Raw genomic sequence first — 57,070 nt, 5'->3', positions numbered from 1 at the left:
GCCGGCCCCGCCGTGGCGCAACGGGAGGCCGGCCCCGCCGTGGCGCTCTCCCGCCCCGAGGCGGCCGAGGGCGCCGCGATCACGGTCACCGGCACCGGGTGGCGCCCCCGGACGCTGCTGACGCTGCTGGTGTGCGGCCAGAACATGCGGGGCGGCACCAACACCTGCGCCAACGCCCACGGGCGGGCCGTCACCACCGGCGCGGACGGCGCCTTCACCCGCGCGCTCCCGGTCGCCGCGCCGCCCCGGCCGTGCCCCTGCGTGGTGCACGTGGCGACCGTCACCGGCGGCCCGGCCACGGTCGACGCCCCGCTGCGGATCACCGGCCACCCGGTCGCCCCGCTGCCCGAACCGTCCGGCGACGGACGGCTCGCCGTGCTGGCCGCCCCCCGGCTGGAGGGGGCCGACGGCGTCCTCGTCACCTTCGGCGCCCCGGCCCGCCGCCGGGTGGTCCTCACCGTCGGCAACCTCGGTACCGCACCGGTCAGGGACCCCGTCTTCCAGGTCGGCACCGCCCACGGCGTGTACGCCCCGCAGTGGGAGGAGCGGCAGTGGCGCGGCACCGTCCCGCCGGGCCGCAAGGCGCTGGTGGAGCTGCCGGTCCAGCTCCCGGCGGGCGCGCACGGCGACTACCAGGTGTCGGTGAGGTACGGCGGCAAGGTCCTGGCCGAGCAGCCGTGGCGGGTGGGGCGGCCCTGGGGCGTGACGCTCTTCTGGGTGCTGCTCGCCGTGGTCGTCCCGGCCGGGCTGTACCGCGCCGCGATGGCGGTGGTGGACCACGTACGCCCTTGGGACCCCGGCCGTACCGGCCGGCCCCCACGTCCCCGCCCCGCCCGCCGCGGTCCGGCGCGCCACCGCGCCGCACCCGCCACCGGACCGGAGCAGGCCCGCACGGCCGGCCTGCCCTGGTTCGCCCCGGACTCCGCACCGTCAGAGAACCGACCGACGACGAAGGGACACTCGTGAGCACGCAACGGAGGATGAGCGCGGCCGGAGTCGCGCTGATGCTCGGCGGCGCGGGGATCGTGCTGGCCGCGGGACCCGCACGGGCGGCCGAGGTGGCCTACGCCACCGAGTGCGTCCCGCCGCCCATCTCCGGTCTGCCACCGGTGCGGGGCACGACCAAGGTGCTGATCTCCGCGCCCGCGGAGGCGAAGGTGGGCGACGAGGTGGAGGTGGTGTGGAAGACGGTCGAGGCCGCCTCCAGGAACCCGGACATCCTGGACCTGGACAAGGACACGGTCAAGCCGTCCGGCACGATCACGGTGGCGGGCGCACAGACCGCCGGCCTGGCGGTGGAGGGCCCGCGGCAGAACCCGCCGATCCCCAAGAACAGCCCGATGGTGCTGCCGGACATGAAGGGCACGCTGAAGCTGACGGCCCCCGGGGAGATCACGCTGACCCCGGGCGCGTACACCATCAACGTCTCCAAGCCGCTGTCGACGGACACCAGGTGCACCCCGAAGGAGACGGTCCGGCCGGCCCACACGATCAAGGTCACGGAGGCGGGCGGCGGCACCACCGGCGGTACGACCACCGGCGGCACGACGACCTCCGGGGGAAACGACTCCGGCGGCACGACGACGACCGGCGGGACCGACTCCGGCGGCACGACGACGACCGGTGGCGGCACGGCCTCCGGCGGCAGCAGCGGCTCCGGCGGCAGCAGCGGCTCCGGCGGCACGGCGTCCGGCGGTACGAGCGGCGGCGGTGGCGGCCCGACGGACTTCGAGGGCAAGGAGGTCTCCGTCGCGTATGCCTGCAAGACGCCCATCGGCGACAAGAACGCCACCTCGCCGGTGCGGATCAACGCCAGGCGCGACGGCGGGTCCTTCGGCCTCACCGTGAAGTTCGCGAAGTCCGTGATGGACAGCCCGGCCGACATCCCCGCCAACTCGGTCAAGCCGTCCATGGAGGTCCGGCTGGGCGGCGCGGACAAGGGCTTCGTCCCCGTCGAGGGCCCCGCCAACAAGGAGCCGATCAAGGCGGGCGACCCGATCGCGGTCCCCGACCTCACCGGCACCTACAAGCCCGGTGCCACGGGGCGGGCGACGCTCAGCCCCGGTGTCCTCACCGTCAAGGCGCTCGGCACGACCACGACGTGCACCCCGCCCGCGAACGTCGCGTTCTCGCTGGAGCTGGACACCTCCGCCCAGCCGGGCGGCGCCTCCGGCGGTACCTCCACGTCGGGCGGCACGAGCACCGGCGGCGGCTCCGCACAGGGCGGGAGCACCGGCACGAGCGGCGGCGGCCTCGCCGACACGGGCGCCGAGGACGCGGGCGCCCTGCGCGCCCTGGCGCTGGTCGCCGGCACGGTGATCCTGCTGGGCGGCGCGGTGTTCACGTTCACCCCGTGGCGGCGGCTGCGCCGCTGACACGGCGAAGGGCCGCCGTACCGGGAAAACCGGCGCGGCGGCCCTTGGCGGGGGCGTCCTCGGGGACGTACGCGTCAGTGCACGTTGCCCATCAGCGTCTGGACCTTCTTGCGGTACATGTAGACCGCCAGACCGGCGGCGGCCGCGAGCGAGGCCTCCATGGCGATGATCCCCGTGCCGTTGAGGTCGACGCCCGCGAGGGACAGCAGGCCCGTGGTGCAGTCGCCCGCGGTGACCGCGAGGAACCAGACACCCATCATCTGCGAGGCGTACTTCTGCGGCGCCATCTTGGTCGTCACCGACAGGCCGACCGGGGAGAGGCACAGCTCACCGATGGTCTGGATCATGTAGATCGAGACCAGCCACATGGGCGAGACCTTGGTGCCGTCGCCCGCCATGCCCATCGGGACGATGAAGACGAAGAAGGACGCGCCGACCAGGACCAGGCCCATCGCGAACTTCACGATGGTGTTGGGCTCCTGGTTCTTGCGGGCCAGCCACAGCCACAGCCAGGCGAAGACCGGGGCCAGCGCCATGACGAACAGCGGGTTCAGCGACTGGTACCAGGTGGCCGAGAAGGCGAAGCCGAACACGGAGTCGGCGGTCTTGGAGTCGGCGAACAGCGACAGCGTGGAGCCGCCCTGGTCGTAGATCATCCAGAAGATGGCGGCGGCCACGAAGAACCAGATGTAGCCGTTCATCTTGGACTGCTCGGTCGCCGACAGGTCCTTGTCCCGCTTGATGCGGACGAGGACGGCGACCGGGATGACCAGGCCGGCGAGGGTCAGCGGGACCAGCGCCCAGTTCAGGGTGTACGCGCCGAGGGCGACGACGACGCCGTAGAAGACGGCGATGGCCAGCACCGCGCCCGTGACCTTGAGCAGCACCGCGCGGCGCTCCTCCGGGCTCAGCGGGTTCGGGACGATGTTGCTCTTCGGGCTCAGGTGGCGCGTGCCGAGCAGGAACTGGAGCAGGCCCAGGCCCATGCCCGCCGCGGCGAGCGCGAAGCCGAAGTGCCAGTTGTGCTCCTTGCCGACCGTGCCGATGACGAACGGGGCGACGAAGGCACCAAGGTTGATGCCGATGTAGAAGAGCGTGAAGCCACCGTCGCGGCGCGGGTCCTCGGGACCGTCGTAGAGGTGGCCGACCATCGTGGAGATGTTGGCCTTCAGCAGACCCGAACCGGCGGCGACCAGGATCAGGCCGACGAAGAACATCGCCTGGCCCGGCAGGGCCAGCGACAGGTGGCCGACCATGATCACGCCACCGGCGATGGCGACCGTCTTGCGGGCGCCCCAGACGCGGTCACCGAACCAGCCGCCCGGCATGGCCATCAGGTAGACCATCGACACGTAGACGGAGTAGATGGCCGTGGCCGTGGCCGCCGTCATCGCGAGGCCGCCGCCCTGGCTGCCCGTGGCGGCGTCGGCGCCGCCCGAGACCAGGTAGTACACGAGGAGGGCGCGCATGCCGTAGTAGCTGAAGCGCTCCCACATCTCCGTCAGGAAGAGAGTGGCCAGGCCGCGGGGGTGGCCGAAGAAGGTCTTCTCGCCGCCAGCGGTACTGGCCGAGTCCTTCGTCAGGCTTGACGCCATGGTCGATCCTTGCTTGCTCGGGACGCGCTGCGCTTCGTGAGCGGTCACGCGCCCGGTGGGGGGCGGCCGGCACCGGCGCGGGTTCCGATCCGCCCCTACGCCCGGACAGGGGTCCGCCCCCGTGCGGGGGCACGGAGGCGAGAGGATCGGACGCACCGGGATCCACGCCCCGCGCGTGTCGTCACGTCACGGAGCCCGGCCCACAGGTCATTCACTGTCGTAAGACTGGCGGAACCGGCCTTGCGCAGAAAAGGGGCCTTTGGCGTGGTTAACAGCCCAAAGGTCCTGGAGTAGTGCATCAGGCGTCTCGCCACCATACGACACGACACTGCGGCATATGGAAGGACTTGAGAGATGGATCACAGGTGTCTGTGGAACCGGTGAAGCATATTTGAAGGTGTTAGCCAGGATGATCTCGCACAGACGAAGGTCGTGTTGATCATCGTGCGATCCCCCGGCGGGGCTGGTACGGCGCGGACTACCATCACCCCATGACCCGTGTACTGCTCGCCGAGGACGACGCATCCATCTCCGAACCGCTGGCCCGTGCCCTGCGGCGGGAGGGGTACGAGGTCGAGGTGAAGGAGGACGGGCCCGGCGCGCTGAGCACCGGACTGAAGGGCCACGTCGACCTGGTCGTGCTGGACCTGGGCCTGCCCGGGATGGACGGCCTGGAGGTGGCCCGGCGGCTGCGCTCCGAGGGGCTCACGGTGCCGATCCTGGTGCTGACGGCCCGCGCCGACGAGGTCGACACCGTTGTCGGGCTCGACGCGGGCGCCGACGACTACGTCACCAAGCCGTTCCGCCTCGCCGAGCTGCTCGCCCGGGTACGGGCCCTGCTGCGGCGCGGCGCCAGCGAGCCCGCCCCGGCCCCGGCCACCCACGGTGTGCGCATCGACGTCGAGTCGCACCGCGCCTGGATGGGCGAAGAGGAGCTCCAGCTCACCGCCAAGGAGTTCGACCTGCTGCGCGTCCTCGTCCGGGACGCCGGCCGGGTCGTCACCCGCGACCAGCTCATGCGCGAGGTCTGGGACACCACCTGGTGGTCGTCCACCAAGACCCTCGACATGCACATCTCCTGGCTGCGCAAGAAGCTCGGTGACGACGCCGCGAACCCCCGGTACATCGCCACCGTGCGCGGCGTGGGCTTCCGCTTCGAGAAGAGCTAGGCACCTGAGCCAGGCACGAAAGCAGGCACCGTGCGCCGCCGACTGATCAACTCCACGCTCGCCGTGGTCCTCGTCGTCATCGCCGTCTTCGGGGTCTCCCTCGTCATCGTCGAGACGCGGACCATCAGCAGCAGCGCCCAGGAGAGCGTGGACTCCGAGGCGGTCAGCCTGGTCAGCATCGTCGACAGCCGGCTCATCGGCGGCGAGCCGGTCAACCCCGACATCCTCGCCGAGCAGAGCGGCGCCCGCCGGTACGCCCTGATCGACATCCCCGGCCGCGCCCCCATCGAGATCGGCGAGCGCCCCGAGGACAGCGTCATCCGGGGCGTCGCGCAGGGGGACCGGGGCGTGACGGTCACCGTCGAGGAGTCCCGCTCCACCGTCACCCGCGAGGTCGGCCGCACCCTGCTGATCATCGGCGCCGTGGCGCTGCTCGCCGTGATCGCCGCCGTCCTCCTCGCCGTACGCCAGGCCAACCGCCTCGCGTCCCCGCTCACCGACCTGGCCGAGACCGCCGAGCGGCTCGGCTCGGGCGACCCCCGGCCCCGCCACAAGCGGTACGGCGTGCCCGAGCTGGACCGCGTGGCCGACGTCCTGGACGCCTCGGCCGAGCGGATCGCCCGGATGCTCACCGCCGAGCGGCGCCTCGCGGCCGACGCCTCGCACCAGCTCCGGACGCCGCTGACCGCGCTGTCCATGCGGCTGGAGGAGATCTCCGAGACCGACGACCCGGCCACCGTCAAGGAGGAGGCGCACATCGCGCTCACCCAGGTGGAGCGGCTCACCGACGTCGTTCAGCGGCTGCTGACGAACTCGCGCGACCCGCGCACCGGCTCGGCGATCGCCTTCGACCTCGACGAGGTGGTCAAGCAGCAGATCGAGGAGTGGCGGCCGGCCTACCGCAGCGCCGGGCGGGCCGTCGTGCGCTCCGGCAAGGTCGGCATGCGGGCGGTGGGCACCCCGGGGGCGGTCGCCCAGGTACTGGCCGCGCTGATCGAGAACTCGCTGATGCACGGCGGCGGCACGGTGGCCCTGCGCACCCGGGTCACCGGCAACCAGGCCGTCGTCGAGGTCACGGACGAGGGGCCGGGTGTCCCGCCGGACCTGGGGGCGCGGATCTTCGAGCGGACCATCAGCGGCCGCAATTCCACCGGCATCGGCCTCGCCGTGGCCCGCGACCTCGCGGAGGCCGACGGCGGGCGCCTGGAGCTGCTCCAGCAGCAGCCACCGGTCTTCGCGCTGTTCCTCAGCCGTGAGGCGCGCAGCCGCAAGGAGAAGAACGAACCCCCGACGATCCGCTAGCCGGCCGCCCCGCCGGTCAGTGACCGATCCGCTGGCGGCGCCGGGCGGCGGCCTCGGCCTCGCGCCGCTGCTCCTCCAGGAACGATTCGGCGGCGTCCTGCCCGGCCTGGTGGCCCGGCAGTGCGCGGAAGACCCAGGTGCGGTAGGACCAGAAACGGAACAGGGTCGCCACAGCGATGCCGAAGAACTTGAAGAAGTTGTTCTGCAGCGGGGTGTCCCACCCGAAGCCGTACGTCGCGGCGTACAGCACACCGTTCTCGATGACCAGGCCGGCCAGGCTGAACAGCAGGAACAGTGACAGCTCCCGCGTCCGGCGGCTCTTGTCCCGGTCCCGGTAGGTGAAGTAGCGGAAGCCCACGTAGTTGAAGGCGATGGCCACGACCGTGGCGATCAGGCTGGCCCGGACGACCGGGATCTCCGTGGTGGCCCGCACCAGGTTGAAGACCGCCATGTTCACGAGCAGCCCGAGGCCGCCGACGAGACCGAATTTGGCGATCTCGCGGACGAGCTGGTCCAGCCGCACCCGCAGTGCGCCCCGTTCACTCATGGTGATCTTTCAGCCCCGTCCGGTCGAGTGGGTCAACCAAGCCATGCTAACCACCGGCCCACCAGGCCGCGCGGGAACGGCTGAGGCCCTCCCGCCGGGGCCGGATACCCTAAGAGGGTGACGTTCCCGGTAGTAGGCATGGTCGGCGGCGGTCAGCTGGCCCGCATGACCCACGAGGCGGGCATCCCCCTCGGCATCAAGTTCAAGCTCCTCAGCGACAGCCCCCAGGACTCGGCGGCCCAGGTGGTGAGCGAGGTCGTCATCGGCGACTATCGCGACCTGGACACGCTGCGTGAGTTCGCACGCGGCTGCGATGTGATCACGTTCGATCACGAGCACGTACCCACCGAGCACCTGCGGGCCCTGGAGGCGGACGGCATTCCCGTCCGGCCGGGGCCCGACGCGTTGGTGCACGCCCAGGACAAGGGCGTGATGCGCGCCCGGCTCGACGAGATCGGCGCGCCCTCCCCACGGCACCGGATCGTGGCCGACCCCGCGGACGCGGCGGCCTTCGCCGCGGAGACGGGAGGCTTCCCGATCATCCTCAAGACGGTGCGCGGCGGGTACGACGGCAAGGGCGTGTGGTTCGTCCGCTCCGAGGACGAGGCCCGCGACCCGTTCCTGGCGGGCGTGCCGGTCCTCGCGGAGGAGAAGGTCGACTTCGTCCGCGAGCTGGCGGCGAACATCGTCCGCTCCCCGCACGGCCAGGCCGTGGCGTACCCCGTGGTCGAGTCACGGCAGGTCGACGGCGTCTGCGACACCGTGATCGCCCCCGCTCCCGACCTGTCGCCCGAGCTGGCCGGCCAGGCCCAGGAGCTGGCCCTGCGCATCGCCAAGGAACTGGGCGTCGTGGGCCACCTCGCGGTCGAGCTCTTCGAGACCCGCGACGGCCGCATCCTCGTCAACGAACTGGCGATGCGCCCCCACAACTCGGGCCACTGGACCCAGGACGGCGCGGTCACCTCGCAGTTCGCCAACCACGTCCGCGCGGTGCTCGACCTGCCGCTCGGCGACCCCCGCCCGCGTGCGACGTGGACCGTCATGGCGAACGTCCTGGGCGGTGACTACCCCGACATGTACCAGGCGTACCTGCACTGCATGGCCCGTGATCCCCAGCTCAAGATCCACATGTACGGCAAGGACGTGAAGCCCGGCCGCAAGGTGGGCCACGTCAACACCTACGGCGACGACCTCGACGACGTGCTGGACCGCGCGCGTCACGCCGCCGGCTACCTGCGAGGAACGATCACCGAATGAGCACCCCCCTCATTGGCATCGTCATGGGCTCCGACTCCGACTGGCCCGTCATGGAGGCCGCGGCGCAGGCACTCGACGAGTTCGAGATCCCCTACGAGGTCGACGTCGTCTCCGCGCACCGGATGCCGCGCGAGATGGTCGCGTACGGCGAGCAGGCGGCCGACCGGGGCCTGAAGGCGATCATCGCCGGAGCCGGGGGCGCCGCCCACCTGCCCGGCATGCTGGCCTCCGTCACGCCCCTGCCCGTGATCGGCGTGCCCGTCCCGCTGAAGTACCTGGACGGCATGGACTCCCTGCTCTCCATCGTGCAGATGCCGGCGGGCGTCCCGGTGGCCACCGTCTCCGTGGGCGGCGCGCGCAACGCGGGCCTGCTGGCGGCGCGCATCCTCGCGTCCTCCGACCCGGACCTCCTCTCCCGCATGGCCGACTTCCAGCAGGAGCTGAACGACCAGGCCACGGAGAAGGGCAAGCGGCTGCGGGCGAAGGTCGAGGGCTCGGCCTCGTTCGGCTTCGCCAAGTGACGGGGCTCGTGGACGAGGCGCGCGAGCTGCTCGCCTCGTTCCCCGTGGTCGACGGCCACAACGACCTGCCGTGGGCGCTGCGCGAGCACGCCGGGTACGACCTGGACCGGCTCGACATCGCGGCCGACCAGACGGGCCGGCTCCACACCGACCTCGCCCGACTGCGGGCGGGCGGGGTCGGGGCCCAGTTCTGGTCGGTGTACGTGCGCACCGGCATGGCGGGCGACGACGCGGTCAGCGCGACGCTGGAGCAGATCGACTGCGTCGACCGGCTCCTGGCCCGGTACCCGGCCGACCTGGCGCCCGCGCTGACGGCCGACGACATGGAGGCCGCCCGCGCCTCCGGCCGGATCGCCTCGCTCAAGGGCGCCGAGGGCGGCCACTCCATCAACTGCTCGATGGCCACCCTGCGCGCCCAGTACGCGCTGGGCGTCCGCTACATGACGCTCACCCACAACGACAACGTGCCGTGGGCCGACTCCGCCACGGACGAGCCGGGCGTCGGCGGCCTGTCGCCGTTCGGCCGCGAGGTCGTCCGCGAGATGAACCGGCTCGGCATGCTGGTCGACCTCTCCCACGTGGCCGCCACCACGATGCGCGACGCCCTCGACACCTCCGAGGCGCCGGTGATCTTCTCGCACTCCTCCGCCCGTGCGGTGTGCGACCACCCGCGCAACATCCCCGACGACGTCCTCTCCCGCCTGCCCGGCAACGGGGGCGTCGCCATGGTGACCTTCGTGCCCAAGTTCGTCCTGCCCGCCGCCGTCGACTGGACCCGGCGGGCTGATGAGAACATGCGGGCGCACGGCTTCCACCACCTGGACACCACCCCGGAGGCGATGCGCGTCCACGCGGCCTTCGAGGAGGCCGACCCCCGCCCGGTCGCCACCGCCGCCACGGTCGCGGACCACCTGGACCACATGCGGGAGGTCGCGGGCATCGCCCACATCGGCATCGGCGGCGACTTCGACGGCACGGCGTTCACGCCCTCGGACCTGTCGGACGTCTCGGCGTACCCGAACCTGATCGCGGAACTCCTCGCCCGCAAGTGGTCCCGTACCGACCTCGCGATGCTCACCTGGCAGAACGCGGTGCGGGTGCTCGGCGACGCGGAAGCCGTCTCCCGTTCCCTGTCCGCCCGCCCACCGTCCACGGCCACGCTCACGTCCCTGGACGCCTGACCGCCCACCCGCCCGGCCGGTGCCGGTGGGTGGTGCGGCCTCCCGGTCGGTCCACGCCCCACGGGCGGCTGCCCCCGGCCAACGCCGGGTGGTGGTGGGGCGTGGCCCCTCCGGGCTCGCCTCCTCGAGGCCGGCGGCCTTGGGTCTCACGTAAAGGGAGCCCTTCCGTCGCCGCCAACCTCTGCGGGGGCGACCCTGCACGGCCCCACCCCGGGTGGGACGCCGACTGCGGGCCGGTGGGTGTGAAAGACGGCGAGCCCCCGGCCGTACGCCGACCGCGGGCCGGTGGGTGTGTGGGGACGGCGAGGAGGGGCCGTGCAGGGTCGCCCCCGCTGGGGGTCCCCCCACGCCCTCCGGGCGTAGGGGGACGATTGGCGGCGAGATACGGTCACGAGACCGGCTCGGCACCCCGCCAACGGCGAGGAGGCGAGCCCGGAGGGGCCCCGACCCGGACCCACCGGCCGCAACCGACCGCCCGGTCACCCACACCGCGCCGCACGGCACACCGCACCGCACAGCACCCCGCAGTCACCCGGACGCAGTACGTCGCCGCGACCGCCACCGGGGCCCGTGCCACCGTGGCCGTAACGAACAGTGGCTCGTCGCCCGTCCCGGAGCGGAGCTCCCCATGGCAGACCTGCAGGACCACCCGTACGCAGCACCCTCCGCGATAGGTGAGTTCGACGACACGCCCGACGGCGCCGCCGAGGCGCCCACCCCGGCAGAGGTCGACGTCGAGCGGGCCCGCGTACTGCTCGCCGCGCAGCTCGTCGTCGACGGCCACAACACCCTCGCCCAGGAGCTCGACCGCACGCACTGGCACGACCTCCAGCACGGCTCGGCCCTCCTCGACACCGACTTCCCGCGCATCCGCGCCGGCGGCGTCGGCGCGCAGTTCTGGTCGCTGTGCGTGGCGCCCGGCCCCGCCGCCGTCCAGGACACGCTGGACCGCATCGACGCGGTACGGACCCTCATCGAGTCCTGCCCCGAGGCGCTGCGGCTCGCCCTGACCGCCGCCGACATGGTGCGGGCCCGCGACTGCGGCCGGATCGCCTCCCTCCTCGGCCCCGTCTCCGGTACCGCCCTGGGCGACTCGCTGGGCACGCTGCGGGCCTATCACGCGCTCGGCGTCCGCAGCCTGAGCGTCGCCGGTACGCGCTGGACCGCCGACCCCGCCGGGCTGACCCCGTTCGGGGAGGAGGCGGTGCGGGAGATGAACCGCCTCGGGGTCCTCGTGGACCTCTCGGGCGCCTCCGAGGCCACCATGGACCGGGTCCTCGACGTCTCCAAGGCGCCGGTGATCCTCTCCCACTCGGCGGCGCACGCCCTGACCCCGCACGCGGACAACGTCACCGACGACGTACTCCGCCGGCTGCACACCAACGCGGGCGTCTGCATGGTGAGCTTCGCCCCCGACCAGGTCGGCCGCCACGGCGACCAGCCGGCCACCCTGTGGGACGTGGCCGACCACGTGGAGCACGTCCGCGAGGTCGCCGGGCCGGAGTGCGTCGGGCTGTCGGGTTCGTACGGCATGGCCACCGACGCCCCGCACACCATCGGCCTGGAGGACGCGTCCTGTTACCCGAACCTGATCGCCGAGCTGCTGCACCGCGACTGGTCCGAGGCCCATATCGCGGCCCTGACATGGGGCAACGCGGCGCGCGTCGTGCGTGAGGCGGCCCAGGCCGCGCAGCCGGGTTAGAACTGCCGCGCTACGCCCGGCACAGGCAGAACGGGTGCCCCGCCGGATCGGCGTACACGCGGAAGTCCCGCTTGCCCCCGTCGTCGTCCACGTCGAGTGGCCGGGCGCCCAGTGCCAGCACCCGCTCCTGCGCGGCGTCGAGGTCCTCGACGGTCAGGTCGAGGTGGAGCTGCTGGGCGTTCCGGTCGGCCCGTGGCCACTCGGGCGGCCGCAGGTCCGGCGCCCGCTGGAAGGCGAGCCGCTGCCCGTCGGGGAGGTACAGATTGATCCAGTCCCCGTCGCCGGGACCGTCGCCGGGGCCGCCCTTCACCTCGCCGCCGAGGACGGCCGCGTAGAACTCGGCGAGCCGGCGCGGCTCGGGACAGTCGATCGCGGTCAGAGTGAGCGTCGCGAAACCCATGGCGGCCGGGTGCCCCGGGACACCGGCGTCATGCACGCATCAGGCGCGGGGGCGGCCCATCGCGCGGTACGTCCAGCCCGCCTCGCGCCAGCGCTCCGGGTCCAGCGCGTTGCGGCCGTCCAGGATGAGCCGGTTCGCCGCGACCTCGCCCAGCTCCGCCGGGTCCAGCTCGCGGAACTCGCGCCACTCCGTGAGGTGCAGCACCACGTCCGCGCCCCGCACCGCGTCCAGCGCGCTGTCCGCGTACGCCAGCGTCGGGAAGAGCCGCCGGGCGTTGTCCATGCCCTTCGGGTCGTAGACGGTGACCTGGCCGCCCTGGAGGTGGATCTGACCGGCGACGTTCAGCGCGGGGGAGTCGCGCACGTCGTCGGAGTCGGGCTTGAACGCCGCGCCCAGCACGGCCACCCGCTTGCCGAGGAACGTGCCGTCGCCCAGGGCCTCCCGGGCCATGCCCACCATCTGTCCGCGGCGGCGCATGTTGATGGAGTCGATCTCCCGCAGGAAGGTCAGGGCCTGGTCCGCGCCCAGCTCACCGGCGCGCGCCATGAACGCCCGGATGTCCTTGGGCAGGCAGCCGCCGCCGAACCCGATCCCCGCCCGCAGGAACTTCGCGCCGATCCGGTCGTCGTACCCGATGGCCTCGGCGAGCCTGACCACGTCGCCGCCCGCGGCCTCGCAGACCTCCGCCATGGCGTTGATGAAGGAGATCTTGGTCGCGAGGAAGGAGTTCGCGGCGGTCTTCACCAGTTCCGCGGTGGGGAAGTCGGTCACCACGAAGGGCGACCCCTCCTCCATGGGAGTGGCGTACACCTCACGCAGCAGCTTCTCCGCCGCCGCGGTCTCCACGCCGACCACGATCCGGTCGGGGTGCAGGGTGTCCTGCACGGCGAAGCCCTCACGCAGGAACTCCGGGTTCCATGCCAGCTCGGCGTCCGCGCCCACCGGCGCCCGGTCGGCGAGCAGCCGGGCGAGCCGCTCGGCGCTGCCGACCGGCACGGTCGACTTGCCGACGACCAGCGTGGGCCGCTTCAGGTGGGGGGCGAGCGAGCCGAAGGCGGCGTCGACGTACCGCATGTCGCACGCGTACTCGCCGTGCTTCTGTGGCGTGTTCACGCACACGAAGTGGACGTCGCCGAATTCGCCGACCTCCTCCCAGGAGGTGGTGAAGCGCAGCCGCCCGGTGGAGCCCTCGATCCCGGCGACGTGCTTGCGCAGCAGGTCCTCCAGGCCCGGTTCGTACATCGGCACGCGTCCGGCCGAGAGCATCTCGATCTTCTCGGGGACGACGTCGAGCCCGAGCACCTCGAAGCCCAGCTCCGCCATGGCCGCCGCATGGGTGGCACCCAGGTATCCGGTGCCGATCACGGTGATCTTGAGGGCCATACGGTGCTCCATTGACGTACGGGAGGAAGTGCGGGCCCGAGCATAGTCGGGCCCGGCGGCGGGCACCGTTCCTGCGGGACCGGGGCTGTCGTCAAACTCACGTATGCCTGGCTCCGCACGGCCCACTAAAATTCGGGTTACTTAACGGTAGTTAGCAGCAGCCCAGGGGAGTGAGAGAAAGTGGCGGGAACGCCTGACTTCGATCTGTACCGCCCGTCCGAGGAGCACGACATGCTCCGGGACACCGTCCGCTCGCTCGCCGAGGCCAAGATCGCCCCGTTCGCCGCCGCGGTGGACGAGGAGGCCCGCTTCCCGCAGGAGGCGCTGGACGCGCTCGTCTCCTCCGACCTGCACGCGGTGCACGTCCCCGAGAACTACGGGGGCGCGGGCGCCGACGCCCTCGCGACCGTCATCGTGATCGAGGAGGTCGCCCGCGTCTGCGCCAGCTCCTCCCTGATCCCGGCCGTGAACAAGCTCGGCTCGCTGCCCGTGATCCTCTCCGGCTCCGAGGAGCTGAAGAAGAAGTACATGACCCCGCTCGCCAAGGGCGACGCGATGTTCTCGTACTGCCTCTCCGAGCCCGACGCGGGCTCGGACGCGGCCGGCATGAAGACCAAGGCCGTCCGTGACGGAGACCACTACGTCCTCAACGGCGTCAAGCGCTGGATCACCAACGCGGGCGTCTCCGAGTTCTACACGGTCATGGCGGTCACCGACCCGACCAAGCGCTCCAAGGGCATCAGCGCCTTCGTGGTGGAGAAGGGCGACGAGGGCGTCTCCTTCGGCGCGCCGGAGAAGAAGCTCGGCATCAAGGGCTCCCCGACCCGCGAGGTCTACCTCGACAACGTCCGCATCCCCGCCGACCGCATGATCGGCGAGGAGGGCACCGGGTTCGCCACCGCGATGAAGACCCTGGACCACACCCGCATCACCATCGCGGCCCAGGCCCTCGGCATCGCCCAGGGCGCCCTGGACTACGCCAAGGGGTACGTGCAGGAGCGCAAGCAGTTCGGCAAGCCGATCGCCGACTTCCAGGGCGTGCAGTTCATGCTCGCGGACATGGCGATGAAGATCTCCGCCGCCCGCGCGCTCACCTACCAGGCCGCCGCCGCCTCCGAGCGCGGCGACGCCGACCTGACCTACCTGGGCGCGGCGGCGAAGTGCTTCGCCTCCGACATCGCCATGGAGGCCACGACGGACGCCGTCCAGCTCCTCGGCGGCTACGGCTACACCCGTGACTACCCGGTCGAGCGCATGATGCGCGACGCCAAGATCACCCAGATCTACGAGGGCACCAACCAGGTCCAGCGGATCGTCATGGCCCGCAACCTGCCGTAACACCACCGCGCCCCTCCCGCGACCGCACAGGACGGCCCCCGGCGATCCGCCGGGGGCCGTTGCGGTTAGGCTGCGCTGCCGCACAACCAGCACAGCACCAGGTGGGAGTCCCCATGAGTGTGGATCGACAGATCTCCGCACTGCTCAAGCAGATAGCGACCCAGGACGTCGTGGTCGTCACCAACGAGTTCTCCCACGCCGGGCGGGCCGCCACCCTCGCCCACGTCGTCGAGCACTACGGCTTCGAGTACGCCGAGGCCCGGCGCGAGGGCCACGACAGCCGGACCCTCGCCGTCTACCTGTACCGCGACCCCGCGCCCGAGGCCCGCGCCCGTGAGGCGGCGACCATCGCCGCGCACCCGCAGGCGGGCATGGGCGGTACGGTGCCCGGCCTTCAGCCCGGGACCCTGAAGCCGACCGCCGAGGCGGCGGAGGCGGTCGCCCTGACGAAGGCCCGCATCGGGTTCGACGTCATGACGCAGATGGCCGGGGCGCGGAAGATGGGCTTCGCCTGGTTCTGCGTGGCGGGCCTGGTGGTGACGCTGCTGATCTGCCAGATGTACGTCGCCGCCCTCGCGGGCGGTGCCGCCCTGGCCGGGCTCCTCGTGGGAGGCGTCAAGATCAGCGAGGTCCGCCGGCAGCGCCTCGCCCAGCGCCTCCAGGAGGCGGGCTTCACCCCCGTCCAGGACGAGACGGGACGCCGGCGCTTCCTCCGCCCCGGCCAGCAGCTCCCCGGCCACGCGAACCCCTTCGCGGCCTGACGGCCGGAGCGGACAGGCGTCGGCGTCCCCGGGGGCGGCCCCCACAGGGGCAGGCCGTCACTGACGCGGGACCTCGATGCCCGCCGCGCGCAGGTGCCCCTCGACCAGCGTGTTCAACCGGGCGATGGACGGCGCCTCGTCCTCCCGGTGGTGGTTGACCACTCCGTACCGAGAGACCGCGTCGGGCCGGTGCCGTTGCGCGGTCGGCATGGTCAGCAGCGCGCGGTCGGCCAGCAGGTTGGCTGCCACCGCGGAGGCCAGCTCCTCGATGCGCGGGTCGTCGGGATGCCAGGACCTCGCCTCCCAGCCGCGCTTGGTCAGCTCGATGAACTCGGGGTCGCCGAGTCGGTGTTCGAGGTTGGCCAGGAAGAGGTCGAAGAGCTCGGGAGCCAGCGCCCGCGACAGCACCAGGGCCTCCCGCTGGGTGGTGACGTAGTCGGGGTTGAAGTCGAGCTCGGCGAGCCGCTCCAGGACCGCGCAGGCCCGGTCGGGCAGCAGGGCGCGGTCGCCGTGGGCGAGCCGGTGCAGGGTGTCGCGGCGGGCGGTCAGCTCCTCGATCTGTTCGGTGAGCCGGCGGCGGACGTCGTCCAGAGCGGTGGCGAACCGCTCGGGGGCAGCGTCGAGCAGCTCGCCGATCTCGGCCAGCGGCACGCCCGCCCCGGCGAGGGCCCTGACCTGGACGAGCCGCAGCAGGTCGGCCGACCCGTAGCGCCGGTAGCCGGAATGGTCCCGTTCCGGTTCGGCGACCAGGCCGAGCCGGTGGTAGTGCCGCACCGTCTTGACAGTGATCCCGACGAACGCCGCCGCCTGACCGATCGTGAGCCCCTCTGTCATGGGGCGAGAGTAACGCCCCTCGGTCGCCTTGACCTTGACCTTGGGTCAGGGTCCAGCCTCATCTCGCACCCGCTGACACGAGATGAGGAAGCACCATGAGTGAGCAGAACACCGCCGCCGCGCAGGACCGCCCCGAGCTGCGACGGGCCATGCAGGAGATCGTCGACGCCGGTTTCGCCGGGGTGCAGTTGCGCGTGAACGACGAGCTCGGCGAGTGGATCGGAAGCGCCGGCGTGAGCGAGCTGGGCATGACCGCGAAGCCGCCGACCGACGGGCACTTCCGGGTCGGCAGTGTCACCAAGACCTTCGTCGCGACCGTCGTCCTGCTGCTCGTGGACGAGGGCAGGCTCGGCCTTGAGGACCTGGTGGCCGACCACCTGCCCGAGCTCGGGCTCGACCGGCGGATCACGGTACGGATGATGCTGCAGCACACCAGCGGGCTGTTCAACTTCACCGGCGAGTTCGCCGCCGACGGGACGGTCGAGCCCGGTGTGGTCGCCGGCTTCGGCAAGGAGTGGGCGGACCACCGGTTCGTGACGTACCGGCCGGAGGAGTTGGTGCGGGGAGCGCTGGCGAAGCCGGCGCGGTTCGAGCCGGGGACGGCCTGGAGCTACTCCAACACCAACTACGTCCTGGCCAGGCTGCTGATCGAGAAGGTCACCGGCCGCCCGCTGCCCGAGGAGACGCACCGGCTGATCCTGGGCCCGCTCGGGCTGACCGGCACCGTGCTGCCGGAGACCCGGGAGGACATCCCCGAGCCGCACGCCCACGGCTACTTCGGCTACGACGACGCCGGCCAGTGGAAGGTGGTCGACACCACCCGCTTCAACCCTTCCTGGGCGTCCGCCGCCGGCGACATGATCTCGACCACCCGGGACCTCCACACGTTCTTCTCCGCACTGAACGGCGGCAGGCTCATCCCGTCCGAGCTGCTGGCCGAGATGCGCGTCCCGGACCCCACGATGGGTTACGGCCTCGGGGTGTTCGTGGAGGAACTGGAGGGAGGCGGCACGGTCCTCCACCACAACGGAGGGTTCTGGGGCTGGGGTGCGCTGATGTACAGCACGCCCGACGGCACCAAGACCCTGACCGGCTCGCTGACCGCCGGGGACGCCGAAATGGACCTGCCCACCATGACCGGGAGGTTCGAGAAGGTGAAGCAGACGCTGGTCAAGGCGGTGTTCGCCTAGCGGGCGTCCCCCGCCGGACACCCCTGGGGGCCGTCCGGTGGTGCAAGAGCGACGCCACGGGCGAAGAGCGGCCACGGCCACCGCGCCGGCGGAGCACGCCACGGAACACCGGTCCCGCTGCCGGCGAGAATGCCATGGACAGCCCCGCGATCGCCCTTGCGACGACCGCCATGTCGCACGTCGTCCGGCACGTGTGGCTCACGCCGAGCCCACTCCTGATCCGACAGATCACCCCGCCCCACACCGGCCGGAACGATGCGACTGCCGCCCCGGGCACACGACCCGGCGGACAGGCCTAGGCGGCCTCCGGGAGATCGGATCGGCAGTCCCGGCAGCGGCCCGGCTCCGGTGCCCGGAAGGCGCGCTCGCAGGAGTCGCAGGTCTGGAACGGGTCTCTCGTGGACTTCGGCGGGGCTGTCGGCAGGGGTGGTGGCAGGAGTGCGGTGAGCCGGTGCGCGAGGAGCCCGGCGGGCTGTCTCAGCCGGTCGGGCAGGTCGGCCGTCAGGGCGTGGCGTACGGCGTCGGGATGCGCGTCGCGCTCCAGCCAGGCGGCCACGGCGGGCGCCAGGCGGCGGATGTCCTGCTCGCCCAGCAGCAGTCGGGCATCGTCGCGGCGCAGCCCGGCGAGGATGCCGGCGGCCAGGCGGTGGCGCTCCAGGTCGGGGGCCTGCGGCTGGGGCAGCGGCGGGCGGGGCGGCGCGGGCGCCCGCTGCGGTACGGGTGCGGGTGCGGGTGCGGGTGCGGGTTCTGGTTCTGGTTCTGGTTCTGGTTCCGGCGGCGGGGGCGCGGGCGGAAGTGTCGCCGGGGCGGCGCCCGGGTGGTCGTACGCCACCGTGCGGGTGACCAGCTCGCCGCCCGGGAGGCGGACCAGCGTGCGCTCCAGGTAGCGGTGCTCCTCCAGCTCCCGCAGCGCGGCGGCGATGCGGCCCTCGCTCTCCGGGAACCGGTCGGTCAGCACCTTGATGCCGACCTTCGCCCCGTCGGGCAGCGACTGGATGTGCACGGCGAGCCCGATCGCGGTCAGTGACAGCTCGGCGTGCTGGGCGAGGTGGTTGCCGACGACCGTGAAGCGGTCGGTGTGGCGTGCCCTCACGTGGCGGACACCGGAACCGGTGACGCGGCCGCGAAGCCGGGACGGGGCGCGCGAGGGCGCGCTAACCTGCTGGGTATCCATCGGGAAGCTCCGTACTTCCTTGATGGTCAGGCCCTCGATCGGGATGCCAGTCCCGGCCGGGGGCCGACGTCTGTCTGTGGTTGTCGCCGCGAGCATATGCCCGCCAACCCGACCTAAATCCAGCCCAATTGGGCAAGGTCACCCGGGAGAGTGACCGAAGGCGGTGGGGTGGGTGGGGTGGTTTTCCCGTTCCTCACAGACGTTCTTTGATCTTTTGCATCGTGGGCCACCACGTCGCGGACCACCGGGTCGCGGAAACCCGCGACCCGGTGCGACCGGTCACGGTACGAGGTCGAGCTCGGCCCAGACGGTCTTGCGGGGCACGGGCCCGGCCGTGACGCCCCACCGGTCGGCGAGCGCCTCGACGATCAGCAGGCCGCGCCCGCACTCGGAGTCGAGGGCGGGTGGGATGGCGGCACTGGGCGGCAGCCGGTCGCCACGCGTGTCCGTGACCGCCATCCGTAGCCGCTCGCCCGCGCCCTCGACGACGAGATCGAGGCGGAAGTCCCGGCCCGGAACGCGCCCGTGGGAGGCGGCGTTGGCGGCCAGCTCGGCGACGATCTGGGCGGCCGACGCCGACGGCAGCCCCCAGTCGGCCAGTTGGGCGGTCGTCAGCAGGCGGGCGAGGCGGGCGCCACGGCGGGTGGGGGAGAGCAGCACGGTGAACTGCCGCACGGGAGCGGAAGGTTCGGTTCGGGTGATTTCCAGGTTCACGTGACTCAGCGTTGCCGTCCCGTGCTTACGCTGACCAGAGCGACGCGTGTACGGACAGTGACTGTCCAGCCGGTGCACGGCCCTGTCCATCGGGTACGCCGTCGCGCACGGACACGGGCGGAGGCGGGTGTCGTATGACGGACGAACCGGAACAGGACGTCGACCTGGAGGACGACTCCGGAGCGGTGATCGCGGCGGTCGGACGCCAGGTCAGGCTGTGGCGCGAGGCCGCGAGCATGCGCGCGGCGGACCTGGGCGCGGCCATCGGGTACGGCGAGAACCAGGTCTACAAGGTGGAGGCCGGCAAGCGCATCCCCAAGCCGGAGTTCCTGGACAGGGCGGACGAGGCCCTGGGCGCGGGTGGCAAGCTCGCCGCGATGAAGAAGGACGTGGCGGAGGCCAGGTACCCGAAGAAGGTCCGGGACCTGGCCAAGCTGGAGGCCGACGCGGTCGAGATGGGGGCCTATGCCGCGGGCGTGGTGCACGGGCTGCTCCAGACCGAGGAGTACGCCCGCGCGCTGTACGGGGAGCGGCGCCCCGCCTTCTCCGAGGACCAGGTTGAGCACTTCTTAGCAGCGCGGATGGCCCGGCAAGCAGTCTTCGAGCGGCAACCCGCACCTCTCCTGACCTTTGTCCAAGAAGAGGCGACGCTGAGGCGGCCGACCGGGGGCACAATGGTGCTGCGCCGCCAGCTCGAACACCTGCTGGAACTAAGCGTGTTGAGGCACGTCGAGATCCAGGTCATGCCGACGGAGACGGAGGAGCATGCGGGACTGAACGGCTCACACCGGGTGCTCAAGCTGAGCGATGGGACGGCTGTGGGGCACATCGAGGCGCCGCTCACCAGCCGCTTGGTCAGTGACCCCAAGGTGGTCCAGATCCTGGAAATGCGGTACGGCATGATCAGGGCGCAGGCGCTGACGCCTCGGTCATCGCGGACCTTCATCGAGAAACTGCTGGGAGAGACATGAACGCCGAGTTGACCTGGGTCAAGAGCAGCTACAGCACAGCGGACGGCCCCGACTGCGTCGAGGTCGCCGCCGCGCCCGACACCGTCCACGTCCGCGACTCCAAGAACGTGCCCGGCCCGCAGCTCGGCTTCGCACCGGACGCCTGGGCGGCCTTCGTGACGTACGCGTCACGGAGCTGACGTGGAGCCGGCCTGGGTCAAGAGCAGCTACAGCACCAACGACGGCCCGGAATGCGTCGAGGTCGCCGCCGCGCCCGACACCGTCCACGTCCGCGACTCCAAGAACGTGCCCGGCCCCCGGCTCGGCTTCACGCCCGACGCCTGGGCCGCCTTCGTGACGTACGCGTCCGGGAGCTGACCTCCGGCCCCCGGACGCGGCACCGTCAGTTGCCCGTGACGGTCACCTTCTCGTCGTTCTGGATCTGCTGCACCAGTTGCTGCACCTTCGCCTTGTCCCAGACCAGGTTGCCGCCGCGGGTGCCGTTGATCGGCATGTTCATCGACGTGCCGTCGCCGCCGCTGATCCCCTTCATCGCGAAGAACATCTCGCCCAGGTCGAACAGCGACATGTCCTTGTCGACGATCAGGGTGTCCAGGCCCGCGCCCATCGTCGGGTAGAGCTTGAACGGGTTGAGGATCGTGCCCGGCGTCGCCGCCTGGCTCGCCAGTGCCGACAGGAACTTCTGCTGGTTCTTCGTCCGCGCCAGGTCCGACTCGGCGAAGGCGTACCGGGTGCGGACGAAGGCCAGGGCCTGCTCGCCGTTGAGGGTCTGCTTGCCGGCCTGGAAGTCGGCACCGGACTTCTTGTCCTTGAAGCCCTTCTCGATGTTCATCTCGACACCGCCGAGGGCGTCGACGATGTTCGCGAAGCCGGCGAAGCCGATCTCGGCGTAGTGGTCGATGCGCAGCCCGGTGTTGTGCTCCACCGTGCGCACCAGCAGCTCGGGGCCGTCCTCGGCGTACGCGGCGTTCAGCTTCACCCGGCGGCCCTGGGCCGGGAAGGTCTTGCCGGACTCGGAGCCCACGAAGGAGGGGATCTCCACGTCCGAGTCGCGGGGCAGCGAGATCATGGTGTTCCCGCTGCCGCAGGCCGCCAGGATCATCATCGAGTCGGTGCGCTTGCCCTCGGCGGAGCCCGTGTGCAGCTTCTTCTTCTCCTCGGCCGTCATGCCCTCACGGCTGTCGGAGCCGACGATCAGGTACGTCGTGCAGTCGCCCTCCTTGGGGCGGTCGATGACCTTGGCGAGGTCGACCTCGCGGCGCATCTTGCCGTCGGCCCAGAAGTACGTGCCGATCGTCGTGCCGAGCACGGCGACCAGGACAACGATCGACCCGATCTTGATGCGGCGGCGCCAGTCGGGCGCCGGACCGGGGGCCCGGACCGCGCCGCGGTCGGGGACGCGGGGGCCGCCGCCACGGCCGCCGCCCTGCGGGCTGCCGTAGACCTGCCCGGTGTTGTAGCCGCTGTCGTAGGCGTCGTCGTACCCCCGCGACTGCTGCTGGGGGACCGGCGGGGCCGGCGGGTGCTGCGGCGGCGCGGCGGGGCGCCGCACCTGGCGCATCCTGCGGGCGCCCTCGGGCTGGGCATCGGCGCTGCCACGGCCGTAACGCGCGTTGCGGTCGTCGGTCCATCCTTCGGGCCAGTCGTTCATGCGCACCAGTGTGCAGGCCGCTCCCCGCGGGCCGACAGGGTGGGTGGCGAATCGGACCGCGGCTGTAGCGAACCTGATGCAATGAGGGGCGGGACGGACTCGGGCATAGGGTGGAGGGCATGACAGATCAGGCCTCCGAGCTGCGAGGAAAGCCCACCGCGGCGTCCCGCACCACCCTCAGCCACATCATGACCGGCAGTGACACCAACCTCCTCGGCACCGTGCACGGCGGCGTGATCATGAAGTTGGTGGACGACGCGGCGGGTGCCGTCGCGGGCCGCCACTCCGGCGGACCGGCCGTGACGGCGTCGATGGACGAGATGGTGTTCCTGGAGCCGGTCCGCGTGGGCGACCTGGTCCATGTGAAGGCCCAGGTCAACTGGACCGGCCGGTCCTCCATGGAGGTGGGCGTCCGGGTCCTGGCCGAGCGGTGGAACGAGTCCACGCCCGCCACCCAGGTCGGCTCGGCCTACCTGGTCTTCGCCGCCGTCGACGCGGACGGCAAGCCCCGGCCCGTACCGCCGGTGATCCCGGAGACCGAGCGCGACAAGCGCCGCTACCAGGAGGCGCAGATCCGCCGCACCCACCGCCTCGCCCGCCGCCGCGCCATCAAGGAGCTGCGCGAGAAGCGGGCCGCGGAGGGCATGGAGGACTGACCGCGCCCACCGCGCCCCCGTGGGGTCAGGCGCAGATCACCTGGTCGCCGGTGACCACGCCGAACTCGCCCTGGAAGGCGTTCTCCGCCCGCACCGGCAGGACGCCCGCGAAGTTGGCACCGGCCGTGACCTTGAACGTCGCGCCCTGACCCCACACCGGCCGCAGCTCGCAGCCCGGCAGCGCCGTGGCCAGGGAGCGGGCGGAGCGGTCCCAGCGGGGGTCGAACCAGACGATCGTGCGGCGTACGTCACGCCGCGGCCAGTTCAGGGCCGTCGCGCTCGTCCTGAAACCGGTCGCCCGCAGCGCCGTGTCGATCCGGGCGCCCAGGCCGTGCACCAGGGTGCCGTTGTAGACCTGCACGCGGATCTGCTGCGGCGAGACCTCCACCAGCTTCTTGCGGACCGTGCCGCGGGCCGCGTACGGGGCCAGCGGCTTGTCCGCGCGTACCGCGGCGAACAGCCGCCCGGCCTTCACCGGGTCCCACTTCACCGTCGAGCCGATGCCCTTCACCGGGAAGCTGGTGCTGGCGACCGGTACGGAGGTGAACTCGGACGACGCCGCCGTGAAGCCGCGCATCGCCTTGGCGAGGGCCAGCATCTGCTGCGCGCCGAAGCCCTCGTCCGCCCGCACCGAGCTGAGCATCGCGGTGGACACCTGCTGGAACCTCACCGGGTTGAGCAGGGTGCCGTTGCTGGTCGCCTGGTCGATCAGGGCCGCCACGAACCGCTGCTGCCGCTGCATGCGGCCCAGGTCGGACGCCCCGTCGACATGGCGGGAGCGCACGTACTGCAGGGCGGCCCCGCCGTCCAGCTTGTGGGTGCCGGCCGGCAGGTCGAGCCCGGTGTACGCGTCCTTCATCGGCTTGGCGGTGCAGACCTCCACCCCGCCGATGGCGTCGACGGTCCGCATGAAGCTGGTGAAGTCCAGCTCCAGGTAGTGGTCGATCTTGACCCCGGTCATGTGCTCGACGGTCCGCACGGTGAGGTTCGGCCCGCCCTCGGCGTACGCGGCGTTCAGCTTCAGCGGGTGCCGCTGGTGCCGCTTGCCGGTGGTGGCGTCGGTGTGCGGGGGGATCTCGGCGTACGAGTCGCGCGGCAGCGACACCATGCTCGCCCGCTTACGGTCGGCGGAGATGTGCACCAGCATGATCGTGTCGGTGCAGCGGCAGGGGGCGCCGCCGAGGCGGTACTTCTCCTTCTCACGCGGGGTGATCCTGTCGCGGCCGTCGGTGCCGACGACCAGGATGTTGGTGCCGTGGCCCGGGGCGGGGCGGTTCTTCATGTCCTTGAACGGGTCGACCCGGCTGATCTGGGTGTCGAAGCTGGTGACGATCGCGTGGCCGATCCCGCCCGCCGCCAGGACCAGCACCGACACGGCCGTCGCCAGCCGCGTCCGCCACCGGGGCCGGGGCCGCCGCACCGCCGGTGCCGGCGCCGGGGCCCGTCTCGGCCGCCCCGGGGCGGGGGGCCGGGGAGCGGCGGGGCGGCGGGGCGGCGTGGGCACGAAGGACACCTCCGCGGGCGGCTGGGGGAATAGTGAGCACAGTAGGCCCATACGATCAGTGACCGCCCGCACCACCCGGGCGGCGCGCACCAGCGTCCCCCGTTCGCGGTAACGTGACAGGCGATGAACGCCATGACGTCCCCCCCGGTTTCCGTGATCATGCCGGTCCTCAATGAGGAGCGGCATCTGCGCGCCTCGGTCCGTCACATCCTCGAGCAGGAGTACGACGGCGAGATGGAGGTGGTGATCGCCCTCGGCCCGTCCACGGACCGTACGGACGAGATCGCCGCCGAGCTCGTGCGGGAGGACCCGCGCGTCCACACGGTGCCGAACCCCACCGGGCGCACTCCCGCGGCCCTCAACGCCGCGATCAAGGCGTCACGTCACCCGATCGTGGTGCGGGTGGACGGGCACGGCATGCTCTCGCCCAACTACATCGCGACCGCGGTCCGCCTGCTCGAGGAGACCGGCGCGCAGAACGTCGGCGGCATCATGCACGCCGAGGGCGAGAACGACTGGGAGCACGCCGTCGCCGCCGCGATGACGTCGAGGATCGGCGTCGGCAACGCGGCCTTCCACACCGGTGGCGAGGCCGGCCCGGCCGAGACCGTCTACCTGGGCGTGTTCCGGCGCGAGGCGCTGGAGCAGCAGGGCGGCTACAACGAGGAGTTCATCCGCGCCCAGGACTGGGAGCTGAACTTCCGCATCCGCGAGGCGGGCGGCCTGATCTGGTTCTCGCCCGAGCTGCGGGTCCAGTACCGCCCGCGCCCGAGCGTGCGGGCGCTGGCGAAGCAGTACAAGGACTACGGCCGGTGGCGCCACGTCGTCGCCCGCTACCACCAGGGCTCCATCAACCTGCGCTACCTGGCGCCGCCGACCGCCGTGTGCGCCATCGCCGCGGGTGTCGTGGTGGGCGCGACGCTCACCCCGTTCGGCTTCGTGATCCCGGGCGGCTACCTCGCGGCGATCGTCGCCGGGTCCGTCCCGGCCGGCAAGGGCCTGCCGCTGAAGGCACGGCTCCAGATCCCGGTGGCGCTGGCGACGATGCACATGTCGTGGGGGTACGGATTCCTCACGAGCCCGCGCTCGCTGGCCCGCAAGGTCATCGCCAGCCGCCGCCCGGCGGTCGTCCGGACGGCGGCGTAGCGCCTGGTCACCAGGTGAAGTTGGGGTCCACCGTCATGCAGCCGGTCTGGTCGGCCCTGCTGGTGTTGGACCCGGGCGCCTTCCCCGTGGCCTTCGCCTTCGGGTAGGTGTCGCCCTCGCGCCAGTCGGCGCCCACGATCAGGGTGATGCCCTGGACCTGGTCGGACTTCTTCACCGAACCGGCCGGGATGCCCAGGGCCTTGGCGACGGCCTGCGCGTCGCCCTCCAGGTCCGCGCTCGGGAACTGGACCACCGTCTTGGCCTGGCGCGGGGTGAGCGTGTCGGCCTCGGCCAGGGTGTAGCCCTTGGCGGCCAGCAGCCCGGCGACCGTGGTCGCCCGCCCCCGCGCCGACCCCAACTGGTCGGTGTAGGTGCCGTTTCGGACGGTCACCTCCGTCTCGGCGGGCGGTGCCGCCTCGTCCTTGGTGGCCGTGGGCGTGGCGCGCTTGGACGGCCTGCCGTCGAGCGGGATGTCCTCGCGGATCATCCGGAACAGCTCCTCGGCCTCGTCCGCCTTCAGCTCGACCTTGCCGGCCCGGCGCGTCGAGTAGAAGTTGGGCAGCGTCGTCATGGTGATGCGCCCGGTCGGGACGCTCCTGAGCTGGTCGGCCACGTCGTACAGCTTGCCGATGGTGTCGAGGTCCTTGTCGACGGTGAGCGCCTCGATGGCCGCCTCGGCGAGCTTGCGCAGCTTGTTGGGGTCGGTGAGCTTCGCGTTCTTGCGCAGCTCGCGCACCATCGAGTTCATGTACATGTGCTGCGCCTTGGCCCGCTCCAGGTCGGTGCCGCCCACCCAGCCGTACCGGGTGCGCAGCCACTGGAGTGCCTGCTCGCCCTTGATGGGGTGCGTGCCCGCGGGCAGCTTCAGGCCCGATCCCTTGCCGTCGCTGGTGCGGGACTCGATGTTCTTGTCGACGCAGACGGGTACGCCGCCGATGGCGTCGGCCATGGACACCACACCGGCGAAGTCGATCATCATGAAGTGGTCGATGGGGATGCCGGTCAGCTCGACCCAGGTCGCCACCGTGCAGCCCGGACCACCGCGGTTCAGCGACTCGTTGGTCTGGGCGAACAGGCTTTCCCGGTACACCTTGCCGGTGTCCGGGTCCTGGCACTCGGGGATCTTCAGCATGGTGTCGCGCGGCATGCTCACCACGGAGACGTTGCTGCGGTCGGCCGAGAGGTGCAACAGCATCTGCACGTCGGCGAGCGGGGGACCGTCGAAGGTGTCCCGGCCGCCGCCGAGGTCCTGGTTCTCCTTGGAGTTCCGCGCGTCCGAACCGATCAGCAGGATGTTCAGCGGTGTCTGACCCGCCGCGTTCGCCCGGTGCTCGGGCATCTTGTTCTTGCCGAGCGTCAGGTCGTCCTTCTTGATCTTGCCGTTGAGGTGCTCGTAGTAGAGGTAACCGGCGCCGGCCGTGCCCAGTATCAGCAGCGACAGCACCGAGGCGCTCCACCGCAGCACCCGCCGCTTGCCCTTCCGGCCGGGCCCGGCGCCCTTCCCGGCACGGCGGCGGCCGCCGGCGCCGCCGCCACGGCGGTGACCCCCGCCGCCCTCGGCGGCGGCCGCCGCCTCAGCCGGTCTCGCCCGCCCCGGCCCGGTCTCCCGCTCCGGTTTCGCCGGATCGTCCGTGTCGCCGGACGCCGAGTCGTCGTACAGACCCTCGTCCCAGCCCAGTTCACGGGCGTGCGGAACGCCTTCCCGCGTCCCCTCCCCACGCACGCTGCTCTGTCCCACCCCAGGTCCCCCTGTCATTCAGGCATGCGTCATTCCGCGCACACCTGCTTGTCTGCCACTACCTTCTGCACACCCTCCGGCGTCTTCGCCGGACCGGTGATGGGCACCCCCGCGCCCTTGAAGTCCCCGCCGAGCGTGAGCTTCATCGGCTCCGTCTCCCCGGCGTCCGCCGTCCCCTGCTTCAGCGCCGTGGCGGGCAGGCCCATCAGGTCCGCGAGCTTGCGGGCCTGGTCGGCCTGGTTCGGCGCGAATTCCAGCGTCGTCTTCGGGATCTCCCGCGGGGCGTTGCTCTTGTTCGAGGACTTCAGGACGCCCGCGTCGTTCTGGAGCCAGACCAGGGTCCCCTGCGCCGCACCCGTCTTGCCGCTGCCGTTGTACACGTCGACGCGGACCTCGGACGCCTCGGCCCGCGCACCCTTCAGCAGCGCGGCCTGGGCGTCCTTGGCGTCCTTCTCCTTCTTCTTCACCTCGGTGAGGGAGACGTCGTTCTGCATCATCGAGAACAGCGGCTGCGCCTTCGCCTCGTCGACCACGACCGTGGCCTTCACCGTCTCGGCCGGGTTGTCGACGACGGGAAGGGTGGTGAAGGTGATGTTCTTGGGGTTGACCTTGGCGAGCTCCGAGCCGAGGTCCTGGAGCTTCTTGATGCTCCCTATCCCGGTGTCGACGGTGAGCGCCTCGGTGGCGGCCTCCGCGAGGTCCAGGAGCTTGGACGGACTGGTGAGCGTCTCGCTCGACTTCATCTTGCGGATCATCGAGCTCAGGAACTGCTGCTGCGTCTTGATCCGGTCCAGGTCGCTCTCGTTGCCGAAGGCGTGCCGGGTGCGGACGAACGCGAGGGCGTTCTCGCCCTGGATGACGTGCTTGCCCTTGGTGAGCTTCAGCTTCGACTGCTTGTCGTCGACGTCCTTGTTCACGCACACCTCGACGCCGCCGATCGCCGTCGTCAGCGTCTTCACCGCGTTGAAGTCGGCCATCATGAAGTGGTCGACGGTCAGCCCGGTGATCTCCTTGACCGTGCGCATGGTGCAGCCGGGGTCGCGTTCGGCCTGGCCCAGGCTGGTGTTGAACCGGACGTTCTGCTCGCCCGGGATCACCTTCGTGCCGTCGGCCGTCCTCGTCTCGCAGTCCGGGATGTCGGTCATCAGGTCCCGCGGGATGGACATCGCGGTGGCGTTCGTCCGGTCCTTGGAGACGTGGAAGAGGATCGTGGTGTCGGCGTGGCCGGCGCTGTTCTTGTCGCCGTAGCCCTCGTTGCCGTCGCCGGTCCGCTTGTCCGTGCCGATGACCAGGATGTTGATGGCCTGGTCCTTCTTGAAGCCGCCGCTGCCCGCACCCGCGATGTCCACGGTGCTGATGTTGGAGTTGAGGTGCTCGTAATAGGCGTACCCGGTGATGGCGAGGGCGACGACCAGGCCGGCCGTCACCCCGCTCGTCCACATCAGGGCCTTCTTCTTGCGGGACTTCTGCGGCTTGCGCTTGCGGCGGCCCGCCGCCCCCGGGGGCGTGGCGCCGCCGCGGCCGGGACCCTCCGGAGTGCCGGGGGCGCGGCGCCTGCGCTGGCCGGGGACGCCGGCCGTTCTGCTGCCGCCCGAGGCCGCCGGCGGGGCCGTTCTGGAGGTGTTCGCGGCGCGGCGGGAGGCGGGGCGGGTGGACTGCGCCGGGGGCGCCGACTGCTCAGTGGAATGATCCAGTCGCAGTTCGTAATTACCGGTCTGCGGGTTGAGTACCCACTGGTCGGCGGGGTCGATGTCGTCCGCCCGTCCACGGCTGTGCGCGTCCACGGTTGCCTGAGTCCTCCGTCGGTGCCACGCGAGGCGCCTCCCCCGTCAGGCGCTCGGTTCCACGATCTCGAGTGCGCGACCTGACGGCCGGGAGCACCGGATCGCGTCACACTATCCGCCCAGTTCAGCGTGGGGCGACGTCCGTGACAAATTCCACGCACCTTACAAGCGGGCAATCCGCCCAATCCGCATGGAGTTCCGCTTCCTCTTTGGGCATCGCTTTACTCACAGCCATCACGAGCATGTGCCGACGGCGGCGTTCGTGCCCGTGAACGTCGGTGTCGAGGAAGGGCTCGTCCGCCTCTTGCGCCTGCTCGATTCGCCGCTGCCGGTCTCGTTCTGCCCGTCACCGGGAACGACGACGACCGGTTCGTCGTCACGCAGGCGCTTGAACAGGCTGTTCGCGCGCGGCTGTACGAGTTCGTCACGGTTCGGGTTGTCCCGGTAGGGGCGGCGCGGAATGGTCAGGAACTGCACCTTTTCCGTGGGTACGCTGCGCATCGCCCGGGACAAGTCGTACAAGTCCTTCAGGGAGTCCAGGCCCGGGTCGGTCGTCACGGACCTGGTCGCCGCGTCCAGCACCGGGTAGAGACGCGCCGGGTTGAGCAGCACCCCGTTGCTCTGCACCTTGTTGACGAGCGCGCCGAGGAACTGCTGCTGGCGGTCCATGCGTTCGGTGTCGCTGCCGTTGCCGAGGGACTTGCGGGCCCGTACGTAACCCAGGGCCTGCTCGCCGTCGAGCGTCCGGGCGCCCGCCTTCAGGTTGACCCGTGCGTCGGGGTCGTTGACGGGCTTGCGCACGCACACCCGTACGCCGCCGACCGCGTCCACCATCTTCTTGAAGCCCCGGAAGTCGATCACCACGTGGTGGTCCACGCGGATGCCGGTCAGCTTCTCCAGCGTCCGCACCGTGCAGGCCGTGCCGCCGCGCTCGAAGGCCCAGTTGAACTGGGCGAACTGCGGCGTGGTCCGGCTGCCGCCCCGCGTGCGGCAGCTCGGGATCCACACCATGAGGTCACGCGGCACGGACACCGCCGTCACACCGCGCCCGTGGGCAGCCAGGTGCAGCAGGATCGTCGTGTCGGAGCGCTGGGTGCCCTTGTCCCGGCCGTACTGGGCGTTCCCGCTCCCGGCGCGCGTGTCGGAGCCGATCAGCAGGATGTTCCGCGCGCCGCGCACCAGGGAGCTGGGCCGCTCCCGCTCGTACCGCTCCAGCTCGGCGGCGGCCGAGAGGTCGGTGGTGATGTTCTCGTCCAGCTTCTTGTACAGCCACCACCCGACCCCGGCCGCCACGAGCACGACGAGCGCGCCCACGAAGGCGAGGACCCGCAGGCCGCGCGGCCGGAAGCGGGCGGGGCGCCGTCCGGCGGGCCCGGCCGGCCCCGCGGGCGCGGCCACCGGCGGGAGCACGGGCCCGGCGGGGCGCGCCGGACGCTTCCGGCGCTTCCTGCCGCCCTTGCCGCTCCTGCCGCCACTCCCGGACGGGCGGCCCTTGCCGGACGCCCCACGCTTCGACGGGCCGTCACCGGCTGGGGTGCCCGGACCGGACACCCCTGCCGGGGGGTCCGGTTCCGGGGGCGTACCAGCGCTGTCCGTCACGTCGTCCGTCCGTCCTTCGCACGAGGGGCCTGCACACGGGTGTGTGCCGATCATCCATCGCGGACGGCCCTGAACCCCGAGGGACTCGGCACGCCGTGCGCCGGACGGGTGGACTTCCGCCGCCGGTCACACCGCGGTGCCGGTGATCCGCTCGCTCTCGACCCGCTTCGCGAGCCCCTCCGGGGACAGCCGGTCCAGGTTCCGGCACAGGACGACGGACGCGCCCGACGCCAGCGGCGCGTACAGGCCCGCCGACAGCCCCTCCCACGAGTCGTACGCCAGCCCCGACAGCAGCCGCGCCCCGCCCGCGAGCCCCAGCTTCCGCGCGTCGGCCGCCGCGCGCTCCACGATCCCGGTGCCGCTCAGTTCCGTCCCGCCCACGGCCAGCGCCGGGGCGGCCGGGTCCACGGGGGCGTACGGCACGAAGTGGTCGCCCATCGAGGGCACCTCCACGGCGTAGTCGTCGTACCCGGGCGGCGGCGTGGGGAAGCGGCGCCCCAGCGGTGCCAGGGACAGCGCGAAGCGGCTGCCCGTGCAGGCGAGGCCCTCCTCGAGCCGGTCCGGCCCGGCGACCACGTGGTCCGCGCCGGCGGGGTCGCCGCCGACGTCGGCGACGACGCCCACCGAGGAGCAGGCGACCAGCCAGACGGCGGTCTGCCAGTGCGCCGGCAGCAGCAGGGCGACCCGCTCACCGGGCTCGGCGGACAGGGCGTCCTGGAGGAGGTTGGCCGTCTTGGCCACCCAATTGGCGAAGGTGGCCACCGACAATTCGACGCGTTCACCGGTTGCGTCGTCGTAGTAGGTGACCAAGGGACGTGACGGGTCCGCCTTGAGCGCGGATACGAGCAGGTCGGCGGGGGTGCGGTCGCTGGCATTCACGCGCGCCAGGGTACGCGCGCCGGGCGGGCGCGGTCCGCCGTACCGGTGACGGCGTCCACCGGTCGGACCGATGGGGCGTCAGATTCCCGGCGGGCGTGGGGCGTCCGGCTTGTCCAGGATCGCCTCATGCGTGCCTACCTTGCATCCTCGATCGGCGTCGCGTGCGCCGCGGCCCTCGTCCTTCCCCTGCCGCTCGCGCTCCCCGCGAGCGCCGCCCCCGCGGCCCCCGCCGTCTCCGGTACCTCCGCCGCCCCCGCCGGTGAGGCGGCGGTCCCCGGCTCCACCCAGTCGCTGCCGCTGGCGGCCCTCCCCTCCGAGCGGGCCACCGGTGCCGCGCGGCAGGGGCTGACCCGACGGGACGTCCGGCCGTTCTCGCTGGTCGGCGTGGTCTGGGACGACCCGGACGCCGAACTGCACGGATCGGTCCAGGTCCGTACCCGCGCCACCGGGGGCCACACGTGGTCCGGCTGGCAGTCCGTCGAGACCCACAACCACGACCACGCCGCCGACCCCGGCACCCCCGAACGCGACTCGGGCACCGTCCGCGGCTCCACCGCCCCGCTCTGGGTCGGCGCCTCCGACGGGGTGGAGGTGCGCGTACGGGCCGAGGCCCCGCGCTCGGGCGGCACCCCGGCGGCCCTGCCGCGCGGTATGCGCATCGAGCTCGTCGACCCCGGCGACGAGCCCAGCAGCGAGGCCGCCCCCGCCGAGCCCGCCAGCGAGGACACCGCCCAGGGCCCCGAGATCCCCGAGGGCAACGACACCGGGACCACCACCGGCCAGGTGCCCGCCCCCGCGCCGGTCCTCACGCCCGAGGAGTCGGCCGCCTCCGCCGTCAACGCCGAACTCGTGCCGCTCGGCGCCACCGAGATCCCCGAACTGTCCAAGGCCGAGACGGAGGCGGCGTACGCCGACCAGTTCGGCGACGAGGCCATGGCCGCCAAGCCGCACATCGGTCCCCGCCCGCGCATCATCACCCGCAAGGGCTGGGGCGCCGACGAGAGGCTGCGGGAACGCAATTTCGTCTACACGAAGTCCGTCCAGGCGGCCTTCCTCCACCACAGCGCCACCGGCAACAACTACAACTGCAAGCAGGCCCCATCCGTTCTGCGCAGTATCTACCGCTACCACGTCAAGAGCAGCGGCTGGCGCGACTTCGGCTACAACTTCGCCGTCGACAAGTGCGGAAACATCTACGAAGGCCGGGCGGGAGGCGTGGCCAAGGCGGTGCTGGGGGCGCACACCCGGGGCTTCAACACCAACAGCATGGGCATCGCCGTCCTCGGCACGTACAGTCAGTCCTCCCCGCCCGCCGCGGCGGTGACCGCCGTCGCGCGGCTGACGGCGTGGAAGCTCGGCCTGTACGGAAAGGACCCACGGGCGAAGACCACCCTCACCTCGGGTGGAGGAAACCGGTACAAGAAGGGCGCGAAGGTCAAACTGAACGTCATCTCCGGCCACCGGGACGGCTTCTTGACCGACTGCCCAGGCACACGGCTCTACGGCAAGCTCGGCTCGGCCCGGAGCGCGTCGGCCAAGTACCAGGGCCGGTGAGGACGACCGGGGCGGCTGTACCGAACGGTCTGCATACACTGTCCGGTCGTATCGGTCATATGACCGATGTGGCCCATCGACCGGACCCAGCAGGAAGCAGAGACGACAGGTGACAGAAGCGATCCTCCTGGTCGGTGGCAAGGGCACCCGGCTGCGTCCGATGACGGTCAACACGCCCAAGCCCATGGTTCCGGCGGCGGGCGTCCCGTTCCTCACGCACCAACTGGCCCGCGCCCGGGCGGCGGGCGTCGAGCACATCGTGCTGGCGACCTCGTACCTCGCCGAGGTGTTCGAGCCGTACTTCGGCGACGGGTCCTCGCTCGGCCTGCACATCGAGTACGTCACCGAGAAGGAGCCCCTGGGCACGGGCGGCGCCATACGCAACGTCGCCTCGCGCCTGCACTCGGGACCGGACGAACCGGTCCTCATCTTCAACGGGGACATCCTGACCGGCCTGGACATCCGGGCCCTGGTGGAGACCCACGAGACGTCCGGCGCCGACGTCTCGCTCCACCTCACCCGCGTCGAGGACCCGCGCGCGTTCGGGCTCGTCCCGACCGACGCCACCGGACGGGTCACGGCCTTCCTGGAGAAGCCGCAGACGCCCGAGGAGATCGTCACCGACCAGATCAACGCGGGCGCCTACGTCTTCCGCCGCTCCGTCATCGACACCATCCCGGCCGGGCGCCCCGTCTCGGTCGAACGCGAGACGTTCCCCGACCTGCTCGCCACCGGCGCCCACCTCCAGGGCATGGTCGACTCCACCTACTGGCTGGACCTCGGCACCCCGCAGGCCTTCGTGCGCGGCTCCGCCGACCTCGTGCTGGGCCGCGCCCCGTCCCCGGCCGTGCCCGGCCGGCGCGGCGACCGGCTCGTCCTGGAGGGCGCCGCCGTCGCCCCGGACGCCAAGCTCACGGGCGGTACGGTCATCGGCGCCGGCGCGACCGTCGGCGAGGGCGCCCGCGTGGCCGGCAGCACCGTGCTGGACGGCGCGGTCGTCGAGGCCGGCGCGGTGATCACCGACTCACTGATCGGCGAGGGCGCCCGGGTGGGCGCGCGGACGATCCTGCACGGCGCGGTCATCGGCGACCGTGCGCAGGTCGGCGCCGACAACGAGCTGCGCGACGGGGTCCGGGTGTGGTGCGGCGCACGGCTGCCGGACGGGGCGGTGCGGTTCTCGTCGGACCAGTGACGGAGCGGGGGTCTACCCTCATAGGGACCCCGGACGGACCCCGCCGGGCACCCGAACCCCGAGGACCGTAGCGACGTGGCAGGCCGATACGCACCGCGCCCGACCCGCACCACCGTGCGCGGCGGACAGGTCGCCATACCCGCGGCCCGCTCACCCAGGGCCCCGGCCGCCGCGCCGCGCACCCGCACCTGGTCACCGCCGTTCCCGCTGGACCTGGGGCTCGCCCTCGGGCCGCTGCGCCGCGGCCCGGGCGACCCCACGTTCCGCACGGCACCCGACGGCTCCGTCTGGCGCGCCACCCGCACCCCGGACGGCCCCGGGACACTGCGGGTCACGGCGCGCGGCGGGACCGTCGAGGCCGAGGCGTGGGGCGCGGGCGCGCCCTGGCTCCTGGACCGCCTCCCGGCGCTCCTCGGCGCGGAGGACGACCCGTCGGCGTTCACCCCCCGCCACCGGCTGCTGGCCGTGACGGAGCGGCGCCGCCCGGGGCTGCGGCTGACCCGGACCGGGCTGGTCATGGAGTCGCTGATCCCCTCGATCCTGGAGCAGAAGGTCACGACGGACGAGGCGTACCGGGCGTGGCGCCTGCTCGTGCGCGGGTTCGGCGAGCCCGCACCGGGCCCGAACGACCGGCTGTACGTCATGCCGGAGCCGCGCACCTGGGCGCTGATCCCGTCCTGGGAGTGGCACCGCGCCGGTGTCGACGCCAAGCGCTCCGGCACGGTCATCCGGGCGGTGCGGGTGGCCCGCCGCCTGGAGGAGGCCGCCGCGATGGAACCCGAGCAGGCCCGGCAGCGCCTGGAACTGGTGCCCGGCGTCGGCCCCTGGACGTCCGCCGAGACCGTGCAGCGCAGCAACGGCGCCCCCGACGCGGTCACCACCGGCGACTACCACCTGCCGGGCATCGTGGGGTACGCCCTGGCGGGGCGCCGGGACGCGGACGACGAGGAGATGCTGGAGCTGCTGGCCCCCTACGCCGGTCAGCGCCACCGCGCCGCCCGCCTCATCCTCCTCAGCGGCCACACCCCGCCCCGCCGCGGCCCCCGCTTCACCCCCGGCAACATCGCCGCGCTGTAGGAGCCGCAGGGACGCCCCGGGGCCTCACCGCACGGTGACGATCCAGGGTGCCCCGGCGGCTCACCGCACCTCGACGAACGTCTCCACGTCCCGTGGCGCCCGCGGCCCCGGTACGCCGGCCGGGCGCCCGACCGCCACCGCGCCCATCGGGTCCCAGTCGCCCGGCAGCCCCAGCACCTCCCGCACGACGTCCCGGCAGAACATCGTGGACGACACCCACGCCGACCCCAGCCGCTCACCGGCCAGCGCCACGAGGAAGTTCTGTACGCCCGCCCCGGCCGCGGCCACGAACATCTCGCGCTCCGCCCCGTCCCGCCGCGCGTCCCCGTAGTGGTGCGCGCCGTCCGCCACCAGGCACGGCACCACCAGGTAGGGCGCACGCCGCAGGACGTCCCCGCGGCGCACCCGCCGCGCGACGGCATCCTCGCCGAGACCGTCCGCGCGCAGGTCGGCGACCCACGCGTCCCGCATGGCGTCCAGCAGCCGCACCCGCGACTCCTCCGACTCCAGCAGCACGAACCGCCACGGTGTGGTGTGGTGCGGCGCGGGCGCCGTCAGGGCGGCGGCCACCGCCCTGCGGACCGCGCCCGGGTCCACGGGGTCGTCCGTGAACTCCCGTACCGTCCGCCGCAGCGTGACCGCCTCGCGCACCGCCTCGGACGTGCCGAGCCGGAACATGTCGTCCGCCGCGTCCCGCACGAGCGCATGGGCACCCTCGCCCGCGTCCGGCACCACCAGGTGCGCCAGGCCCCGCACCACCGCGACCGGCAGCCCCGCCGCCTTGCCCTTCACCAGGTCCCCGGCGGCGGCCAGCTCGTCCGCTCCGGCGACGACCGTGGCGACGAGCGGATTGCCGTACACGTCCGTGCCGCCGCGCAGGTCGTCCAGCACCCGGACGCCCGCCGCGCCGATCGCCACATCGGTGACCCCGCTGCGCCACGGCCGCCCGAAGGTGTCCGTGACGATGACACCGACGTCCACGCCGAGCACGTCCCGCAGCCCCTCGCGGAGGGCGCGCGCCGACGCGTCGGGGTCCTCCGGCAGCAACAGCACCGTCCCCGCCGGGGTGTTCGACGCGTCGACCCCGGCCGCGGCCATCACCAGGCCCTGCCGGTTCTGCACGATGCGCAGGGTGCCGCGCCGGGCCACCACCCGGACCGTCTCGGCGTCGATCGCGGCCTCGCGGTCGTCCGCCGCGACGACCCGCCCCTCCGCCTTGCTGACGATCTTCGACGTGACGAGCAGCACGTCACCGTCGGCGAGCCCGGGTTCCGTGGCCGCGATCAGCTTGGCGAGATCGTCCCCGGGCCGCACCTCGGGCAGCCCGGGCAGCGCCCACACCCGGTAGGAGGGAGCCGTCACGCGCGTACCTCCTCGGCGAGGGCGAGCGCCTCGTGCGCCATGGCCGCCGTGGCGTCGACGTCCGTCATCATCAGCGGCACCGCCCGGCACCGGATGCCGGCCGCCTCCACCTCGCCGACCGTGCCGGCGTCGGCCGTATCGACGAGCCAGCCGTCGAGCAGCCCGGAGCCGTAGTGCCGCGCGACCGCCGAGGCCGTGGACTCGACGCCCACGGCCGCCAGCACCTTGTCGGCCATGCCGCGCACCGGCGCGCCGCCGACGATGGGGGACAGGCCGACGACCGGGACGCCCGCCTCGGCGATCGCCTCGCGGATGCCGGGCACGGCGAGGATGGTGCCGATGCTCACCACCGGGTTGGACGGCGGGAAGAGCACGACGTCGGCCTCGCCGATGGCCTCCAGCACGCCGGGCGCGGGGCCGGCCTGCTCGGCGCCGACCGGCACCACGGCGTGCGCGTCCACGGAGGCGCGCAGCCTGACCCAGTACTCCTGGAAGTGGACGGCCTTGCGCTCGCCCCCGACCTCGATGGCGACGTGCGTCTCGACCCGGTCGTCGGACATCGGCAGCAGCCGCACGCCCGGTTTCCACCGGGCGCACAGTGCCTCGGTGACGGCGCTCAGCGGGTAGCCGGCGGCCATCATCTGCGTACGGACGATGTGGGTGGCGAAGTCGCGGTCGCCGAGCCCGAACCAGTCGGGCCCCACGCCGTACGCGGCCAGCTCGTCCTTGACCCGGAAGGTCTCGTCGGCGCGCCCCCAGCCCTGCTCCTCGTCGATGCCTCCGCCCAGGGTGTACATCACCGTGTCGAGGTCGGGGCAGACCTTCAGCCCGAACAGATGGATGTCGTCACCGGTGTTGCCGATGACCGTGATGTCCGCGTCCGGCGCGGCCTGCTTGAGGCCGCGCAGGAAACGGGCACCGCCGATGCCTCCGGCCAGAACCACAATGCGCATGCGCAGCAGTGTGTCAGGCGGTCACGGCATCCCGGGCCCGAGGGGCGGAGCAGGCCGTGCCGTGCATCGGCATCTCGGTCAGCCCCGGGTAGTAGACGTGCAGGCTGACGGCGGGTTCGAGCGAGTCGTTCACCACGTCGTGCGCGTACCCCGGCGCGAAGACGCGCTGCGCGCCGGCGTTGAGCAGCCGCGCGCCCTTGTCCGTACGTTCCGTCAGTTCCCCTTCGAGAACGGTCAGTACGCCGGAGGAGTCGCCGTGACCATGCATACCCGTGCCCTGACCGGGCACCCAGGACAGGAGCCACACCTCGTAACCGGGACCGGTGCGCAGCCGGTGGTACCAGCGAGTGGTGGCGTCGTAGTCGACGAGGTGCGCCCACTGCGCCCGGTCGGCGGCGATGGAACGGGCGAGACCGGCGAACTCGGCCACGGTGGACGGGTGGGCCTTGGCGGGCTGGAGGAGGTGCTGGACGGCGAGGATGTCGCCGGCGATCTGGAGGTCGCTGTCGCTGTTCATGGGCTGCGGGGGTTCCTGGGGAGAAACGGGTCCGGAACGTCCGGAAACCGGAGGCGGGAAACAGACGCGGGGGAGGAGAGCTGGAGCGCTACGGCATCAACAGCAGGAACAACGACAGCGACAGCGACAGAGCGGCTGAAGAGCCGGGGCAGCGCTGCGGGACCCACGGTCGTGGGTCGCGAGGAGCGCTGTGGTCGCTGGCATGCCATCAAAGGTGACCGGCTCGATTACGTCTGTCAACCCAATGACCGATTTGGCGGCAATGTTTCACCTCATCCGGTTACTCCGTCCGGAGAAAGGTTTGTGCTGAGGGGGGCCCGGACACATGGCGCAGCAACCACCCGCGCAAACGTCGTCGCGCTCTCGTGACCTGACTGTGATCCGGGTCGCTTCGCCGGCTCGACCGCAACAAGATCGAAGCGGCGGACGTCCTCCCTGGGAGAGGTGGTGAAAGGGAGGGTGCGGGCTGGGTGACGGCATGTGTCTCATTTTTGCTGATTTGAACACTTTCCGCATAGCCTTGGTTCCGCAGAGTGAATACCGGGCCCAATAGCAGATCCCGGCTTGACTGGCCCGGAGCACCACACTTGTAATTTCACTCGTGTCGTTCGGCCGAAAAATTCGACAAACGGCCACATCACGGGGACGCAAAGACCGACGAGGGGCGCACATGACCGAGTTGTTCCAGGAACTGCTGGTCGAGGACGCGGATGAGGAACTCGGCTGGCAGGAGCGCGCGTTGTGCGCCCAGACGGATCCGGAGTCGTTCTTCCCCGAGAAGGGCGGATCCACACGCGAGGCCAAGAAGGTCTGCCTCGCCTGCGAAGTCCGTTCGGAATGCCTTGAGTACGCGCTCGCGAATGACGAAAGATTCGGAATCTGGGGCGGCCTGTCGGAGCGCGAGCGCCGCCGCCTGAAGAAAGCCGCGGTCTGACCGACCACCGGCCGGGGCGCCACACAGGCCGGCCGCCCGGCGCGACACCGGCACGGGCGCGCTGATTCCCAGCCGCCGCATCCGTATGCCGCACCCGCCATCCGGCGCGGGCGGGGCCGTGCAGGGTCGTCCCCGCAGAGGTTGGCGGCGAGGGGTGGGCTCCCGACGGCGTTACCCGAGGCCGCCGGCCTCGAGGAGTCGAGCCCGGAGGGGCCACGCCCCCACCCGCTCCCCAGGCGCCGCCCGGGGCGGGCCGCGCGCGGGCCCCCGGCCCGCCGGACCGCCACCGAGCCCCCGGCAGCCCCGCCTGCCCCGCCTGCGCGCAAGCCACCGCGCCGGTCATCCACGCACGCCGACCGGCCAAAGCGTGCACACGTGTACGTAAAGAACGGCAAGAACGAGCCGCCGGCCGTGCTCTGTCCACAGGCGGCCGACCGCCGTCCTGCCAGCCATTAGTGTGGGCCTCCGTCCGAGACGCTCCCACGCCCCCCGCGGGCGACCCCCGGCCGGAGGGCCCGTAACCCGATGTCCGCCACCGCGCAGCAGCCCGAATTCCCGCGGCACGTCGTCACCGCCGTGCTCGTCTCCCACGACGGCGCCCGGTGGCTGCCGGACGTCCTCGCCGGGCTGCTCGGCCAGGAACGCCCCGTACAGAACGTCGTCGCCGCCGACACCGGCAGCGCCGACGACTCCGCGCGGCTGGTCACCGAGGCCATCGGCGACGACCGGGTGCTGCACCTCGCGCGGCGCACGGGCTTCGGCGCCGCCGTCGAGGAGGCCGCGCGCACGGCGCCCGTGCTCGGCCCCGAGGAGCTGCCGTACCTGAAGCGGCCCAGCGGCTGGGATCCCGTCAGCCGGACGTGGAACGACGACGCCTACGACATGCCGGACCTGCCGCACGGCGAGCCCGTCCAGTGGCTCTGGCTGCTCCACGACGACGCCGCGCCCGAGCCCGACGCCCTCGCCGAGCTGCTCCGCGTCGCGGACAGTGACGCGTACGCGGCGATCGTCGGGCCCAAGCTGCGCGGCTGGTACGACCGCAAGCAGCTCCTCGAAGTGGGCGTGTCCATCGCCAACAGTGGCCGCCGCTGGACCGGCCTGGACCGGCGCGAGCAGGACCAGGGCCAGCACGACCAGGTCCGCCCCGTACTCGCCGTCTCCAGCGCCGGCATGCTCGTTCGCCGGGACGTCTTCGAGGAGCTCGGCGGCTTCGACCGGCGTCTGCCCCTGATGCGTGACGACGTCGACCTGTGCTGGCGCGCGCACGCCGCCGGCCACCGCGTCCTCGTCGCCCCCGACGCCGTCCTCCGCCACGCGGAGGCGTCCGCCCGCGAGCGGCGCACCGTCGACTGCGCGGGCCGCTCCGTCGCCAGCCCGCACCGCGTCGACAAGGCGGGAGCCGTCTACACGCTGCTGGCCAACGCGCGCGGCGCCGCCTTCCCCTGGGTCCTCCTCCGCCTCGTCGTCGGCACCCTCCTGCGCACCCTGGCCTACCTCGTCGGCAAGGCGCCCGGCCAGGCCGTCGACGAAGTCATGGGTCTGTTCGGCACGTTGCTGCGGCCCGAGCGGATCATCGCGGCCCGCCGGAAGCGGAGCCACAGGGCCGTCGAGGCGTCCGAGCTGCGCCCGCTGTTCCCGCCGCCCGGCGCCACCGTCCGCGCCACCGTCGAACAGGTCATGTCCAACGTCGGCGGCACGGACGCCGATTCGGGCGGCTCGCGCCACGGCGCGGTGGAGTCGGGCCCCGGCGGGGACGACGCCGACTACCTCGAGATCGAGCAGTTCGCCCGGCTCAAGAAGATCGCCCGCAAGCCGGGCCCGGTCCTCTTCGCGCTGCTGCTGCTCGTGTCGGTGGTGGCCTGCCGCGGCCTGTTCGGTGGCGGTTCCCTCGCGGGCGGCGCGCTGCTGCCCGTCCCCGACGGGGTCGGGGACCTGTGGGCCCGGTACGCGGACGCCTGGCACCCGCTGGGCACCGGCGGCACCCAGACCGCCCCTCCGTACCTGGCGATCCTCGCCGCCCTGTCCGCCGTGTTCCTCGGCTCCACCGGCCTCGCGCTCACCGTGCTGCTGGTCTGCTCGGTGCCGCTGGCCGGCTTCACCGCGTACTTCGCCTCCCGTCCCCTGGTCGAGTCGCGGCTGCTGCGCGCCTGGGGAGCCGTCGCGTACGCCTTCCTGCCCGCCGCCACCGGGGCGCTGGCGACCGGGCGGCTGGGCACGGCCGTCCTGGCCGTCCTGCTGCCGCTGATCGCCCGGGCCGCCGTCGCGGCGCACGGGCTGCGCGGTGAGGGACGCGGAAGCTGGCGCGCCACCTGGGCGTACGCCTTCCTGCTCACCTTCACCATGGCGTTCACCCCGGTCGTCTGGCCGCTCGCGGTCGTCCTCGGCCTCGCGGTGCTGGTGCTGCGGCGCGGGGACGCCGTCGCGTACGGGCTGCGCTTCCTGGCGGTCGCCGGCACCCCGCTGCTGCTGCTCGCACCCTGGTCGCTGACCCTGCTGAGCGACCCGTCCGCCTTCCTGAGGGAGGCCGGTACGGAGTACACCGCGGGCTCGGCGTCGCCCCTCGACCTGCTCGGCGTCTCCCCGGGCGGCCCCCGGACCGTCGGCGGGCTGGTGCTGATCGGCCTGGTCCTCGCGGCGCTGGCGGCCCTGCTGCGCGCGGAGCGGCAGTTCGCCGTCCGCACGGCCTGGGTGGCCGCAGTCGTCGCCCTCGTGTTCGCGGTGCTGACCAACGGCTCCGGCTGGGCCGGCCCCGCCACCCTCGTGTACGGCATCGCGCTGCTGGCCGCCGGCATGCTCGGCGCGGAGGGCGGCCGTACGCGCGTCGCCTCCCAGAGCTTCGGCTGGCGCCAGCCGGTGGCCGTGCTGATCGCGCTGGCCGCCGCCGCCGGACCGGTCGTCTCCGCGGCGGGCTGGATGCTCGGCGGCGCGGCCGGCCCCCTCGAGCGGCGCGACCCGGTGCAGGTGCCCGCGTTCGTCGCCGAGGAGAGCGACACCCGGGACCAGCCGCGCACCCTGGTGCTGGGCGGCACCTCCACGGCCGAGGTGCCCTACACCCTGCTGCGCGGCTCGGGCGCCCGCCTCGGGGACGCCGAACTGGCCGCGGCGGGCGGCGGCGACGCCCGCCTCGACAAGGTCGTGGCCAACCTGGTCGCGGGCTCCGGCGCGGACCAGACGGACCAGCTCAGCGGCTTCGCGATCCGGTACGTCCTGGTACGGGACGGCGCGCCGCGCCAGATGGGCCGCGTCCTGGACGCCACGCCGGGGCTCACCCGGCTCAGCCAGCTCGACGGCAGCGCCCTGTGGCGGGTGGACCGGCAGGTCGCGCGGGCCACCATCGTCCCGGGCGGCGACGGCAAGGGCGAGCGGCTGGCGGTCGCCGCCGGCCCGGTCGAGGCGCACACCGACATCCCCTCGGGCGCCTCCGGCCGCGTGCTGCGCATCGCGGACCGGGCGGACGACGGCTGGCGGGCCACCATCGACGGGCGGCCGCTGGAGAAGACGGTCGTGGACGGCTGGGCGCAGGGCTTCGAGCTGCCCGCCGAGGGCGGGCGCCTGGACCTGACGTACGAGGACTCCTTCGGGCACACCGCCTGGGTCTGGACGCAGGCATTCCTGGCCGTCGTCCTCCTCGTCCTGGCCCTGCCGGGGCGGCGCCGCGACGTGGACGACGACCTGCCGGAGGAGGAGCCCGCCGTGACCGCCGAGGACCTGGCGGGCGACGGCCGCCGGGCACGCCGGCTGCGGGCGGCGGCCGCGGACGCCGCCGGGGCGGCGGAAGCCGGTCAGGGCGCCGACACTGCACCGGAGGCGGCCCCCGCCTCCGTACCCGTACCGGACGCCGACCCGTACGCGCACCCCGAGGTGCCGCGCCAGCCCGCCTACGGCGAGTGGGACGGCGGCCACACGTACGCCGGTCACCCGGCCGGGCAGCAGCAGTACCAGGCCGATCCGTACCAGCAGTACCCGCAGTCCTACGAGCAGTACCAGCAGCCCCCGACGGGATACGAACAGACCGGCTACGAGCAGGGCCCCTACGACGCGCAGGGGCAGTACCAGCAGCAGTACCAGCAGTACCCGCAGGGGCAGTACGAGCAGCAGCAGTACGGCTACGAGTACGACAACGAGCAGCGTCCCGACGGGAGCAGCAACCAGTGAACCGGACCACCCTCTCCCTCGCCGCCGCCGTCACCGCCCTCGCCGCGGTCACCGGTCTCGCCGCCCTGACCTCCCCGGACGGCGGCGCCGGTACGCCGACGGCCGCCCCGGCCCCGGTCCGGCTCCCGGTCGAGCGCTCCAGCCTGCTGTGCCCCGCGCCGAGCAACTCCGAGGTCGCCGAGACGGTGTACACGTCGTTCACCCCGGCCGGGAAGGCGTCCGGCACCGGCGCGGCCTCCGCGGGCCGGGCGGAGCTGAAGCCGTCCACCGCCACGGCGGACGAGACGACCGCGACCCCCAGGAAGGCCGGCACCACCAAGAAGGCCCCGGCCGCCGACAAGCCCGCCCTCAGCCTCACCCAGCCCGGCAGGCCGGCCACCGCCGAGGCGGACGGCGGCGACGCCCCGGCCCTGATCGGCTCGGCCTCCGGACGGCTCGCCCCCGGCTGGACCACCCAGCAGACGACGAAGGTCCCGGCGGGCGGCGGGCACGGCCTGCTGGGCGTGAGCTGCACGGCGCCCGACACCGACTTCTGGTTCCCCGGTGCCTCGACCGCCAAGCAGCGCGCGGACTACGTCCATCTGACCAACCCCGACGACACGGCCACCGTCGTCGACATCGAGCTGCACGGGCCCGAGGGCACGCTGAAGTCCCAGCTCACCGAGGGCATCACGGTCCCGGCCCGGTCCAGCGTGCCGGTCCTGCTGTCCACCCTGACCACCGACCCGGCCGCCGATGACGTCACGGTCCACGTCACCACCCGCAGCGGCCGGGTGGGCGCGGTGGTGCGCTCCGCCGACGAGACGCTCGGCAGCGACTGGCTCCCCGCCTCCGTCGACCCGGCCGGCACGCTGGTCCTGCCCGGCATCCCGGCGGACGCCACGTCCGTACGGCTGGTGGCGTACGCGCCCGGCGAGGACGACGCCGACCTGAAGATCCAGCTCGCGAGCCCGACCGGCACGATCACCCCGGCCGCGGCCGAGGGCCTGCACGTGAAGTCGGGGATGACCGCGGCCGTCGACCTCAAGGACGTCACGCGCGGCGAGGCCGCGTCACTGCTGCTGTCCCCGGCCCAGAAGGGCCGCGCCACACCGGTGGTCGCCGCGCTGCGGGTCGTCCGCGGCAAGGGCGACGACCAGGAGGTGGCGTTCATCCCGGCGACCGGGCCGGTGGGGGAGCGGGCGACCGCCGCGGACAACCGGGCCGAGGGCACCACCCTGTCGCTGACCGCGCCGGGCGCGACCGCGGAGGTCAGGGTCACCGCGTCGGCGGGCACCGGGGGAGGGACGCCGGCGACCAAGACGTACACGGTCAGGAGCGGCACGACCCTGGCGGTCACGCCGCCGGTGCCGGCCGGGCTGAAGGGCTCGTACGCGCTGACGGTCGAGACGCTCTCGGGCGGCCCGGTGCACGCGGCGCGCACGCTGGCCGAGCCGGACGACGGCATCCCGATGTTCACGGTGCAGACCCTCGGCGACGACCGCGGCACGGTGGAGGTCCCGGCGGCCCGGCAGGACCTGTCGGTGCTGACGGACGGGTCGTGACGGGCCGGCCGTGACGGCTCCCTGACAGCCGGACAGGTCCTGTCGGCCGGGTACTCGCGGACGGGTCCCGACGGCCGGGCCGGTCCCGCCCCACCGAACGGGCCGGGCCGGCCCCGCCCCTGCCGGTGGGGCGGTCAGTCCTGCCCGTACCGGGGGTCGACCGACTCCGGCGACAGCCCGAGCAGCTCCGCCACCTGCTCGACCACGACCTCGTGGACCAGCAGGGCACGCTCGTCGCGGTTCTTGGCGCGCAGCTCGACCGGCCGCCGGTAGACGATGACCCGCGCGGGCCGGTCGCGGCCGGCCGGGACCGAGACGCCGAGCGGCACGGACTCCTCGGGCGCCACCGGGACCTCGAGCACGAGGAAGTCGACGTCGGCGAGCTGCGGCCAGCGCCGCTCGAGGCGCTCCACCGAGTCCTGCACCAGATCGCGGAAGGTGTCCGCGCGGGTGGCGGAGAGCGGTACCTGGGGCGGGGCCACGGGCCCGCGCATGCCGCGGCCGTGCCGGTCGCGGCGGCGCGGCCGGGGCTCGGCCGGTCGGGGCGGTACGGAACTGTCCATCACTGAGGCAGGGTAGCTCTCCCCGGCGTACGGCGATCGTGTCGCGCGCCATGCCAAGGGCGTGTCGTTGATTGAGCATTTCAGCCACGAATGGGCTCGATCCAGTACTGAGAATGAACCGGTCGGATCGCCTTGAATGACCGGATTCGTTCGGGGTGGCGTTCGGTCCGTCGGCCGCCGGCATCCCCGGATCGGACCTTCCCCGCAGGTCAGTCGAGCCTCCCCCGGAGCCCCTGTGCGGGAGGTCACACCGCGACACGGGCGAGTGACCTGGTGGAGAGTCGTCGCGGCCCGCTCAAGAGTGCGGTACCGTCCAACGTCGTGAGCCCTGTACGTCGCTGTTCGCGCACCGCGTGCGGCCGCCCTGCCGTCGCGACACTGACGTACGTCTATGCCGACTCGACTGCGGTCCTCGGCCCGCTCGCCACCTACGCCGAGCCCCACTGTTACGACCTGTGCGCCGAGCACAGCGAGCGCCTGACCGCGCCGCGCGGCTGGGAGGTCGTGCGGCTCTCCGACGGCTCCGCGCCCAGCCGCCCCAGCGGCGACGACCTCGAGGCGCTCGCCAACGCCGTACGGGAAGCGGCCCGCCCCCAGGAGCGCGCCGCGCAGGCCGGCGGCAAGCCCGGCGGCCGTGGCGGCGACCCGGTGGAGGTCGGGCGCCGCGGGCACCTGCGGGTGCTGCGCTCTCCCGACTCCTGAGCCCCCGCCCCCTACCGGGTAGTTTGTGTCCTCCACCCTCGGGTGGACCACACAGGGCTTGCAGGAGGGTGCGGGGAAGTGACAGCTCATCTGTCTCGTGATCTGTCGGGGATCGTCAAGGCGTACGACGTCCGCGGAGTGGTGCCGGATCAGTGGGACGAGCCGCTGGCGGAGCTCTTCGGCGCGGCGTTCGTCGAGGTCACGCGCGCCGAGGCGATCGTGGTCGGCCACGACATGCGCCCCTCGTCGCCCGGCCTGTCCGGTGCGTTCGCCCGGGGCGCGGCCCGGCGCGGCGCGGACGTCACGCTGATCGGCCTGTGCTCCACGGACCAGTTGTACTTCGCGTCGGGGCGCTTCGGGCTGCCGGGCGCGATGTTCACGGCGTCGCACAACCCGGCCCAGTACAACGGCATCAAGATGTGCCGCGCGGGCGCCGCGCCCGTCGGGCAGGACACCGGCCTCGCGGACATCCGCGCGCTCGTCGAGAAGTGGCTGGAGACCGGCGCGCCCGAGGCCGCCGCCGCTCCCGGCGTACTGACCGAGCGGGACACCCTCGGCGACTACGCCGCCCATCTGAAGACCCTGGTGGACCTCGCCGCCATCCGGCCGCTGAAGGTCGTCGTGGACGCCGGCAACGGCATGGGCGGCCACACGGTCCCCACCGTCTTCGCGGGCCTGCCGCTGGACCTGGTGCCCCTGTACTTCGAGCTGGACGGCACGTTCCCCAACCACGAGGCCAACCCCCTGGACCCGGCCAACCTGGTGGACCTCCAGAAGCGGGTGCGGGAGGAGGGCGCCGACCTGGGCCTGGCCTTCGACGGCGACGCCGACCGCTGCTTCGTGGTGGACGAGAAGGGGGACCCGGTGTCCCCGTCGGCGGTCACCGCGCTGGTCGCGGCGCGCGAGCTCGCCAGGAACGGCGGCACGGGGACGATCATCCACAACCTGATCACGTCGTGGTCCGTCCCCGAGGTCGTCCGCGAGCACGGCGGGACGCCGGTGCGCACCCGGGTCGGCCACTCCTTCATCAAGGAGGAGATGGCCCGTACCGGTGCCATCTTCGGCGGCGAGCACTCCGCGCACTACTACTTCCGCGACTTCTGGAACGCCGACACCGGCATGCTGGCCGCCCTCCACGTCCTCGCGGCCCTGGGCGGGCAGACCGGACCGCTGTCCGAGCTGGTCGCCTCGTACGACCGCTACTCCGGGTCGGGCGAGATCAACTCCACGGTCGCCGACCAGCCCGGCCGTACGGCGGCGGTACGCGAGGCGTTCGCCTCCCGCGACGGCGTCACGACCGACGACCTGGACGGCCTGACGGTCACGGGCGCCGACTGGTGGTTCAACCTCCGCCCCTCCAACACGGAACCGCTGCTGCGCCTGAACGTCGAGGCCCGCGACGAACCGACGATGGCCGCCCTGCGCGACGAGGTCCTCGCCCTCGTCCGCACCGCCTGACACGCACCCACCCGGCCACCCGGCCGGCCGCCCCGGACGTGCCCCCCCCGCCCGCCCGGTGCCGGCCGGCCCCCGGCCTCCGACCCACGCCCCGGCCCCGGCGCCCCCGGCCCCGGTGCCCCACGGCCCGCCAAGGCCACGCGCCGCGCCCCGCACCCCACCGCCCGGGGCGCGGGACCCGACCCCCGCCAACCCCACATCCCCCGCCCCCCGGCGGTAGGCTGACGTGGCCCGATGCGTACCACCCAGCGGCGCGCCACCGGCCACCGGACCCACCACCCACACCCCGAAGGGACCGACCCCATGCCGCTCGAAGCCGGCCTCCTGGAGATCCTCGCCTGCCCGGCCTGCCACGCCCCGCTCAACGACCGCACGGCGGCCGAGACCCCGGAGCTGATCTGCACCGGCGAGGACTGCGGCCTGGCCTACCCCGTACGGGACGGCATCCCGGTCCTCCTCGTGGACGAGGCCCGCCGCCCCGCCTGACGGCGCACCCGCGAGGGCGCCGCACACCCCGGCGCCGCGCCGCACCGCACACCACCCAGCACGGCGATCGGAGGCCCCACCTCATGCTCGACGAGACGCTGCTCGACGACCCGGACGCCCTGGCCCGAGTCGACCGCCGCGGTCTCCTGCGCGGGGCCGCCGAAGCCGGCGCCCGCGTACGCACGGCCGCCCGCCACGCCGCCGAAGCGGGCGTCACCGAGCTGAACCCCGAAGGCCGCCCCCGCGCCATCCTCATCGCCGGCCCCGGCACCGCCGCCGCCGGCGTCGCCGACCTGGTGGCCGTACTGGCCGGGGCGTCCGCGCCCGTCGCGCGCCTGCACTCCACCGGCGTGGCGGCCGCCCCGGGCGCGCTGCGCTGGACGCTCCCCGGCTGGACCGGCTCGGTGGACCTGCTCCTGATCACCACCACGGACGGCAGCGAACCCGGCCTCTCCCTCCTCGCCGAGCAGGCGTACCGCCGAGGCGTCACCGTCGTCGCCGTCGCCCCCCAGCGCTCCCCGCTCGCCGAGGCCGTCGGCGACACGCACGGCCTCGTCGTCCCGATGGCGACCGCGCCCCACGAGCTGACCGACGAGGAGTCACAGGCCGCGAGCCCCGCCGCGCTGTGGGCCCTGTTCACCCCGCTCCTCTCGCTGCTCGACCGCGTCGGTCTCGTCACCGCCCCGGCCGACGCCCTCCAGAAGGTCGCCGACCGCCTCGACCGCACGGCCGAACGCTGCGGCCCGGCCGTCGCCACGTACGGCAACCCGGCCAAGACCCTCGCCGCCGAACTCGCCGACACCCTCCCGCTCATCTGGACCGAGGGCGTCACCACGGCCCCCATCGGCCGCCGGTTCGCCACCGTGCTGGCGGAGCTGGCCGGCCGCCCGGCCTTCGCGGCGGAACTCCCCGAGGCCCTCGAGGCCCACCGGACCCTCCTGGCGGGCGACTTCGCGGCCGGCGCCGATCCCGACGACTTCTTCCGGGACCGCGTCGAGGAGGCACAGGCCCTCCACGCGCGGGTCGTCCTGCTGCGTGACCGCCCGGTCGGCGGCCTCACCGCCGCACCGGCCGCCCGCGAACTCGCGCTCAGCCACGACACCACCATCAGCGAGCTGGAACCCGAGAACGGCGCGGCCGACGACGGCGCCACGGCCGACCTGGAAGCGCTCGCGGAACTGCTGGCGGTGACGGACTTCGCGGCCGTCTACCTGGCGCTGGCGTCCCGCCGCAACGCCGGCTGACCACAAGGACACCGCCCACCCCCGGCCGCCACCCACGACGCAAGGAAAGACGCCGCATGGACCGCCTCTCCAACACCGTCCGCCCGTACGCCTGGGGCTCCACGACGGCCATCCCGGAACTGCTCGGCGTCGCCCCCACCGGCGAGCCGCAGGCCGAGATGTGGATGGGCGCCCACCCCGGCGCCCCCTCCCGTGTCACCCGCGCCGGACAGCCGGAGCAACCGCTCTCCGCCCTCATCGAGGCCGACCCCGCACGCGAACTCGGGCCCGCCGCCGTCGCCAGGTTCGGCCCCCGCCTGCCCTTCCTCCTCAAGATCCTCGCGGCCGCCGCCCCCCTCTCCCTCCAGGTCCACCCGGACCTGACCCAGGCCAGGGAAGGACACGCCGCCGAGGAGCGCGCGGGCATCCCCATCGACGCGCCCCACCGCAACTACAAGGACGCCAACCACAAGCCCGAGCTGATCTGCGCCCTCACCACCTTCGAAGGCTTCTGCGGCTTCCGCGCCCCCGACAGGACCGCCGACCTCCTCGCCGCGCTCGACGTCGACTCCCTCAAGCCGTACGTCGACCTCCTCCACGCCCATCCCGAGGACGCCGCGCTCCGCGAGGTCCTGACGGCCGTCCTGTCCGCCGACCCCGCCGACATGGCGGCCACCGTCACCGAGACCGCCGCCGCCTGTGACCGGCTCGGCGGCGCCCACGCCCCGTACGCCGTCCTCGCGCACCACTTCCCCGGCGACCCGGGCGTCCTCGCCGCCATGCTGCTCAACCACGTGCGCCTGCAGCCCGGCGAGGCGCTCTACCTCGGCGCCGGCGTCCCGCACGCGTACCTCGGCGGCCTCGGCGTGGAGATCATGGCGAACTCCGACAACGTCCTGCGCTGCGGACTGACCCCCAAGCACGTCGACGTCCCCGAACTCCTCCGCGTCGTCCGCTTCGAGGCCAACGACCCCGGCATCCTGCGCCCCGAAGCCTCACCCTCCGGTGAAGAGGTGTACGAAACCCCCGTCGACGAGTTCCGCCTCTCGCGGTACGTACGGGCCGAAGGCGCCGGCCCCGTCGACATCACCGCCGCCACCCCCCAGATCGTCCTCGCCACCTCCGGGACCCCCCGGGTGAACGACCTGACCCTGACGCCCGGCCAGTCCGTCTTCGTCCCCGCGGGCGAAAAAGCCGAACTGTCCGGTACCGGCACCCTCTTCCGGGCCACAGTGGTGGCCTGACGCACCGCCCGCCCCGGCTGCTGCAACAATGTGCCGCCGTACGAACCACCCCCCAGTACCCAGCAGCCGGCAGCATCAGGAAGGACACCCGCACGCATGAGCGCGTCAGGCGGAACCAAGGCGATCGTGGCGGCGCTCGCCGCGAACCTCGCTATCGCGGTGGCCAAATTCGTGGCGTTCCTCTTCAGTGGTTCGTCCTCGATGCTCGCCGAGAGCGTGCACTCGCTCGCCGACTCCGGAAACCAGGGCCTGCTGCTCCTCGGCGGCAAGAAGGCCCAGCGCGAGGCCACGCCCCAGCACCCCTTCGGTTACGGCCGCGAGCGGTACATCTATGCCTTCCTCGTCTCGATCGTCCTCTTCTCCGTCGGTGGCATGTTCGCCATCTACGAGGGCTACGAGAAGATCAAGCACCCGCACGAGATCGAGGCCTGGTACTGGCCCGTCGGCGTCCTCGTCTTCGCGATCATCGCCGAGACCTTCTCCTTCCGGACGGCCATCAAGGAGTCCAACGAGGTCCGCGGCAAGCTGTCCTGGAAGGAGTTCGTACGCCGTGCCAAGGCGCCCGAGCTCCCGGTCGTCCTCCTCGAGGACCTCGGGGCCCTCGTCGGCCTGATCCTCGCGCTCGTCGGCGTCAGCCTGGCGCTGGCCACGGGCAACGGCGTCTGGGACGGCATCGGCACCCTCTGCATCGGCGTCCTGCTCATCGCGATCGCGATCATCCTGGCCGCCGAGACCAAGTCGCTCCTGCTCGGTGAGGCCGCGGGCACCGACGAGGTCAAGAAGATCGAAGCGGCGCTCGTCGACAACGACACCGTCACCGGCATCATCCACATGCGCACGCTCCACCTCGGCCCCGAGGAGCTGCTGGTCGCCGCGAAGATCGCCGTCCGGCACGAGGACACCGCCACCGACATCGCCACCGCGATCGACGCCGCCGAGGCCCGCATCCGCACCGCCGTGCCGATCGCCCGGGTGATCTACCTGGAGCCCGACATCTTCCGGGACACCAAGCCCACCCCCGCCTCCTGACGGCACCAGGCCCCCGCCCCCGGCACCACCGGGCGGGGGCCTTCCCCATGCCCGCCCCCGGTCCCCGACCCCTGGGCCACCGCCCCGCCCGGCACCGCTCCCGACCGCCCGCCGCCCCGGGGCCCGCGCCCCGCCGGCCACCCGGCCCCGCGCCACCGCGCGCCACGTCGGCCGGAACCCGGCCCGGGCGGACTGTGGGTCGCCGGAGCGATCGGTGTAGATTCGTGACAGAGCCAGACGTCGCTGCTGATGGCGGTCGGGCGGTCCGCGACGGACCGGCCGAGGGAGAGAGGGCCTCCGACGACTGCACTGCGAGTACCGGGCATCCTTGTGTCCGGCCACCTCGCAGAGCCAGCCGTACCCACCCTCGACCCAACACGAGGAGCAGCTCGAAATGACGACTGTCGCCAACCGACAGGACTTCAAGGTCGCCGATCTCTCCCTGGCCGAGTTCGGCCGCAAGGAGATCACCCTCGCCGAGCACGAGATGCCGGGCCTGATGGCGATCCGCAAGGAGTACGCCGAGACCCAGCCGCTGGCGGGCGCCCGTATCACCGGCTCCCTGCACATGACGGTGCAGACGGCCGTCCTGATCGAGACGCTGGTCGCCCTCGGCGCCCAGGTCCGGTGGGCGTCCTGCAACATCTTCTCCACCCAGGACCATGCCGCCGCCGCCATCGCGGTCGGCCCGAACGGCACCCCGGACAACCCCCAGGGCGTCCCCGTCTTCGCCTGGAAGGGCGAGACGCTGGAGGAGTACTGGTGGTGCACCGAGCAGGCCCTGACCTGGCCGAACACGCCCACCGGCGGCCCGAACATGATTCTCGACGACGGTGGTGACGCCACCCTCCTCGTCCACAAGGGCGTCGAGTTCGAGAAGGCCGGCGAGGCCCCGGACCCCTCCACCGCGGACAGCGAGGAGTACGGCCACATCCTCCGCCTCCTCAACCGCACCCTGACCGAGAACCCGCAGAAGTGGACCCTTCTCGCCTCCGAGATCCGTGGCGTCACGGAGGAGACCACCACCGGTGTCCACCGCCTCTACGAGATGCACCGTGACGGCACGCTGCTGTTCCCGGCCATCAACGTCAACGACGCCGTCACCAAGTCGAAGTTCGACAACAAGTACGGCTGCCGCCACTCGCTGGTCGACGGCATCAACCGTGCCACCGACGTCCTCATCGGCGGCAAGGTCGCCGTGGTCTGCGGCTACGGCGACGTCGGCAAGGGCTGTGCCGAGTCGCTGCGCGGCCAGGGCGCCCGGGTGATCGTCACCGAGATCGACCCGATCTGCGCGCTCCAGGCGGCGATGGACGGCTACCAGGTCACCACCCTCGACGAGGTCGTCGGCCAGGCAGACATCTTCATCACCACCACCGGCAACAAGGACATCATCATGGCCTCGGACATGGCCAGGATGAAGCACCAGGCGATCGTGGGCAACATCGGCCACTTCGACAACGAGATCGACATGGCCGGCCTGGCGAAGATCCCCGGCATCGTCAAGGACGAGGTCAAGCCGCAGGTCCACACCTGGACCTTCCCCGACGGCAAGAAGATCATCGTGCTGTCGGAGGGCCGCCTGCTCAACCTGGGCAACGCCACTGGCCACCCCTCGTTCGTGATGTCCAACAGCTTCGCGGACCAGACCCTGGCCCAGATCGAGCTGTTCACCAAGCCCGAGGAGTACCCGACCGACGTCTACGTGCTGCCCAAGCACCTCGACGAGAAGGTCGCCCGCCTCCACCTGGACGCGCTCGGCGTGAAGCTGACGACCCTCCGCCCCGAGCAGGCCGACTACATCGGCGTGCAGGTCGAGGGCCCCTACAAGCCCGACCACTACCGCTACTGACGGCGCCCGTGCACTGACGCACGTCCGCAGCAGCCGGTGACCGGCAGCAGGTACCAGGCAGGCCCCCGCACCCCCGTGCCGGGGGCCTGCCCCGTACCTACCGGGCGTACCCCTACCGCCGATCCCGAGGACCCGAGGACCCATGCCCCGCGGCCGCTATTCGCTCCATGATCCGCACGATCACACCCCCCTCGGTGAAGAGCACTTCAACTGCGCACCCGGCCCCTCCGGCTGGCGCTACGTCTCCCAGATCACCACCCCCTCCGGCGATCACGCCGGCTCCGTCGACCTCACCCTCGACGACCTCGGCCGCCCCATCCGCCTCGAACTGCACGCCGCGAGCTGGCAGGTCCGCGGCGCCGCCCTCGACGGCGTCACCTGGGTCCGCACGGACCCCACCGGATCACATGCCACGGAAGGCAATGTGCGCGCCCACGCCTTCACCGGCACCTCCCCGGCGTTCCTCGTCGCCACGTCCCGCCTGCTGCGCCTCACCCCCGGTTCTCCCCCCACCCGTGTCCGCCTCGTCGCCTTCACGGACCCGGTCCTCGCACCGCTCACCGTCGACCAGTCGTGGGCCCTGATCAGAAGTGAAGCGCACGCCACTGACAACGGCCCCCTGACCGTGGACGAATACCAGGTCAACGCCCTCGACACGGGCGAACAGCACACGGTCCACATCGCCGGCGACGTGGTCCTCGCGGCCCCCGGCATCGAGCTCGAGGACCTCCAGACCCCGCCGTCCGTCTTCCCCTGACCCCTCCCCGCCCTACGCGGGCGGAGCGAACCCCGTCGCGGGCGGCGCGACCCCGCCGTCACCTGCCGCCCCCGACGGCCCGGCCGCACCCCCCGAGCCCCGACCGGCACCGACGGACGCACCAGCGCCATCCGCCCCAGCCGACCCACCGGCATCAGCCTCCGGCAGCGGAGCACCCACCGCGGGTGCACCCACCGCACCAGCCCCCACCGCGGGTGCACCCACCGCGGGAGCGCTCACCCCCGCAGCCCCCACCGCTGAAACACCCACCGCGGGTGCACCCACCGCGGGAGCGCTCACCCCCGCAGCCCCCACCACCCGCGCCGCCCCATCACCCCCCGGCGCGAACGCGCGCCGCGCATCCCGCGCCTGCCGCTCGCTCACCACGGCCGCCAGGTACGCCGCCGCGGGCACCCCCGGCGGCGGAGGCGTACCGGTCCGGGCCACCAGCTCGTCGGCCAGCCGCTCCGCCAGCGCCCGCCCCACCTCACCGTCCAGTTGCCCCATCCGCGTCAGGTACTGGCGTATCGCCGACCACAGACCGTCCGGCACCGCCGAGAGGTCCAACTGCGCGAAGCGCCCCACCAGCCACGGCGGCGGAGGCGGCACGGCCGTCGCCCGAGCCGCCGGAACCCGCTCCCGCACGACCAGCGTCCCCGCGAACACGTCACCGATCCGCCGCCCCCGGGCCGACACCAGCGAAGCGATGCACGCCACGACACCGAAGGTCAGCAGGATCTCCACGACCCCCATCGCCCCGCGCACCAGCGCGTGCCGGAAGCGGATCGGCCCGCCGTCGTCCCGCACCACCCGCAGCCCGCACGCCAGCTTCCCGAGCGAACGCCCATGACTGAGCGTCTCCACCGCTATGGGCCCACCGACCAGCACGAGCAGGAACGACGCGACCGACACCGCCATGACGGCCGCCTCGTCCAGCGAGGCGGTGGCCACCGCCAGACCGATGGATATGAGCAGGTACGCGGCCCAGACCACGACGAGGTCGATGACAAGGGCCAGCGCCCGGCTCGGCAGCCTCGCGGGCTGCAGGCCGAGTACGACCGCGTCCCCCGTCACAACCCCGCTCACGGAGCCCACCCTTCCTCGGCCTTCCCGAACCCTCCGAACGCCAGTCTGCCAAGCTGACCACCAGCGCGCCGCAGTAGTACGAACCGTACGCACCAGTGCCTGGAGCAGCAGCCGATCATGGACCTCGACGTCTACGTCACCGCCCACCGCGCCGAGTGGGACCGTCTGGACCACCTCCTGCGCCGCGGCAAGCACCTCACCGGAGCCGAGGCCGACGAACTGGTCGCCCTCTACCAGCGCACGGCCACCCACCTCTCGCTGATCCAGTCGAGTGCCCTCGACCCCATGCTCACGGCACGGCTCACCCAGTTGGTGGCCCGCGCCCGCGCCACGGTCACCGGCACCCGCCGCGCCTCCTGGCGCGACGCCGCACGCTTCCTCACGGCCGGGTTTCCCGCGGCCGTCTACCGCTCACGCCACTGGTGGATTCCGACGGCCGTCCTCTCGACACTCCTCGCCGCGCTCATCGGCTGGTGGATCGGCACCCACCCCGAGGTCCAGGCATCCATCGCGGCACCCGAGGATCTCCGCCGCATGACCCGCCCCGGCGGGGAGTACGAGACCTACTACTCCAGCCACCCGGCAGCCTCCTTCGCCGCCCAGGTCTGGACGAACAACGCCCAGGCCGCCGCCATGTGCCTCGTCCTCGGCGCCTTCCTCTGCGTCCCGGTCCTGTGGGTCCTCTTCCTGAACATGCTGAACCTGGGCGTCGGCATCGGCCTGATGTCCTCCGCGGGCCGCCTCGACACCTTCCTCGGCCTCGTCCTCCCTCACGGCCTGCTGGAACTGACCGCCGTCTTCGTCGCCGCCGGCACCGGTCTCCGGCTCGGCTGGACCCTCATCGACCCCGGTCCCCTCTCCCGCCGCACGGCCCTGGCCCAGCAGGGCCGCGCCGCCCTCGGCATGGCCATCGGCCTCGCGCTGGTCCTCTTCGTCTCCGGCGTGATCGAAGGCTTCGTGACCCCTTCCGGCCTCCCGACCTGGGCCCGCATCGCCATCGGCATCGCCGCCGAGCTGGCCTTTCTCGCGTACGTGTACGTCCTCGGCGGCCGCGCGGCCCGGGCCGGCGAAACCGGGGACGTCGAGGCCCCCGACCGCAGCGCCGAGCTCCCCACGGCCGCCTGATGTGCGTGGGGCCCTCCTGAGCTGCTAGTCTCCTCTTCGCCCACAAAACCCGTTGACACGGGTGGCGTGGGGAGGTAGCTTTGAACGGTTGCCTCGGACTGGACAAGTTCGAGAGCGATCAACTAGAGTCTCTCTCGCTCCGGTCGGAATTGATTTCCACGGAGCCAATCCGATTCTCATCCGAATCACAAACGCCGATTAGGTCGGCCGAAATGATTCTGATAAAGTCGGACCGGCCGAAAGGCAAAGGCCCTCCAACGGCCACCGGAAACTGAATCCGAACCGGAAACGGAACGGAAAAAGAATCTGGTAAGGTTGGAAACAACGAAGGGAAGCGCCCGGAGGAAAGCCCGAGAGGGTGAGTACGAAGGAAGCGTCCGTTCCTTGAGAACTCAACAGCGTGCCAAAAATCAACGCCAGATTAGTTGATACCCCGTCTCCATCACGGAGATGAGGTTCCTTTGTAGAAAACACAGCGAGGACGCTGTGAACCGAGGGGACTATTCCTCCCCTCCGGTTCCGCTCAACGCGAGTGTCAACCCGATCACGGGTAAACATTCACGGAGAGTTTGATCCTGGCTCAGGACGAACGCTGGCGGCGTGCTTAACACATGCAAGTCGAACGATGAACCCACTTCGGTGGGGGATTAGTGGCGAACGGGTGAGTAACACGTGGGCAATCTGCCCTTCACTCTGGGACAAGCCCTGGAAACGGGGTCTAATACCGGATACGACCACTGAGGGCATCCTCGGTGGTGGAAAGCTCCGGCGGTGAAGGATGAGCCCGCGGCCTATCAGCTTGTTGGTGGGGTAATGGCCTACCAAGGCGACGACGGGTAGCCGGCCTGAGAGGGCGACCGGCCACACTGGGACTGAGACACGGCCC

The 57,070-nt window shown here is 72.4% G+C and carries 49 protein-coding genes and 1 rRNA gene (1 of these 50 cut by a window edge); 32 read left to right on the top strand and 18 right to left on the bottom strand.

The features are described from left to right. Positions 1-966, top strand: the 3' portion of a protein-coding gene (locus E2B92_RS07895; RefSeq protein ID WP_126886825.1) for a neocarzinostatin apoprotein domain-containing protein. It extends 90 nt beyond the left edge of the window; only the last 966 of its 1,056 coding nucleotides appear in the window; the start codon falls outside the window, past its left edge; the stop codon is at positions 964-966. A 14-nt stretch (positions 967-980) separates the two neighbouring features. Then, complete coding sequence (locus E2B92_RS07890; protein WP_126886826.1) at positions 981-2,375, top strand: hypothetical protein; 1,395 nt, start codon at positions 981-983, stop codon at positions 2,373-2,375. Positions 2,376-2,449: 74 nt separating this feature from the next. On the opposite strand, the gene E2B92_RS07885 is transcribed toward E2B92_RS07890, so the two are convergent. Next, the gene (locus E2B92_RS07885; protein ID WP_126886827.1) at positions 2,450-3,970 is read right to left on the bottom strand and encodes a peptide MFS transporter; all 1,521 of its coding nucleotides are present in this window, start codon (positions 3,968-3,970) and stop codon (positions 2,450-2,452) included. A gap of 491 nt (positions 3,971-4,461) precedes the next feature. On the opposite strand from E2B92_RS07885, the gene E2B92_RS07880 reads away from it, so the two are divergent. Together E2B92_RS07880 and E2B92_RS07875 are read left to right on the top strand one after the other, a co-directional pair. Further along, entirely contained in the window at positions 4,462-5,139 is a 678-nt protein-coding gene (locus tag E2B92_RS07880) for a response regulator transcription factor (RefSeq protein ID WP_126886828.1), read from the top strand. 30 nt (positions 5,140-5,169) lie between these two features. Next, a complete protein-coding gene (locus E2B92_RS07875; RefSeq protein WP_126886829.1) occupies positions 5,170-6,441 on the top strand; it encodes an ATP-binding protein in 1,272 nt (423 codons plus the stop codon). Positions 6,442-6,457: 16 nt separating this feature from the next. Here E2B92_RS07875 and E2B92_RS07870 read toward each other — a convergent pair whose 3' ends face one another. Next, positions 6,458-6,988: a GtrA family protein gene (locus tag E2B92_RS07870; RefSeq protein WP_126886830.1), complete on the bottom strand. Its 531-nt coding sequence runs from the start codon at positions 6,986-6,988 to the stop codon at positions 6,458-6,460. A gap of 138 nt (positions 6,989-7,126) precedes the next feature. Here E2B92_RS07870 and E2B92_RS07865 point away from each other — a divergent pair, with 138 nt between their 5' ends. From E2B92_RS07865 to E2B92_RS07850, 4 genes are all read left to right on the top strand, one after another. After that, on the top strand, positions 7,127-8,245 hold the full coding sequence (locus tag E2B92_RS07865) for a 5-(carboxyamino)imidazole ribonucleotide synthase (RefSeq protein ID WP_235023754.1): 1,119 nt from the start codon (positions 7,127-7,129) through the stop codon (positions 8,243-8,245). Next, entirely contained in the window at positions 8,242-8,766 is a 525-nt protein-coding gene (purE, locus tag E2B92_RS07860) for a 5-(carboxyamino)imidazole ribonucleotide mutase (RefSeq protein WP_126886832.1), read from the top strand. Before E2B92_RS07865 ends, purE begins: the two co-directional genes overlap by 4 nt. After that, a complete protein-coding gene (locus tag E2B92_RS07855) occupies positions 8,763-9,947 on the top strand; it encodes a dipeptidase (protein WP_126886833.1) in 1,185 nt (394 codons plus the stop codon). The genes purE and E2B92_RS07855 overlap by 4 nt, the downstream gene beginning before the upstream one ends. A 628-nt stretch (positions 9,948-10,575) precedes the next feature. Further along, positions 10,576-11,649: a dipeptidase gene (locus E2B92_RS07850; protein WP_126886834.1), complete on the top strand. Its 1,074-nt coding sequence runs from the start codon at positions 10,576-10,578 to the stop codon at positions 11,647-11,649. 10 nt (positions 11,650-11,659) lie between these two features. Here E2B92_RS07850 and E2B92_RS07845 read toward each other — a convergent pair whose 3' ends face one another. After that, positions 11,660-12,049, bottom strand: coding sequence for a VOC family protein (locus tag E2B92_RS07845; RefSeq protein ID WP_126886835.1), 390 nt, complete (start codon positions 12,047-12,049; stop codon positions 11,660-11,662). Positions 12,050-12,088: 39 nt separating this feature from the next. Then, a complete protein-coding gene (locus tag E2B92_RS07840) occupies positions 12,089-13,432 on the bottom strand; it encodes a UDP-glucose dehydrogenase family protein (protein WP_126886836.1) in 1,344 nt (447 codons plus the stop codon). 180 nt (positions 13,433-13,612) lie between these two features. On the opposite strand from E2B92_RS07840, the gene E2B92_RS07835 reads away from it, so the two are divergent. Both E2B92_RS07835 and E2B92_RS07830 read left to right on the top strand, forming a co-directional pair. Then, positions 13,613-14,770, top strand: coding sequence for an acyl-CoA dehydrogenase (locus tag E2B92_RS07835; protein ID WP_126886837.1), 1,158 nt, complete (start codon positions 13,613-13,615; stop codon positions 14,768-14,770). Positions 14,771-14,883: 113 nt separating this feature from the next. Further along, entirely contained in the window at positions 14,884-15,531 is a 648-nt protein-coding gene (locus tag E2B92_RS07830; RefSeq protein WP_126886838.1) for a hypothetical protein, read from the top strand. A 57-nt stretch (positions 15,532-15,588) separates the two neighbouring features. Here E2B92_RS07830 and E2B92_RS07825 read toward each other — a convergent pair whose 3' ends face one another. Then, positions 15,589-16,365: a MerR family transcriptional regulator gene (locus tag E2B92_RS07825; protein ID WP_126886839.1), complete on the bottom strand. Its 777-nt coding sequence runs from the start codon at positions 16,363-16,365 to the stop codon at positions 15,589-15,591. Positions 16,366-16,460: 95 nt separating this feature from the next. Here E2B92_RS07825 and E2B92_RS07820 point away from each other — a divergent pair, with 95 nt between their 5' ends. Beyond that, a complete protein-coding gene (locus E2B92_RS07820; RefSeq protein ID WP_126886840.1) occupies positions 16,461-17,555 on the top strand; it encodes a serine hydrolase domain-containing protein in 1,095 nt (364 codons plus the stop codon). Between the two features lie 295 nt (positions 17,556-17,850). Here the strand turns inward: E2B92_RS07820 and E2B92_RS07810 are convergent, their stop codons facing one another. Together E2B92_RS07810 and E2B92_RS07805 are read right to left on the bottom strand one after the other, a co-directional pair. Continuing rightward, the gene (locus E2B92_RS07810) at positions 17,851-18,729 is read right to left on the bottom strand and encodes a helix-turn-helix domain-containing protein (protein ID WP_126886841.1); all 879 of its coding nucleotides are present in this window, start codon (positions 18,727-18,729) and stop codon (positions 17,851-17,853) included. Positions 18,730-19,008: 279 nt separating this feature from the next. Then, positions 19,009-19,443, bottom strand: a complete 435-nt coding sequence (locus E2B92_RS07805; protein ID WP_126886842.1) for an ATP-binding protein — start codon at positions 19,441-19,443, stop codon at positions 19,009-19,011. Positions 19,444-19,577: 134 nt separating this feature from the next. Here E2B92_RS07805 and E2B92_RS07800 point away from each other — a divergent pair, with 134 nt between their 5' ends. Genes E2B92_RS07800 through E2B92_RS07790 form a run of 3 tightly spaced genes read left to right on the top strand, consistent with a single transcriptional unit; the run spans position 19,578 to position 20,771 of the window. Then, on the top strand, positions 19,578-20,414 hold the full coding sequence (locus tag E2B92_RS07800) for a helix-turn-helix domain-containing protein (protein WP_126886843.1): 837 nt from the start codon (positions 19,578-19,580) through the stop codon (positions 20,412-20,414). Then, positions 20,411-20,593 (top strand): DUF397 domain-containing protein, encoded by a 183-nt coding sequence (locus E2B92_RS07795; protein ID WP_126886844.1) that lies wholly within the window; start codon positions 20,411-20,413, stop codon positions 20,591-20,593. The genes E2B92_RS07800 and E2B92_RS07795 overlap by 4 nt, the downstream gene beginning before the upstream one ends. A 1-nt stretch (position 20,594) precedes the next feature. Next, on the top strand, positions 20,595-20,771 hold the full coding sequence (locus E2B92_RS07790) for a DUF397 domain-containing protein (protein WP_126886845.1): 177 nt from the start codon (positions 20,595-20,597) through the stop codon (positions 20,769-20,771). A gap of 25 nt (positions 20,772-20,796) precedes the next feature. Here the strand turns inward: E2B92_RS07790 and E2B92_RS07785 are convergent, their stop codons facing one another. Then, a complete protein-coding gene (locus E2B92_RS07785) occupies positions 20,797-22,065 on the bottom strand; it encodes an LCP family protein (RefSeq protein WP_126886846.1) in 1,269 nt (422 codons plus the stop codon). Positions 22,066-22,184: 119 nt separating this feature from the next. On the opposite strand from E2B92_RS07785, the gene E2B92_RS07780 reads away from it, so the two are divergent. Further along, positions 22,185-22,721, top strand: a complete 537-nt coding sequence (locus E2B92_RS07780; protein WP_126886847.1) for an acyl-CoA thioesterase — start codon at positions 22,185-22,187, stop codon at positions 22,719-22,721. A gap of 25 nt (positions 22,722-22,746) precedes the next feature. Here the strand turns inward: E2B92_RS07780 and E2B92_RS07775 are convergent, their stop codons facing one another. Then, entirely contained in the window at positions 22,747-24,225 is a 1,479-nt protein-coding gene (locus E2B92_RS07775) for an LCP family protein (protein WP_443070255.1), read from the bottom strand. Between the two features lie 123 nt (positions 24,226-24,348). Between E2B92_RS07775 and E2B92_RS07770 the strand changes: the two genes are divergently transcribed. Continuing rightward, the gene (locus tag E2B92_RS07770; protein ID WP_126887962.1) at positions 24,349-25,371 is read left to right on the top strand and encodes a glycosyltransferase family 2 protein; all 1,023 of its coding nucleotides are present in this window, start codon (positions 24,349-24,351) and stop codon (positions 25,369-25,371) included. Positions 25,372-25,378: 7 nt separating this feature from the next. Here E2B92_RS07770 and E2B92_RS07765 read toward each other — a convergent pair whose 3' ends face one another. The 4 genes from E2B92_RS07765 to E2B92_RS07750 form a co-directional block, all read right to left on the bottom strand. After that, complete coding sequence (locus E2B92_RS07765) at positions 25,379-27,109, bottom strand: LCP family protein (protein ID WP_399432217.1); 1,731 nt, start codon at positions 27,107-27,109, stop codon at positions 25,379-25,381. Positions 27,110-27,138: 29 nt separating this feature from the next. Next, complete coding sequence (locus tag E2B92_RS07760; protein WP_126887964.1) at positions 27,139-28,893, bottom strand: LCP family glycopolymer transferase; 1,755 nt, start codon at positions 28,891-28,893, stop codon at positions 27,139-27,141. Positions 28,894-29,127: 234 nt separating this feature from the next. Then, positions 29,128-30,546, bottom strand: coding sequence for an LCP family protein (locus E2B92_RS07755; RefSeq protein ID WP_126887965.1), 1,419 nt, complete (start codon positions 30,544-30,546; stop codon positions 29,128-29,130). Positions 30,547-30,618: 72 nt separating this feature from the next. Then, positions 30,619-31,371: a TIGR03089 family protein gene (locus E2B92_RS07750; protein ID WP_126887966.1), complete on the bottom strand. Its 753-nt coding sequence runs from the start codon at positions 31,369-31,371 to the stop codon at positions 30,619-30,621. Between the two features lie 126 nt (positions 31,372-31,497). On the opposite strand from E2B92_RS07750, the gene E2B92_RS07745 reads away from it, so the two are divergent. The 3 genes from E2B92_RS07745 to E2B92_RS07735 all read left to right on the top strand — a co-directional run bounded on the left by E2B92_RS07745 (position 31,498) and on the right by E2B92_RS07735 (position 35,194). Further along, positions 31,498-32,925: a peptidoglycan recognition protein family protein gene (locus tag E2B92_RS07745; protein WP_126887967.1), complete on the top strand. Its 1,428-nt coding sequence runs from the start codon at positions 31,498-31,500 to the stop codon at positions 32,923-32,925. Positions 32,926-33,034: 109 nt separating this feature from the next. Beyond that, on the top strand, positions 33,035-34,117 hold the full coding sequence (locus tag E2B92_RS07740; RefSeq protein ID WP_126887968.1) for a nucleotidyltransferase family protein: 1,083 nt from the start codon (positions 33,035-33,037) through the stop codon (positions 34,115-34,117). A gap of 75 nt (positions 34,118-34,192) precedes the next feature. After that, positions 34,193-35,194, top strand: coding sequence for a DNA-3-methyladenine glycosylase family protein (locus E2B92_RS07735; protein ID WP_126887969.1), 1,002 nt, complete (start codon positions 34,193-34,195; stop codon positions 35,192-35,194). 60 nt (positions 35,195-35,254) lie between these two features. On the opposite strand, the gene E2B92_RS07730 is transcribed toward E2B92_RS07735, so the two are convergent. Genes E2B92_RS07730 through E2B92_RS07720 form a run of 3 tightly spaced genes read right to left on the bottom strand, consistent with a single transcriptional unit; the run spans position 35,255 to position 38,026 of the window. Then, the gene (locus E2B92_RS07730) at positions 35,255-36,556 is read right to left on the bottom strand and encodes a coenzyme F420-0:L-glutamate ligase (protein WP_126887970.1); all 1,302 of its coding nucleotides are present in this window, start codon (positions 36,554-36,556) and stop codon (positions 35,255-35,257) included. Further along, on the bottom strand, positions 36,553-37,509 hold the full coding sequence (gene cofD, locus E2B92_RS07725) for a 2-phospho-L-lactate transferase (RefSeq protein WP_126887971.1): 957 nt from the start codon (positions 37,507-37,509) through the stop codon (positions 36,553-36,555). Before cofD ends, E2B92_RS07730 begins: the two co-directional genes overlap by 4 nt. A 13-nt stretch (positions 37,510-37,522) precedes the next feature. Then, positions 37,523-38,026 (bottom strand): cysteine dioxygenase, encoded by a 504-nt coding sequence (locus E2B92_RS07720; protein WP_126887972.1) that lies wholly within the window; start codon positions 38,024-38,026, stop codon positions 37,523-37,525. A 670-nt stretch (positions 38,027-38,696) separates the two neighbouring features. Here E2B92_RS07720 and E2B92_RS07715 point away from each other — a divergent pair. The 3 genes from E2B92_RS07715 (at position 38,697) to E2B92_RS07705 (ending at position 44,659) form a co-directional block, all read left to right on the top strand. Then, entirely contained in the window at positions 38,697-38,960 is a 264-nt protein-coding gene (locus E2B92_RS07715; protein WP_023588371.1) for a WhiB family transcriptional regulator, read from the top strand. Positions 38,961-39,485: 525 nt separating this feature from the next. Next, the gene (locus E2B92_RS07710) at positions 39,486-43,115 is read left to right on the top strand and encodes a glycosyltransferase family 2 protein (protein WP_126888973.1); all 3,630 of its coding nucleotides are present in this window, start codon (positions 39,486-39,488) and stop codon (positions 43,113-43,115) included. Continuing rightward, entirely contained in the window at positions 43,112-44,659 is a 1,548-nt protein-coding gene (locus E2B92_RS07705) for a DUF5719 family protein (RefSeq protein ID WP_126888972.1), read from the top strand. The genes E2B92_RS07710 and E2B92_RS07705 overlap by 4 nt, the downstream gene beginning before the upstream one ends. Before the next feature lie 134 nt (positions 44,660-44,793). Here the strand turns inward: E2B92_RS07705 and E2B92_RS07700 are convergent, their stop codons facing one another. Beyond that, positions 44,794-45,222, bottom strand: a complete 429-nt coding sequence (locus E2B92_RS07700; protein ID WP_126888971.1) for a metallopeptidase family protein — start codon at positions 45,220-45,222, stop codon at positions 44,794-44,796. A 273-nt stretch (positions 45,223-45,495) separates the two neighbouring features. Here E2B92_RS07700 and E2B92_RS07695 point away from each other — a divergent pair, with 273 nt between their 5' ends. The 8 genes from E2B92_RS07695 to E2B92_RS07660 all read left to right on the top strand — a co-directional run bounded on the left by E2B92_RS07695 (position 45,496) and on the right by E2B92_RS07660 (position 53,973). Continuing rightward, positions 45,496-45,924, top strand: coding sequence for a DUF3499 domain-containing protein (locus E2B92_RS07695; protein ID WP_126888970.1), 429 nt, complete (start codon positions 45,496-45,498; stop codon positions 45,922-45,924). 90 nt (positions 45,925-46,014) lie between these two features. Beyond that, a complete protein-coding gene (locus E2B92_RS07690; protein ID WP_126888974.1) occupies positions 46,015-47,382 on the top strand; it encodes a phosphomannomutase/phosphoglucomutase in 1,368 nt (455 codons plus the stop codon). Between the two features lie 303 nt (positions 47,383-47,685). Next, positions 47,686-47,868 carry a Trm112 family protein gene (locus tag E2B92_RS07685; protein ID WP_126889480.1) on the top strand — a complete coding sequence of 61 codons (183 nt, stop codon included), beginning with the start codon at positions 47,686-47,688 and terminating at the stop codon, positions 47,866-47,868. A gap of 83 nt (positions 47,869-47,951) precedes the next feature. Continuing rightward, a complete protein-coding gene (locus E2B92_RS07680) occupies positions 47,952-49,112 on the top strand; it encodes an SIS domain-containing protein (protein ID WP_126889479.1) in 1,161 nt (386 codons plus the stop codon). A 56-nt stretch (positions 49,113-49,168) separates the two neighbouring features. Then, entirely contained in the window at positions 49,169-50,335 is a 1,167-nt protein-coding gene (gene manA / locus E2B92_RS07675; RefSeq protein ID WP_126889478.1) for a mannose-6-phosphate isomerase, class I, read from the top strand. 96 nt (positions 50,336-50,431) lie between these two features. After that, positions 50,432-51,364 (top strand): cation diffusion facilitator family transporter, encoded by a 933-nt coding sequence (locus E2B92_RS07670; protein ID WP_126889477.1) that lies wholly within the window; start codon positions 50,432-50,434, stop codon positions 51,362-51,364. A 394-nt stretch (positions 51,365-51,758) separates the two neighbouring features. Beyond that, positions 51,759-53,216, top strand: a complete 1,458-nt coding sequence (gene ahcY / locus E2B92_RS07665) for an adenosylhomocysteinase (protein WP_133087436.1) — start codon at positions 51,759-51,761, stop codon at positions 53,214-53,216. Positions 53,217-53,358: 142 nt separating this feature from the next. Beyond that, a complete protein-coding gene (locus tag E2B92_RS07660; protein ID WP_133087435.1) occupies positions 53,359-53,973 on the top strand; it encodes a hypothetical protein in 615 nt (204 codons plus the stop codon). Positions 53,974-53,985: 12 nt separating this feature from the next. Here the strand turns inward: E2B92_RS07660 and E2B92_RS07655 are convergent, their stop codons facing one another. Beyond that, positions 53,986-55,059 carry an RDD family protein gene (locus E2B92_RS07655; RefSeq protein ID WP_200836919.1) on the bottom strand — a complete coding sequence of 358 codons (1,074 nt, stop codon included), beginning with the start codon at positions 55,057-55,059 and terminating at the stop codon, positions 53,986-53,988. A 117-nt stretch (positions 55,060-55,176) separates the two neighbouring features. Between E2B92_RS07655 and E2B92_RS07650 the strand changes: the two genes are divergently transcribed. Both E2B92_RS07650 and E2B92_RS07640 read left to right on the top strand, forming a co-directional pair. After that, positions 55,177-56,184 (top strand): stage II sporulation protein M, encoded by a 1,008-nt coding sequence (locus E2B92_RS07650; RefSeq protein WP_126889558.1) that lies wholly within the window; start codon positions 55,177-55,179, stop codon positions 56,182-56,184. 557 nt (positions 56,185-56,741) lie between these two features. Beyond that, positions 56,742-57,070: ribosomal RNA gene (locus E2B92_RS07640) — 16S ribosomal RNA — on the top strand; the annotation flags it as partial.

Source organism: Streptomyces sp. WAC05374 (assembly GCF_004353505.1).
Taxonomy (GTDB): domain Bacteria; phylum Actinomycetota; class Actinomycetes; order Streptomycetales; family Streptomycetaceae; genus Streptomyces.
Note: the sequence above shows the minus strand (reverse complement) of the source record. Positions and strands in the feature narration are given on the sequence as shown.

Excerpts from the sequence above, each read along its gene's own strand:
- E2B92_RS07660 (WP_133087435.1), top strand. The coding sequence starts at position 53,359 with ATGCCCCGCGGCCGCTATTCGCTCCATGATCCGCACGATCACACCCCC.
- E2B92_RS07800 (WP_126886843.1), top strand. The coding sequence starts at position 19,578 with ATGACGGACGAACCGGAACAGGACGTCGACCTGGAGGACGACTCCGGA.
- E2B92_RS07780 (WP_126886847.1), top strand. The coding sequence starts at position 22,185 with ATGACAGATCAGGCCTCCGAGCTGCGAGGAAAGCCCACCGCGGCGTCC.
- E2B92_RS07685 (WP_126889480.1), top strand. The coding sequence starts at position 47,686 with ATGCCGCTCGAAGCCGGCCTCCTGGAGATCCTCGCCTGCCCGGCCTGC.
- E2B92_RS07810 (WP_126886841.1), bottom strand. The coding sequence starts at position 18,729 with ATGGATACCCAGCAGGTTAGCGCGCCCTCGCGCGCCCCGTCCCGGCTT.
- ahcY (WP_133087436.1), top strand. The coding sequence starts at position 51,759 with ATGACGACTGTCGCCAACCGACAGGACTTCAAGGTCGCCGATCTCTCC.
- cofD (WP_126887971.1), bottom strand. The coding sequence starts at position 37,509 with ATGCGCATTGTGGTTCTGGCCGGAGGCATCGGCGGTGCCCGTTTCCTG.
- E2B92_RS07755 (WP_126887965.1), bottom strand. The coding sequence starts at position 30,546 with ATGATCGGCACACACCCGTGTGCAGGCCCCTCGTGCGAAGGACGGACG.
- purE (WP_126886832.1), top strand. The coding sequence starts at position 8,242 with ATGAGCACCCCCCTCATTGGCATCGTCATGGGCTCCGACTCCGACTGG.
- E2B92_RS07885 (WP_126886827.1), bottom strand. The coding sequence starts at position 3,970 with ATGGCGTCAAGCCTGACGAAGGACTCGGCCAGTACCGCTGGCGGCGAG.
- manA (WP_126889478.1), top strand. The coding sequence starts at position 49,169 with ATGGACCGCCTCTCCAACACCGTCCGCCCGTACGCCTGGGGCTCCACG.
- E2B92_RS07785 (WP_126886846.1), bottom strand. The coding sequence starts at position 22,065 with ATGAACGACTGGCCCGAAGGATGGACCGACGACCGCAACGCGCGTTAC.
- E2B92_RS07770 (WP_126887962.1), top strand. The coding sequence starts at position 24,349 with ATGAACGCCATGACGTCCCCCCCGGTTTCCGTGATCATGCCGGTCCTC.
- E2B92_RS07715 (WP_023588371.1), top strand. The coding sequence starts at position 38,697 with ATGACCGAGTTGTTCCAGGAACTGCTGGTCGAGGACGCGGATGAGGAA.
- E2B92_RS07650 (WP_126889558.1), top strand. The coding sequence starts at position 55,177 with ATGGACCTCGACGTCTACGTCACCGCCCACCGCGCCGAGTGGGACCGT.
- E2B92_RS07890 (WP_126886826.1), top strand. The coding sequence starts at position 981 with ATGAGCGCGGCCGGAGTCGCGCTGATGCTCGGCGGCGCGGGGATCGTG.
- E2B92_RS07845 (WP_126886835.1), bottom strand. The coding sequence starts at position 12,049 with ATGGGTTTCGCGACGCTCACTCTGACCGCGATCGACTGTCCCGAGCCG.
- E2B92_RS07700 (WP_126888971.1), bottom strand. The coding sequence starts at position 45,222 with ATGGACAGTTCCGTACCGCCCCGACCGGCCGAGCCCCGGCCGCGCCGC.
- E2B92_RS07850 (WP_126886834.1), top strand. The coding sequence starts at position 10,576 with ATGGCAGACCTGCAGGACCACCCGTACGCAGCACCCTCCGCGATAGGT.
- E2B92_RS07745 (WP_126887967.1), top strand. The coding sequence starts at position 31,498 with ATGCGTGCCTACCTTGCATCCTCGATCGGCGTCGCGTGCGCCGCGGCC.
- E2B92_RS07840 (WP_126886836.1), bottom strand. The coding sequence starts at position 13,432 with ATGGCCCTCAAGATCACCGTGATCGGCACCGGATACCTGGGTGCCACC.
- E2B92_RS07720 (WP_126887972.1), bottom strand. The coding sequence starts at position 38,026 with ATGAACAGCGACAGCGACCTCCAGATCGCCGGCGACATCCTCGCCGTC.
- E2B92_RS07865 (WP_235023754.1), top strand. The coding sequence starts at position 7,127 with ATGGTCGGCGGCGGTCAGCTGGCCCGCATGACCCACGAGGCGGGCATC.
- E2B92_RS07670 (WP_126889477.1), top strand. The coding sequence starts at position 50,432 with ATGAGCGCGTCAGGCGGAACCAAGGCGATCGTGGCGGCGCTCGCCGCG.
- E2B92_RS07880 (WP_126886828.1), top strand. The coding sequence starts at position 4,462 with ATGACCCGTGTACTGCTCGCCGAGGACGACGCATCCATCTCCGAACCG.
- E2B92_RS07680 (WP_126889479.1), top strand. The coding sequence starts at position 47,952 with ATGCTCGACGAGACGCTGCTCGACGACCCGGACGCCCTGGCCCGAGTC.
- E2B92_RS07795 (WP_126886844.1), top strand. The coding sequence starts at position 20,411 with ATGAACGCCGAGTTGACCTGGGTCAAGAGCAGCTACAGCACAGCGGAC.
- E2B92_RS07830 (WP_126886838.1), top strand. The coding sequence starts at position 14,884 with ATGAGTGTGGATCGACAGATCTCCGCACTGCTCAAGCAGATAGCGACC.
- E2B92_RS07870 (WP_126886830.1), bottom strand. The coding sequence starts at position 6,988 with ATGAGTGAACGGGGCGCACTGCGGGTGCGGCTGGACCAGCTCGTCCGC.
- E2B92_RS07825 (WP_126886839.1), bottom strand. The coding sequence starts at position 16,365 with ATGACAGAGGGGCTCACGATCGGTCAGGCGGCGGCGTTCGTCGGGATC.
- E2B92_RS07710 (WP_126888973.1), top strand. The coding sequence starts at position 39,486 with ATGTCCGCCACCGCGCAGCAGCCCGAATTCCCGCGGCACGTCGTCACC.
- E2B92_RS07820 (WP_126886840.1), top strand. The coding sequence starts at position 16,461 with ATGAGTGAGCAGAACACCGCCGCCGCGCAGGACCGCCCCGAGCTGCGA.